General features: G+C 27.5%; 50 protein-coding genes, 7 tRNA genes and 3 rRNA genes (2 of these 60 cut by a window edge). 24 read left to right on the forward strand and 36 right to left on the reverse strand.

Features of this window, described 5'->3' with window-relative positions:
• Positions 1-607 carry the 5' portion of a ribulose-phosphate 3-epimerase gene (gene rpe, locus AVENP_RS10355; protein WP_128357840.1) on the reverse strand. 35 nt of this gene lie to the left of the window's left edge, so only the first 607 of its 642 coding nucleotides appear in the window; its start codon is at positions 605-607; its stop codon lies off the left edge, out of view.
• A gap of 126 nt (positions 608-733) precedes the next feature.
• Between rpe and AVENP_RS10360 the strand changes: the two genes are divergently transcribed.
• Positions 734-1,744, forward strand: a complete 1,011-nt coding sequence (locus AVENP_RS10360) for a phospholipase A (RefSeq protein ID WP_128357839.1) — start codon at positions 734-736, stop codon at positions 1,742-1,744.
• 9 nt (positions 1,745-1,753) lie between these two features.
• On the opposite strand, the gene AVENP_RS10365 is transcribed toward AVENP_RS10360, so the two are convergent.
• The 9 genes from AVENP_RS10365 to AVENP_RS10405 form a co-directional block, all read right to left on the reverse strand.
• The gene (locus AVENP_RS10365) at positions 1,754-2,248 is read right to left on the reverse strand and encodes a c-type cytochrome (protein ID WP_172664289.1); all 495 of its coding nucleotides are present in this window, start codon (positions 2,246-2,248) and stop codon (positions 1,754-1,756) included.
• Positions 2,245-2,829 (reverse strand): NUDIX domain-containing protein, encoded by a 585-nt coding sequence (locus tag AVENP_RS10370; RefSeq protein ID WP_128357838.1) that lies wholly within the window; start codon positions 2,827-2,829, stop codon positions 2,245-2,247. Before AVENP_RS10370 ends, AVENP_RS10365 begins: the two co-directional genes overlap by 4 nt.
• Positions 2,830-2,877: 48 nt before the next feature.
• Positions 2,878-4,050, reverse strand: a complete 1,173-nt coding sequence (locus tag AVENP_RS10375; protein WP_128357837.1) for a sensor histidine kinase — start codon at positions 4,048-4,050, stop codon at positions 2,878-2,880.
• Positions 4,043-4,702 carry a response regulator transcription factor gene (locus AVENP_RS10380; protein WP_128357836.1) on the reverse strand — a complete coding sequence of 220 codons (660 nt, stop codon included), beginning with the start codon at positions 4,700-4,702 and terminating at the stop codon, positions 4,043-4,045. Before AVENP_RS10380 ends, AVENP_RS10375 begins: the two co-directional genes overlap by 8 nt.
• Positions 4,703-4,764: 62 nt before the next feature.
• Positions 4,765-5,373 carry a hypothetical protein gene (locus AVENP_RS10385; protein ID WP_228201839.1) on the reverse strand — a complete coding sequence of 203 codons (609 nt, stop codon included), beginning with the start codon at positions 5,371-5,373 and terminating at the stop codon, positions 4,765-4,767.
• A gap of 232 nt (positions 5,374-5,605) precedes the next feature.
• On the reverse strand, positions 5,606-7,525 hold the full coding sequence (locus AVENP_RS10390) for a M48 family metalloprotease (protein WP_128357834.1): 1,920 nt from the start codon (positions 7,523-7,525) through the stop codon (positions 5,606-5,608).
• 3 nt (positions 7,526-7,528) lie between these two features.
• The gene (locus AVENP_RS10395; RefSeq protein ID WP_128357833.1) at positions 7,529-8,119 is read right to left on the reverse strand and encodes a LemA family protein; all 591 of its coding nucleotides are present in this window, start codon (positions 8,117-8,119) and stop codon (positions 7,529-7,531) included.
• Positions 8,120-8,200: 81 nt separating this feature from the next.
• A complete protein-coding gene (locus tag AVENP_RS10400; RefSeq protein WP_128357832.1) occupies positions 8,201-8,701 on the reverse strand; it encodes a YajQ family cyclic di-GMP-binding protein in 501 nt (166 codons plus the stop codon).
• Positions 8,702-8,757: 56 nt separating this feature from the next.
• Positions 8,758-9,990 (reverse strand): uracil-xanthine permease family protein, encoded by a 1,233-nt coding sequence (locus tag AVENP_RS10405; RefSeq protein ID WP_128357831.1) that lies wholly within the window; start codon positions 9,988-9,990, stop codon positions 8,758-8,760.
• A gap of 116 nt (positions 9,991-10,106) precedes the next feature.
• On the opposite strand from AVENP_RS10405, the gene upp reads away from it, so the two are divergent.
• Positions 10,107-10,727 carry a uracil phosphoribosyltransferase gene (upp, locus tag AVENP_RS10410; protein ID WP_128357830.1) on the forward strand — a complete coding sequence of 207 codons (621 nt, stop codon included), beginning with the start codon at positions 10,107-10,109 and terminating at the stop codon, positions 10,725-10,727.
• Between the two features lie 25 nt (positions 10,728-10,752).
• Here upp and AVENP_RS10415 read toward each other — a convergent pair whose 3' ends face one another.
• From AVENP_RS10415 to AVENP_RS10460, 10 genes are all read right to left on the reverse strand, one after another.
• A complete protein-coding gene (locus tag AVENP_RS10415; protein WP_128357829.1) occupies positions 10,753-11,514 on the reverse strand; it encodes a Rossmann-fold NAD(P)-binding domain-containing protein in 762 nt (253 codons plus the stop codon).
• Positions 11,515-11,901: a DUF423 domain-containing protein gene (locus AVENP_RS10420; protein WP_128357828.1), complete on the reverse strand. Its 387-nt coding sequence runs from the start codon at positions 11,899-11,901 to the stop codon at positions 11,515-11,517.
• A gap of 44 nt (positions 11,902-11,945) precedes the next feature.
• Positions 11,946-12,224, reverse strand: coding sequence for a hypothetical protein (locus AVENP_RS10425; protein ID WP_128357827.1), 279 nt, complete (start codon positions 12,222-12,224; stop codon positions 11,946-11,948).
• Positions 12,225-12,270: 46 nt separating this feature from the next.
• Positions 12,271-12,717 carry a phosphoribosyltransferase gene (locus AVENP_RS10430; RefSeq protein WP_128357826.1) on the reverse strand — a complete coding sequence of 149 codons (447 nt, stop codon included), beginning with the start codon at positions 12,715-12,717 and terminating at the stop codon, positions 12,271-12,273.
• Between the two features lie 143 nt (positions 12,718-12,860).
• Positions 12,861-12,930, reverse strand: a tRNA-Thr gene (locus AVENP_RS10435).
• Between the two features lie 199 nt (positions 12,931-13,129).
• Positions 13,130-13,245 (reverse strand): 5S ribosomal RNA (rrf, locus tag AVENP_RS10440).
• A gap of 218 nt (positions 13,246-13,463) precedes the next feature.
• A 23S ribosomal RNA gene (locus AVENP_RS10445) occupies positions 13,464-16,376 on the reverse strand.
• 361 nt (positions 16,377-16,737) lie between these two features.
• A tRNA-Ala gene (locus AVENP_RS10450) sits at positions 16,738-16,813 on the reverse strand.
• A 29-nt stretch (positions 16,814-16,842) separates the two neighbouring features.
• Positions 16,843-16,919 (reverse strand) — tRNA-Ile (locus AVENP_RS10455).
• A 96-nt stretch (positions 16,920-17,015) separates the two neighbouring features.
• Positions 17,016-18,532: ribosomal RNA gene (locus AVENP_RS10460) — 16S ribosomal RNA — on the reverse strand.
• The 16S, 23S and 5S rRNA genes sit together here with 3 tRNA genes alongside, the layout of an rRNA operon.
• Before the next feature lie 552 nt (positions 18,533-19,084).
• Here AVENP_RS10460 and AVENP_RS10465 point away from each other — a divergent pair.
• From AVENP_RS10465 to AVENP_RS10485, 5 genes are read left to right on the forward strand one after another with little or no spacing between them, the layout of a single operon-like run.
• Positions 19,085-20,461, forward strand: a complete 1,377-nt coding sequence (locus AVENP_RS10465) for a phosphomannomutase/phosphoglucomutase (RefSeq protein WP_128359479.1) — start codon at positions 19,085-19,087, stop codon at positions 20,459-20,461.
• Positions 20,462-20,464: 3 nt separating this feature from the next.
• Positions 20,465-21,340 (forward strand): UTP--glucose-1-phosphate uridylyltransferase GalU, encoded by an 876-nt coding sequence (galU, locus tag AVENP_RS10470; protein WP_128359478.1) that lies wholly within the window; start codon positions 20,465-20,467, stop codon positions 21,338-21,340.
• On the forward strand, positions 21,341-22,570 hold the full coding sequence (locus AVENP_RS10475) for a glucose-6-phosphate isomerase (RefSeq protein WP_128359477.1): 1,230 nt from the start codon (positions 21,341-21,343) through the stop codon (positions 22,568-22,570).
• Positions 22,571-22,578: 8 nt separating this feature from the next.
• On the forward strand, positions 22,579-23,073 hold the full coding sequence (locus AVENP_RS10480; protein ID WP_128359476.1) for a NanQ anomerase/TabA/YiaL family protein: 495 nt from the start codon (positions 22,579-22,581) through the stop codon (positions 23,071-23,073).
• Between the two features lie 7 nt (positions 23,074-23,080).
• Positions 23,081-23,995, forward strand: coding sequence for an AEC family transporter (locus tag AVENP_RS10485; protein ID WP_128359475.1), 915 nt, complete (start codon positions 23,081-23,083; stop codon positions 23,993-23,995).
• A 14-nt stretch (positions 23,996-24,009) separates the two neighbouring features.
• Here AVENP_RS10485 and eat read toward each other — a convergent pair whose 3' ends face one another.
• From eat to AVENP_RS10505, 4 genes are all read right to left on the reverse strand, one after another.
• Positions 24,010-25,425 carry an ethanolamine permease gene (gene eat, locus AVENP_RS10490; RefSeq protein ID WP_128359474.1) on the reverse strand — a complete coding sequence of 472 codons (1,416 nt, stop codon included), beginning with the start codon at positions 25,423-25,425 and terminating at the stop codon, positions 24,010-24,012.
• A 9-nt stretch (positions 25,426-25,434) separates the two neighbouring features.
• Positions 25,435-26,277, reverse strand: a complete 843-nt coding sequence (gene eutC, locus AVENP_RS10495) for an ethanolamine ammonia-lyase subunit EutC (RefSeq protein WP_128359473.1) — start codon at positions 26,275-26,277, stop codon at positions 25,435-25,437.
• Positions 26,277-27,680 carry an ethanolamine ammonia-lyase subunit EutB gene (locus AVENP_RS10500; RefSeq protein ID WP_128359472.1) on the reverse strand — a complete coding sequence of 468 codons (1,404 nt, stop codon included), beginning with the start codon at positions 27,678-27,680 and terminating at the stop codon, positions 26,277-26,279. The genes eutC and AVENP_RS10500 overlap by 1 nt, the downstream gene beginning before the upstream one ends.
• A 314-nt stretch (positions 27,681-27,994) precedes the next feature.
• Complete coding sequence (locus AVENP_RS10505; RefSeq protein ID WP_128359471.1) at positions 27,995-28,708, reverse strand: sulfite exporter TauE/SafE family protein; 714 nt, start codon at positions 28,706-28,708, stop codon at positions 27,995-27,997.
• 94 nt (positions 28,709-28,802) lie between these two features.
• On the opposite strand from AVENP_RS10505, the gene AVENP_RS10510 reads away from it, so the two are divergent.
• Together AVENP_RS10510 and AVENP_RS10515 are read left to right on the forward strand one after the other, a co-directional pair.
• Positions 28,803-29,048: a hypothetical protein gene (locus AVENP_RS10510; RefSeq protein ID WP_128359470.1), complete on the forward strand. Its 246-nt coding sequence runs from the start codon at positions 28,803-28,805 to the stop codon at positions 29,046-29,048.
• Positions 29,048-29,833, forward strand: coding sequence for an exodeoxyribonuclease III (locus AVENP_RS10515; protein WP_172664290.1), 786 nt, complete (start codon positions 29,048-29,050; stop codon positions 29,831-29,833). Before AVENP_RS10510 ends, AVENP_RS10515 begins: the two co-directional genes overlap by 1 nt.
• A 102-nt stretch (positions 29,834-29,935) precedes the next feature.
• Here AVENP_RS10515 and AVENP_RS10520 read toward each other — a convergent pair whose 3' ends face one another.
• From AVENP_RS10520 to rhuM, 3 genes are all read right to left on the reverse strand, one after another.
• Complete coding sequence (locus tag AVENP_RS10520; RefSeq protein ID WP_128359468.1) at positions 29,936-31,015, reverse strand: tetratricopeptide repeat protein; 1,080 nt, start codon at positions 31,013-31,015, stop codon at positions 29,936-29,938.
• A 33-nt stretch (positions 31,016-31,048) separates the two neighbouring features.
• Positions 31,049-31,987 carry a hypothetical protein gene (locus AVENP_RS10525; RefSeq protein WP_128359467.1) on the reverse strand — a complete coding sequence of 313 codons (939 nt, stop codon included), beginning with the start codon at positions 31,985-31,987 and terminating at the stop codon, positions 31,049-31,051.
• Between the two features lie 282 nt (positions 31,988-32,269).
• On the reverse strand, positions 32,270-33,118 hold the full coding sequence (gene rhuM / locus AVENP_RS10530; RefSeq protein WP_128359466.1) for a RhuM family protein: 849 nt from the start codon (positions 33,116-33,118) through the stop codon (positions 32,270-32,272).
• A gap of 257 nt (positions 33,119-33,375) precedes the next feature.
• Between rhuM and AVENP_RS10535 the strand changes: the two genes are divergently transcribed.
• Entirely contained in the window at positions 33,376-34,041 is a 666-nt protein-coding gene (locus AVENP_RS10535) for a class I SAM-dependent methyltransferase (protein ID WP_128359465.1), read from the forward strand.
• Positions 34,042-34,054: 13 nt separating this feature from the next.
• Here the strand turns inward: AVENP_RS10535 and AVENP_RS10540 are convergent, their stop codons facing one another.
• The gene (locus tag AVENP_RS10540; RefSeq protein WP_128359464.1) at positions 34,055-35,707 is read right to left on the reverse strand and encodes a GGDEF domain-containing protein; all 1,653 of its coding nucleotides are present in this window, start codon (positions 35,705-35,707) and stop codon (positions 34,055-34,057) included.
• Positions 35,708-35,865: 158 nt separating this feature from the next.
• Between AVENP_RS10540 and AVENP_RS10545 the strand changes: the two genes are divergently transcribed.
• Complete coding sequence (locus AVENP_RS10545; RefSeq protein WP_128359463.1) at positions 35,866-36,408, forward strand: hypothetical protein; 543 nt, start codon at positions 35,866-35,868, stop codon at positions 36,406-36,408.
• Here AVENP_RS10545 and AVENP_RS10550 read toward each other — a convergent pair.
• Entirely contained in the window at positions 36,405-36,881 is a 477-nt protein-coding gene (locus tag AVENP_RS10550) for a MarR family winged helix-turn-helix transcriptional regulator (protein WP_128359462.1), read from the reverse strand. The genes AVENP_RS10545 and AVENP_RS10550 overlap by 4 nt on opposite strands.
• Before the next feature lie 104 nt (positions 36,882-36,985).
• Here AVENP_RS10550 and AVENP_RS10555 point away from each other — a divergent pair, with 104 nt between their 5' ends.
• From AVENP_RS10555 to AVENP_RS10565, 3 genes are read left to right on the forward strand one after another with little or no spacing between them, the layout of a single operon-like run.
• A complete protein-coding gene (locus AVENP_RS10555) occupies positions 36,986-38,215 on the forward strand; it encodes a TolC family protein (RefSeq protein ID WP_128359461.1) in 1,230 nt (409 codons plus the stop codon).
• Positions 38,212-39,324: an efflux RND transporter periplasmic adaptor subunit gene (locus AVENP_RS10560; RefSeq protein WP_128359460.1), complete on the forward strand. Its 1,113-nt coding sequence runs from the start codon at positions 38,212-38,214 to the stop codon at positions 39,322-39,324. Before AVENP_RS10555 ends, AVENP_RS10560 begins: the two co-directional genes overlap by 4 nt.
• A gap of 1 nt (position 39,325) precedes the next feature.
• The gene (locus AVENP_RS10565) at positions 39,326-42,448 is read left to right on the forward strand and encodes an efflux RND transporter permease subunit (RefSeq protein ID WP_128359459.1); all 3,123 of its coding nucleotides are present in this window, start codon (positions 39,326-39,328) and stop codon (positions 42,446-42,448) included.
• On the opposite strand, the gene AVENP_RS10570 is transcribed toward AVENP_RS10565, so the two are convergent.
• Both AVENP_RS10570 and AVENP_RS10575 read right to left on the reverse strand, forming a co-directional pair.
• Positions 42,445-43,563 carry a hybrid sensor histidine kinase/response regulator gene (locus tag AVENP_RS10570; protein ID WP_128359458.1) on the reverse strand — a complete coding sequence of 373 codons (1,119 nt, stop codon included), beginning with the start codon at positions 43,561-43,563 and terminating at the stop codon, positions 42,445-42,447. The two genes, AVENP_RS10565 and AVENP_RS10570, sit on opposite strands and share 4 nt — an antisense overlap.
• A gap of 1 nt (position 43,564) precedes the next feature.
• Positions 43,565-45,184: a sensor histidine kinase gene (locus tag AVENP_RS10575; RefSeq protein WP_128359457.1), complete on the reverse strand. Its 1,620-nt coding sequence runs from the start codon at positions 45,182-45,184 to the stop codon at positions 43,565-43,567.
• Between the two features lie 151 nt (positions 45,185-45,335).
• On the opposite strand from AVENP_RS10575, the gene AVENP_RS10580 reads away from it, so the two are divergent.
• The 4 genes from AVENP_RS10580 to AVENP_RS10595 all read left to right on the forward strand — a co-directional run bounded on the left by AVENP_RS10580 (position 45,336) and on the right by AVENP_RS10595 (position 45,730).
• Positions 45,336-45,410, forward strand: a tRNA-Gln gene (locus AVENP_RS10580).
• A gap of 23 nt (positions 45,411-45,433) precedes the next feature.
• Positions 45,434-45,518 (forward strand) — tRNA-Tyr (locus AVENP_RS10585).
• Positions 45,519-45,537: 19 nt separating this feature from the next.
• Positions 45,538-45,613 (forward strand) — tRNA-Phe (locus tag AVENP_RS10590).
• A 30-nt stretch (positions 45,614-45,643) separates the two neighbouring features.
• Positions 45,644-45,730: transfer RNA gene (locus AVENP_RS10595), tRNA-Leu, on the forward strand.
• 125 nt (positions 45,731-45,855) lie between these two features.
• On the opposite strand, the gene AVENP_RS10600 is transcribed toward AVENP_RS10595, so the two are convergent.
• Positions 45,856-47,745 carry a sensor histidine kinase gene (locus AVENP_RS10600; RefSeq protein WP_128359456.1) on the reverse strand — a complete coding sequence of 630 codons (1,890 nt, stop codon included), beginning with the start codon at positions 47,743-47,745 and terminating at the stop codon, positions 45,856-45,858.
• 145 nt (positions 47,746-47,890) lie between these two features.
• Between AVENP_RS10600 and AVENP_RS10605 the strand changes: the two genes are divergently transcribed.
• Complete coding sequence (locus tag AVENP_RS10605) at positions 47,891-48,400, forward strand: NADPH-dependent FMN reductase (RefSeq protein ID WP_128359455.1); 510 nt, start codon at positions 47,891-47,893, stop codon at positions 48,398-48,400.
• Positions 48,401-48,410: 10 nt separating this feature from the next.
• Here AVENP_RS10605 and AVENP_RS10610 read toward each other — a convergent pair whose 3' ends face one another.
• Complete coding sequence (locus tag AVENP_RS10610) at positions 48,411-50,096, reverse strand: bifunctional diguanylate cyclase/phosphodiesterase (protein ID WP_128359454.1); 1,686 nt, start codon at positions 50,094-50,096, stop codon at positions 48,411-48,413.
• 142 nt (positions 50,097-50,238) lie between these two features.
• Here AVENP_RS10610 and AVENP_RS10615 point away from each other — a divergent pair, with 142 nt between their 5' ends.
• The 5 genes from AVENP_RS10615 (at position 50,239) to AVENP_RS10630 (ending at position 54,745) form a co-directional block, all read left to right on the forward strand.
• A complete protein-coding gene (locus AVENP_RS10615) occupies positions 50,239-51,615 on the forward strand; it encodes a PhoH family protein (protein ID WP_128359453.1) in 1,377 nt (458 codons plus the stop codon).
• A 4-nt stretch (positions 51,616-51,619) separates the two neighbouring features.
• Complete coding sequence (locus AVENP_RS16015) at positions 51,620-51,754, forward strand: hypothetical protein (protein ID WP_268907622.1); 135 nt, start codon at positions 51,620-51,622, stop codon at positions 51,752-51,754.
• 104 nt (positions 51,755-51,858) lie between these two features.
• Positions 51,859-53,589, forward strand: a complete 1,731-nt coding sequence (locus tag AVENP_RS10620; RefSeq protein ID WP_228201889.1) for an HD domain-containing protein — start codon at positions 51,859-51,861, stop codon at positions 53,587-53,589.
• A 51-nt stretch (positions 53,590-53,640) separates the two neighbouring features.
• Entirely contained in the window at positions 53,641-54,279 is a 639-nt protein-coding gene (pdxH, locus tag AVENP_RS10625) for a pyridoxamine 5'-phosphate oxidase (RefSeq protein WP_128359451.1), read from the forward strand.
• Between the two features lie 82 nt (positions 54,280-54,361).
• On the forward strand, positions 54,362-54,745 hold the full coding sequence (locus tag AVENP_RS10630) for a hypothetical protein (protein ID WP_128359450.1): 384 nt from the start codon (positions 54,362-54,364) through the stop codon (positions 54,743-54,745).
• On the opposite strand, the gene AVENP_RS10635 is transcribed toward AVENP_RS10630, so the two are convergent.
• The 3 genes in view from AVENP_RS10635 to dbpA are tightly spaced (at most 59 nt apart) and all read right to left on the reverse strand, a layout consistent with a single transcriptional unit that may run on beyond the window.
• Entirely contained in the window at positions 54,742-55,023 is a 282-nt protein-coding gene (locus AVENP_RS10635; RefSeq protein ID WP_128359449.1) for a peptidylprolyl isomerase, read from the reverse strand. The two genes, AVENP_RS10630 and AVENP_RS10635, sit on opposite strands and share 4 nt — an antisense overlap.
• 59 nt (positions 55,024-55,082) lie before the next feature.
• A complete protein-coding gene (locus tag AVENP_RS10640) occupies positions 55,083-57,485 on the reverse strand; it encodes a diguanylate cyclase domain-containing protein (RefSeq protein ID WP_128359448.1) in 2,403 nt (800 codons plus the stop codon).
• A gap of 20 nt (positions 57,486-57,505) precedes the next feature.
• A protein-coding gene (dbpA, locus tag AVENP_RS10645) for an ATP-dependent RNA helicase DbpA (protein WP_346726422.1) crosses the window boundary here: on the reverse strand, positions 57,506-57,671 show its final stretch. It continues 1,208 nt past the right edge of the window; the window shows 166 of its 1,374 coding nt (coding positions 1,209-1,374); the start codon falls outside the window, past its right edge; the stop codon is at positions 57,506-57,508.

Consider the following 57,671-nt stretch of genomic DNA (forward strand, 5'->3'; position numbering starts at 1 on the left):
CACTATTACCAAATACATAAGATCCAGCAACAACAACATCAACACCAGCTTCTTTTAATAAGTGAATATTTTTATCATTTACTCCACCATCTACTTCTATTAAACAATTTGGATTTCTTTTATTAATTAATTCTTTTAGCTTTTTAGCTTTTTCAATAACACTTGAAATAAATTTTTGTCCACCAAATCCTGGATTTACAGACATTAATAAAACCATATCTAAATCTTCTAACAAATATTCTATGGCTTCTGGTGGAGTATGAGGATTTAAAACAATTGCAGGTTTGATTCCATAATCTCTAATTTTTTGAATAAGTCTGTGAGGATGATTTTCACTTTCTATATGAAATGAAATATAAAGAGGTTTACAAGGGGCAAAAAGCTCTACAAAAAATGTATTATCTTCAACCATAAGATGAATATCAAGAGGTTTTGTTGCAACTTTTGAAACAGGATTTACAACAACAGGTCCAATTGTCATATTTGGAACAAAATGTCCATCCATAACATCTACATGAATTAAATCACATCCACCATCACAAATTGCTTTTATTTCACTAGCTAAATTTCCAAAATCTGCTGATAATATAGAAGGTGCTACGAGCATCTTTTTCTAACCTTTTTTTTCTAAATTTTGCCCGATTATATCATTTAAACTCTTTATATAAAGTATAAAAATAAACATATAATATTTTTTGATGTAGAATGTATCAAAAAAATAAATTGGCAAATAATGAAAAGATTTCTCCCCTTATTTATATGTACTTTGTGTTTTTCAGATAACATTGATAAGCTTTATGAAGAAGCTCAAAACTTAGAAGATCAAGGAAATTATAAAGAAGCAATGCTTTTATACAAAAAAGCTGCCAATATTAATGTTTCTAAAGAAGATAAATATTTATTTGATTTATCAAAAAATGATAATCAAAAAGGTGAATCTTTTACAAATATGAAAAAAGCATTTTATCAAAAACAAATTGATAAAGTTAATGATAAAGAAACTGATGAAAATTTAAAACAAATAATTACAGGTGATTTTGATTTATATCCTTATAAAAAAAATTATCTATTACCTGCAACATATGATTTTAATAAATCAGATGATCGAAAATCCATTGAAACATCTTTTCAAATAAGTATTGAAAAACCAATTTCATATGACTTTTTTGGACTAAATGAAACAGTTAGTGCTGCATATACACAAAGATCTTTTTGGCAAACAACAGCTGATTCCTCTCCATTTAGAGAAACTAATTATGAACCAGAAATATTTATTCAATTCCCATATGATAGAGGAAATGTATTAAAAGGTTATAAAATTGCACTAAATCATGTTTCAAATGGTAAAAATGATGAACTTTCAAGATCATGGAATAGAATATATATTGAAAGTTACTTTCAATTATCAAGTTTATTTATAATTCCAAAAATTTGGTATAGAATTCCTGAAAATGAAAATGAAGATGATAATTCTGATATTGAAGATTATTATGGAAATGGTGAATTAACTTTTCTTTACGCTTATAAAAAGCATACTTTTGAATTGTCATTACGAGATAACTTAGAATTTAATAGTGCTAATAAAGGCTCAGCTGAGTTAAACTGGACTTTTCCTTTACCTGAATTCTTATCTACAAATAATGCGTATGGATTATTTCAAATATATTCAGGTTATGGAAATAGTTTAATTGATTATGATAGAGAAGTACAAAAAATAGGATTAGGGATTGCTTTTTCAAGATAAAAGACTAAATTATTTAGTCTTTATATTTTGTATATAATAAAAAATAGCTTCAATCTCTTCTTCAACTAAGAAGTAAGTTGGCATTACATTTGCATAATAAATTAATTTTTCACAAACTTGTTCTTTTTCAAATTTTAAATTTGGATTTTTCTTAGAATTTACCTTTGTTGAAAAAGTTTCATAATCAATACTTTTTATATCAGGTACAATTAAAGTGCAATTAAAAACTTTTTTATCTGAAATTTGATGTTTAAAATCAACCATTTTTTTGCCTCTTGCATCATTTCCATGACAACTATTGCACCCTATTCCTCTAGGATTATTATATAACATTTTCCCATATTCATATTTTGTGATAAATGAATTATTAATATCCATTAAATCTTCTTGCTTTTTTACAGGTTCCGTAATTTGTTCTTGTTTATTTTCTAATTGATATTGTTCAGCTTCATTTGCATATGAATAAAAATAAAAAAATAAAAAAAAGATAATTATATATTTCATTTAATTCCTAATTTATCTTTATTTTTTAAAAACCAATAAAAACCAAACATTAAACCAGGAGTTTTTGCCTTTGATTCATCAAAAATAAATTCATCACTTTTTTCTATTGGCAAATACATAACTTCGATCTCTTCATCATTTATTCCACCACCATCATGTATTTTCATAGAATCATCAATCTTAGCAAAAAAAAGATATTGACAAGCTCCACTTATTCCAACACTTGTATAAAATGATGTAACTTTTACAATATCACTTAAACTAACTTTAAAACCACACTCTTCATCTATCTCTTCTTTTACTATCTCTTCTAATGATTTGTTTTTATCAACTAATCCAGCACATAATTCATAAGTAAATGTTTTTGAACTATCATTTAAAAAAACTGGTGCACGAAATTGTTTTACAAGTAAAAAAGCATTTTTTTCAGTATGATATAAAAGCACAGCAACACTATTATGACTTCGTATTGCTTCCCATGTTTTATTTCTGCCATTTTGCTTGTAACTTAATTTAAAAGGATGAATAAATTTTGTATCTTTTAGTTCACTAATCTCTAAATCTTTAATTTCATTTATCATTTATTATCTTTTTAGTTTTTTCGTATTCTAACAAAAAATTTATTCAATTTACTTTTTATTTACTATTGAAGAAAAGTCCACTTCAAATATGGTTTGTTTTTTGGGTTCAGATTTTAAATTAAGATGTAAATTGTATTCTATACAAATTCTTTTTACAATATCTAAACCTATACCAAAGCCACCTTCATTATTATTTCCTCTTTTATATCTTTTAAAAATTTCTTTTTGCTCCTCTTGTGTAATTCCTCTCCCAAAATCTTTCACAGATAAAATATTATTTTCTAAAACAACCTCAATATTTGAATCTTTATAACTATATTTAATTGCATTTGAAATGATATTATTTACTAATTTTTGTGTTTTTGTTTTATCCATTTTTATAAAACAACTAAAGAGTATGGAATCAATTTTTATATTTTTTGTAATTGAAATATCATTAAAATAATCTACGCTTTCAGCAACTAAATCTTTTAAGTCAAACTCTTCAAAAACATCTTCATTGATTTCATTAAAGGCTGAAAAATGAATATCATTATATATTTGAGAAATTTGTTTGCTACTACTTAATATATATTTCATCATTTTTTCAGGATTTTTTCCACCTTTTAACATGGAAACAGAAGTCATCAAAACTGCAATTGGAGTATTTAACTCATGAGCTGAATCTTTTATAAATTTATCCATAGATTCAACTCTTTTTCTTGCTGGATTTAATAATATTTTTGATAATAAATAACCAATACAAGCTATAAATATTGAACTAATAACTAATTTAATAAGCAGTAATATTTTAATATCATTTTTATCTCTTTGAAGTTGACAACTTTCCATGACGATATATTTTATTGGAATATTTTCTTCATTGATTGTTGTTATAAAATAGTTATAAGAACTATTTTCGTAAATATCTTTTGAATAATTTATTTTAAATTTATCATCTAAATATGAAAAAATAAGATTTTTATCTTTATCCATAAGTGCATATCTTATATTTTCTTTTGGAAATTTTTCAGGAGTAAAATCTTTATTTTTCATATACTTATCTAATATATCAGCTTTTATTTGCATAGAAGCATTTTTAAGTTCCATATTACAAGTTTCTTGAGCCATTTTTAGCTCATTACCATAATAAATATATAAAATTACACTAACCAAAAATAGTGTAGATGTTACATAAATAAATAAAAAATTTCTAAGTGCATTTTTTTCATCATTATTCAAATTTATATCCTACAGCTCTGATTGTGGTGATTTTTTCTTTTCCAACTATTTCTCTGAGATTTTTTATATAAACTCTAATTGTCGCATCAGTTGGCATTTCATCATATGCCCAAATATTTTGTAAAAGTTCATCACTAGAAATTACTCTATTTTTATGTGTACAAAAATATTTTAAAATGTCTCTTTCTTTTTGTGCAATATTAATAATCTTATCATTTTTAAAGACTTGACAAGTTTGTGGTTCAAAGAAAATATTTTCATCAATCTTAATTTTATCATCTTGGTTAATAAAAAACTGTCTACAAAGTCTTAGTATTCTTTGATCTAACTCTTCTAAATCAAAAGGTTTTTTAATATAATCATCAACACCATTTTCAAAAGATTCTTTTAAATGTTTTGTATCTTGATATGCAGTTAAAATGATTGCTGGAGTATTATTTTTATACTCTTTTCTGATAGTTTTTAAAACTTCAATTCCACTAATTTCTGGAGTATTAATATCAAGTAATGCAATGTCAAATTTTTGATCAATTAAAGATTCTAAAGCATCTTGACCATTTGTACATAAGGTTACATCAAACCCCTTATCTTCTAAATGCTCATTTAATAAATCGCTTAAAGCAACATCATCTTCTAACAACAAAACTCTCATATAAAATCCTAATGTATAATTTTTATTATATTCAAATTTTGTTTACTTCCCGTGTACATTAATTATTTTATTAATTTAAAAAATTTTAGAATTTTTCCCTGCAATACTACATATATTAATGATGCAACAAAAGATACAATTGTTCCATAAAGTATTCCTATTTTTGCATAACTCAAATATACTACTAAAGAATAAATTACTACTGAACTTAATCCAAATGGAGTATTTTTTATTATTGTTCTTGCTTGTAAATTACTATGTCTGAAATGAATAATTAAAAGTAATGGTAATAAAATAGTTGGAAATGAAGAAAAAATTCCTGCTATATTTGAAGGAACATATTTGGGTAAACTTGAAATTATTAAAAAAATAGTAATTGTTAAAAGTGACCTAAAAAATATATCAGAAAGTGAAGTTTTTATTTTTTTGTCAATTGTAAAGTTCTCTTTTTTTGCAAAATAAATTGATGCTATTATCATTAAGATTATAACAATTAAAGGTGTTAAAACAACATGGGGAGGAACATAAGCTAAAATAAATGCGATTATTAAATAAGAGATAAAAGAGATAAAAAGGCTTAAAAATATTTCAAATTTTCCCTTATAAAAAGTACTAATGTAATATCCAATAGAAAATGCAAGTGCAGCAAAAAGACCATGAATATTGTACAAAGCTACCTTTGTAACATAATCTACACCATTTTCTAAAGCAAAAAATATAAGAGTGATTGAACTTCCAATAGGAAGACCAGAAAGAACGCCAGAAATTTTTGGGCTAACTTTTTCAGCTATAAAGCTAAGTGATAAAACAAGAAATACAACTGTGATTGCTTTTATTATAATGAGTTCTATAATTCATCCTTTATTTAAAAGATGAATTATATATTAATTATTTGTAAATTATTTAAAGATTAGAATTTTTTTGATTTAAAAATGGAAATGGAATTTTTAGAATTATTGAAATAGAATAAATAAGATCTATTTCCCAATTTTCAATAATATTATCATTAGATAAGCAGATAATAGAAGCATTTAATATCTTTTTTCTTAATTCAAAAGAACAAAAACTTAAATCTTTAATAGCTTGTTTTAACAATCTATTAGATATTTCATCTTTTTTAATTAATTCTAAAGAGCTTATATTCTCATATTTGATTGCTGAATTAAAACTATCAATTGCTTTGATATCTGATCTGTCTTGCGTGTAAGCTAATACAGATAAAAATATTTCGAAAGAGTATTTAATATCTTCATAATAAAAAAACTTTTCACTTTCATTTTCACGCAAATTAAAATGAAAATCTAATTGTCTTAATATAATTATCTCAATATTTAATTCATAAACTTCTGCAATTGAATCTAAATAAATTATATTATTTAATAAGGTTCTAAAACTTCTATATTCATTAATACTCATATCTTGTAAAATCAATAAAGATTGTTGCATTATCAATAGATTAAATTCATATTTATATGAGTTAATAGTTTCATAGTTTTTAATTACAATATCTTTTATTTCATCTATTTCTATTAGTTCAAGTTGTTTATTTCTATGTAAAATATCACTACTTAATAAAAGTCCAATAATCAAGGCTTTTGTACTTTTTATATCTTCAAAAAAGAGATTTAACTCTTTTGGTAAAATTTCTCTACCTAAACTCATTTTTTTTGCATAATCTTCAATTGCATTAAAATTATCAAGAATAACAATTCCAGTTATAGAATTTATTAAAATATCTTTTTTAGATTTTTTCTCTTTATTTTTGTAATTTTCTTCATTAGAAAATTCTAAATTCTCATCTTTTATTATTAAAGGATCATAAATTCCATCATTTGCTAATCTTTCAATTCTATTTAAAACATCAGGATATAAATTAAAAATTTTTGAAAATAAATCATTATTTGTTTGAATAAAATATGAGTGTTCAAATAACTCAGAAAAATTATTATATGATTGATAATGATTCGATTTTTTTAATAATCTAATAAAAGATATTGGGTTCCTAGTATATTCTATTGTAATTGAATCATTTAAATAAATTCTCTCTTTTATAATTAAGAACTTAATAAACATACCTACAATATATCCCATACAGCCAAAAATCAAAAAGAAAATACCAATAATAAACATAAATATCCAAAGAATAATATGAATTAAAGATATTTCATCATTTTGTTTTGCATCACTTATAGAATAAAATATTCCATGAAATAAAGATTTACCAATTAAAAATATTTGTAAAAATGAGTACGTTAAAGCAACCAACTTCATATTTAATTGCATATTTTCTGTGAATACTTTCGCAAATTCAAAAGCAATCATAGATTGAAGTTCATCCCTTGATAAAACTTCCAAAGAAGTACTTGTGATTAAAATAGAAGCATCAGAAATATCATTTCCAATAACAAATGAGTTAACACCAAAATCTTCAATGGTATAAACTTTTAAAATAGGGATACCAGAAGCTATTGACATTTCAGAGACAATATTTAATAAAATTTTTTCATTACTTGTACAATTATTTAATTTGACTAACTTTGCATCAAAATAGTGTAATGAGAGTTTAGAAATATCACTAAATTCTCTTAATTTAAAAAAAGTACTTATTAATATAATAAAAACAAGTGGTATAGTAATAAATAAAAATGTTTTTAAATGCCAATATTTGTAAAAATTAATTATTGAGTCATTATTAAAATAAGAGTAAAAAGAAAAAATAATAATATTTGAAAGTGCCACTAAGAAAACTATTGAAAAAATAAATAAAAAGATTAATAAATAACTTTTTTTCCTTGCAATTACTTGCTGTTCGAAAAAATCCATCTTTTAAAATGAAACTTTTACAGATTTTCTTATTTCACTTGTATCTTCAAATTGTAATAAATTTGCATCTATACTGTGTCCAAAAATATTTGAAAATATATTATTAGGAAATGATTGTCTAAAAATGTTATATCTCATAACACTATCATTATAAGCTTGTCTTGCAAAAGCAATTTTATTTTCAGTTGAAGATAACTCTTCTTGTAAATTTTTTATAATAGAATCTGCTTTTAACTCTGGATAATCTTCCATAACAAAAGATAAACCACTTAAAGCACTTATAAACCCATTCTCTTTTTCAATTAAATTTTTTATATTTTGTGAGTTAAAATTCTTTTGAACTTCTGCCAAAGAATTTTTAGCAATATTTCTAGCTTCTATTACTTTTGTTAAAGTTTCTTCTTCATGTTGCATATATTTTTTTGCAGTTTCAACTAAATTAGGAATTAAGTCATATCTTCTTTTTAATTGTATATCTATTTGAGAAAAGAAGTTTTTTTGTTTTGCATTTAAAGAAACAAGATTATTGTAGATATAAATTAAGTATATCAGAAGTAGTGGAAGTAAAATCCAAAGAATTGTTGATGTATCCATTGTAAACCTTTAAAATAATTATTTGAACATCATATTATATTCTAAATAATTATTTTATTAATTTAAAGGTTAAAATTACGTTTATCTAAAATTATCAAATACTAAAGGAGCTTTAAAATCAAGTGATTTTAAATGTTTCATAATATTTTGTAAATCATCAATATTTTTTCCAGTTACTCTAATCTCATCACCTTGATTAACAGCAGATACTTTTAATTTTAAATTTTTTATTTCTGTTTGAATTCTTTTTGCTTCATCTTTTTCAATACTATCAATAATTTTGTATGAATATTTTCTATTTCCACCACTTGAATCCTCTTTTTTTAACTCTTCAAGTGAATTTATTGATATTCCTCTTTTATTCATTTTTGAAATTAAAATATCTCTCATTGCATCTATTTTATTATCACTTGAAGAGATTAATGTTAAAGTTTTAGCTCCTACATTTAAGTCTAACTCTTTAGAAATACCTTTAAAATCATATCTAGTGTCAATCTCTTTTTGTGATTGAATAACCGCATTTTTCATCTCTTGCATATCTAATTTTGCAGAGATGTCAAATTGATGTTCTTTTACTGCCATTGCTATATCCTTTTAAAATTAATTATTTTATTGATTTCTTAAATTTTAACATTTTTTTATAAAGCTTTTGGTAAAACAAGATTTAAAATAATTCCAACTATTGCACCAAGTCCAATACCAGCAAAAGGTACACCACCAAAATTAAATGTCATTCCACCAATAGAAAATACTAAAATCATAGAAACAATAGCCATATTTCTAGGACATGAGAAATCAATATTTGCTCTTGATAAAGTACTAATTCCTAATGTTGCAATAATTCCAAAAAGTAACAACATAATTCCACCCATAACAGGAACAGGAATAGTTGCAAGAATAGCTCCTAATTTTCCAACAAATGCTAATAAAATAGCACAAATTGCAGCCCAGGTCATAATAGCTGGATTATAAGCTTTTGTAACCGTCACAGCACCTGTAACTTCAGAATATGTAGTATTGGGAGGTCCTCCAAAAAGACAAGCTACAGAAGTTGCTAATCCATCACCTAAAAGTGTATTTTTCAAACCTGGCTTTTTTAAATAATCTTGTTTAGTAACATTTGAAATTGCTAAAATATCTCCAATATGCTCAATTGCAGGAGCAATTGCAATTGGTAAAATATAAACAATAGCTTGCCAATTAAACTCAGGTGCAACAAAATTTGGCATTGAAACCCAAGAAGCTTTAGCAATACCTGAGAAATCAACTAATCCAAAATATAAAGATACGATATATCCACCAATAATTCCTAATAAAATAGGTACTAATTTAAATATACCTTTTCCAAGAAGTGAAACTAAAATAGTAATAAATAAAGCAACCATAGAAATAATAATTGCTTGATCAAAAGGTATTAAAACAACTGAACCATCACCTGTTTTTCCCATTGCCATATTAACTGCAACTGGAGATAAGATAAGTCCAATAGAGATGATTACAGGCCCAACAACAACTGAAGGAAGAAGCTTATGCAAAAAATCATCACCTTTTAGTCTAATTAAAAAACTAAGAACAACATATAAAAAACCAGCAGCAACAAGCCCTGACATAGTTGCTGGAATTCCCCACGTAGCAACCCCATAAGAAATAGGAGCAATAAATGCAAAAGAAGATGCAAGAAAAATAGGTGGAACACAAGATCTATTTACAAATTGGAAAACTAAAGTACCAATTCCTGCTGTAAACAATGCTACATTTGGATCTAGTCCTGTTAATATTGGCACTAGAACAAGTGCACCAAAGGCTACAAATAAAAATTGTAATCCTAAAATTGAATCTTTTAATCTAAAATTATAATCCGTGGGTTTCATAAATACCTCTAATTTTTTTATAGCAGAATATTATCAAAATAATACGTTGATTAAATTTAATTTATATATAATTTATAAGCAATTTTTGAGTAATATAAAGTTTTAAAGGATTACTTATGTATAAAGAAAGTACAAATGTTGTTGCAAAACATCTTGTAAATAGATTAAGAGATGTAAGAACAACATCTAATGAGTTTAGATTAACCATTGAAGAGATTTCAAGAATCATAGCTTTAGAAGCTCTAAATGATTTTGAAACAGTTTCACAAAATATAAACACTTGGCAAGGTCCACTTGATGTTCAAATGATAGAAGTTCAAAAGTTAGTATTAGTACCAATTTTAAGAGCTGGTGAACCAATGTTAACAGGTATTTTAAAAACTTTACCATATGCAAGAAGTGGATTTTTAGCTATGAAAAGAGATGAGAAAACTTCACAAAGCAAACTATTTTATGAAAATATCCCAAATTTAGAAAATAAAACTGTTCTATTATTAGACCCGATGGTAGCAACAGGAGGTTCATTAATAGATGGAATTGATTATTTAAAATCTAAAAATCCAAAAAGAATTATTTGCCTAAATGTTTTAGGTTCACCTTTTGGTGTTCAAAAAGTTCAAGAGGCACATCCAGATGTTGATATTTATATTGCACAAATTGATGAAAGATTAGATGAAAACAATTACATTAGACCAGGTCTTGGAGATGCTGGAGATAGAGCATTTAATACTCACTAAAAAAGATTAGTTTTAAACTAATCTTTTAAAACTCAAATACATTATTATACTTATATTCAAATCCTAATTTTTCTATTTTTGACCCATCAATTACTCTATTTAAAAAAGATTTATTATCATTAAAAATTGGTATTTCAAAATCATATTTCTTTGAATTAAAAGTATAAATATCCCTTTTTGTCGGATGCTCTTTTGAGCAAAGGTTAAATATTCCATTTATATTTTTTTCTATAACAAATTTTGTTGCATTAATAACATCATTTCTGTGAACAAAATTAATTATACTTTGGGGAAATTCAACTACTTTATTTGCAGACCTCTTACCAAAATATCTACTTCCACCTACAAGTCCTGAAACTCTAAAAATCACATCACTTTTATTTTCTACAAGCTTTTCAGCTTCAAATACAATTTTTGAACTTGAATCATTTATTAAATAATTTTCATCAAAATCACCCTCAATATTTGGATAAATTGAAGTAGAGCTAATAAATATAATTTTTTCAATATTTTTAATATTTTTATGTTTATAAATTCTATCAAGAAAACCTAGGTAATCATCAAATTTTGAAGGTGGATAATTTATAAATAAATAATCTGTATCTAATAATTCATCTAAAAATAAGAAATCATATTCATTTAAAACAAAAGAGGAAAAATCAAAATTCTCAAAAGATTTAGATTTTTCTTCATTTCTAGCAGAGACCTTTATATTATATTGATTCTTTAACTGATATGCAAGTTCTAAACCTAACCAGCCTGTACCTAAAATAGTAAAAGTTTTCATTTAATCTTTTATTATTCCATAAGTTAATAAAAGCCAAGCAACAATAAGCATAGATCCACCAATTGGAGTAATTGCTCCCAAAATTGGCATTGATAAAATAGCTAAAAGATATAAAGAAAAAGAGAATATACACATACCTATAATTATAAGCCATAAAGATATATATATTTTTTTTGATTCTGGTTTTAAAGTATAGATGAACGAAGCAGCAAAAAGTCCTAAAGTATTATAAAAATGATATTGAACGCCAGTATTGTAAATTTTCAACATATAATCATCAAGGATAGTTTTTAAAGCATGGGCACCAAAAGCACCAAAAGCAATACCTAAAGCCATCATAAAAGAAGCAATTGCAAAGAAAGTTTTATTTTTATTATTTAATAACATATATTTCCCCAATTTAAATTTGGGAAAGTATATCTAATTAAACTTTATTTTTTTGATTTTTCTTTAAGAGATTTTTTTTTAGAAAATCCTGCACCTTTTTTCTCTTTTTTTTCTAAATTCAAGTCACAAATCAGTTTCTTAAAATCCATTCCACTTTGATTCATAGTGGCAAAACAAGCAGCTATTGAAGCAATTGTATTTGGTACTTCTTTTTTCTTTTTGTAAGCTTGAATGTTTTTTTCACTAACTTTTATAAGTTCAGTAAATTTAGGAATTGTAAGTTCAGCATCTAAAAGTAATTTCTTAAAATCAATAAAAGTCATAATATAAGCCTATTGTTAGTTTTTTTTATTATACATAAATAAGTATCTATTTAACATCAACTTCCCAAAAGAAATCAATCCACTCATTTGCTTCTCTAACACTAAAATCAGGTTTGATTACAGCAGTATTTTTGTAGAATAATGTAGCTAATTTAAACTCAACAGTTGGAAATTTTTCTTTTAAAACTTTTAAAATTTCTCTCATTGTTTCTCCTGAGTCAACAATATCATCAACTACCAAAACTTTTTTTGCATGAGAAACATCAGGAATATTAAAAATATTAAAAGTTTCAAGCTTTAATTCACCCTCATAATGAATAGAATTTAATGTATATAAATTTCTCATATCTAATGCTTGTGCCATTAAGTGAGAAAGCGTTAATCCACCACGTGCCACTGCAAGTAAAATTTCAGGTTCAAAATCTCTGCATTTATCAACTAATACTTGAGTATCTTTTTTGAATAAATCATAACTGTAATATAGTTTTTCCAACTAAAATCCTTTTTTTAAATTAAGTTTTTATTATACAAAAAGAAAATAAAAAATAATTTGAATAAATCAAAAAAGAGAAGAAAGAGGATTAAATAAAGAAACAACATTAAATAAGGGCTAAATAAAGTAAAAGTTAGGGATGGTGGTGCTCACAACAGGATTTGAACCTGTAACCTCTTCCTTACCATGGAATTGCTCTACCGTTGGAGCTATGCAAGTAAAAGAGAATAATAAAGAACTAACTGAATATGTGTATAGAGTTAGTGTAAATATAAAAATAAAGATCAATTATACTAGAATAATAGGATAATAAAAAATGAATAGAAAAATAACCTAAAAAGCGGGTTAAAAAAAAAGCTTAGCATTGAATACTTTGGTAAGTATAAAAAGCTAAGCTTTAAAAAAACTCAAGAGCTGGCAGCGGCCTACGTTTCCACCAGGGGACCCGGCAGTATTATCGGCGATGAAGTGCTTGACTTCCAGGTTCGGAATGGGACTGGGTATTTCCACTTCTCTATAGCCACCAGCAAAGTTGAGTGTAAAAAGTAAATAAACATAAGATAAATCAATATGTATTGCTCTTTACACTCAACTCGTAAAGGAGTTAAGAAAAAATAATGTTAAAGTCTTATACGCGCTTAAAAAAATATTCATTTTTTCAAGGTAACGCTAGTTTTTTCTAAAAAAACACAATTTGTATTAAATATAAGAAATATATTTAATAAGATAGTAAACCAAAGAATTTGTTAAATAAGCCAAACGTTCTATTAGTACTGGTCAGCTAAACGCCTTACAACGCTTACACATCCAGCCTATCAACCAGTTAGTCTTACTGGGAACTTCAGGGAAAGTTAATCTTAGAGTTGGCTTCGAGCTTAGATGCTTTCAGCTCTTATCACATCCGTACGTAGCTACCCAACGATGCTCTTGGCAGAACAATTGGTACACCAGTGGTACGTTCATCCCGGTCCTCTCGTACTAGGGACAAATCTCTTCAACTTTCCTACGCCCACGGAAGATAGGGACCGAACTGTCTCACGACGTTCTGAACCCAGCTCGCGTACCGCTTTAAATGGCGAACAGCCATACCCTTGGGACCTACTTCAGCCCCAGGATGCGATGAGCCGACATCGAGGTGCCAAACCTCCCCGTCGATGTGAGCTCTTGGGGGAGATCAGCCTGTTATCCCCGGCGTACCTTTTATCCTTTGAGCGATGGCCCTTCCACACAGAACCACCGGATCACTATGACCGACTTTCGTCTCTGTTCGACTTGTATGTCTCACAGTCAAGCTAGTTTATGCCATTATACTCAACTGGCGATTTCCAACCGCCATGAACTAACCTTTGTAAGCCTCCGTTACTTTTTAGGAGGCGACCGCCCCAGTCAAACTACCCACCAGACATTGTCCTGATACAAGATAATTGTACGCAGTTAGTAACTCAAATATTCAAGGGTGGTATCTCAAGGATGGCTCCGACTCTACTTGCGTCTAGTCATCATAGCCTCCCACCTATCCTGCACATGAATATCCAAGCTACAGTGTCAAGCTGTAGTAAAGGTGCACGGGGTCTTTCCGTCTTTCCGCGGGTAGGAGGAATTTTCACCTCCACTACAATTTCACTGGATCCCTGGTTGAGACAGCTCCCATCTCGTTACGCCATTCATGCAGGTCGGTATTTAACCGACAAGGAATTTCGCTACCTTAGGACCGTTATAGTTACGGCCGCCGTTTACTCGGGCTTCAATCAAATGCTTCGCTTGCGCTGACATCATCAGTTAACCTTCGAGCACCGGGCAGGCGTCACACCTTATACATCCACTTACGTGTTAGCAAAGTGCTGTGTTTTTGGTAAACAGTCGGGAGGGACTCTTTGTTGCAACCTCTCTAGCTTTCTGGAGCAAGTCCATATACCAAAGTAGGCACACCTTATACCGAAGATACGGTGCTAGTTTGCAGAGTTCCTTAACCAGGGTTCTTCCACGCGCCTTAGAATACTCATCCCACCCACCTGTGTCGGTTTACGGTACGGGCAACATACAATATACTTAGTGGCTTTTCTTGGCACGACAGTATCATCGATTCTCCATCTCCTCCGAAGAGTGTCAAGAGCCTGTAAGATCTCGGCCTAATGTAACCCGGATTTGCCTAAGTTACAGCCTACGTCCTTCGACCCACTATTCCATCAGTGAGCTCGATTAACTCTATGCGTCCCCACATCGCGCTTGTATGTTGGTATTGAAATATTAATCAATTTGCCATCGTCTACCCCTTTCGGACTCGACTTAGGACCCGACTAACCCTACGATGACGAGCATCGCGTAGGAAACCTTGGGTTTTCGGCGTTGAGGATTCTCACCTCAATTATCGCTACTCATGCCTGCATGCTCACTTCTATCCGCTCCAACGCTCCTTGCCGGTACATCTTCAACGCTGAATAGAACGCTCTCCTACCACTCGAATAAATTCGAATCTAAAGCTTCGGTGCACATCTTAGCCCCGTTATATTTTCCGCGCAGAATCACTAGACCAGTGAGCTGTTACGCTTTCTTTAAAGGATGGCTGCTTCTAAGCCAACCTCCTGGTTGTCACAGTAACTCCACATCGTTTTCCACTTAGATGTGACTTAGGGACCTTAGCTGTTAGTCTGGGTTGTTCCCCTCTCGACGGTGGATTTTATCACCCATCGCCTGACTCCTGTGATTCCACATATAGTATTCATAGTTTGATAGGGTTTGGTACCGCGGTAAGCAGCCCTAGCCCATTCAGTGCTCTACCCCTATATGCTACAACACAAGGCTATACCTAAATATATTTCGGAGAGAACCAGCTATCACGAAGTTTGATTGGCCTTTCACCCCTATCCACAAGTCATCCGGAGACTTTTCAACGCCTATCGGTTCGGTCCTCCACTGGCTCTTACACCAGCTTCAACCTGCTCATGGATAGATCACTTCGTTTCGGGTCTGCAGCATCTGACTAATTCGCCCTATTAAGACTCGCTTTCGCTACGGCTTCGTACTTGACTTAACCTTGCCAGACACCACAACTCGCAGGCTCATTATGCAAAAGGCAGTCCATCACCCTGATAAATCATAGGGCTCTGAATGATTGTAAGCTAATGGTTTCAGGTTCTATTTCACTCTCCTCGCTGGAGTACTTTTCACCTTTCCCTCACGGTACTTGTTCACTATCGATCTGTAAGTAGTATTTAGGATTGGAGGGTGGTCCCCCCAGTTTCAGTCAAAATATCACGTGTTCCGACCTACTCAGGATACCATTAGAGCTATTGAAAATTTAAATTACAGGAGTTTCACCTTCTATGCTACACTTTTCCAAGTATTTCATCTATCTTCTTTAGTCTCATATCATGGTCCTACAACCCCCAATGCAAGCATTGGGTTTGTCCTAATCCGCTTTCGCTCGCCGCTACTGACGGAATCTCGTTTGATTTCTCTTCCTCTGGCTACTGAGATGTTTCACTTCACCAGGTTAGCTCCCCGTAGGGTAACATAGTTCTCACTATGCTGGGTTGCCCCATTCAGAAATCCCCGGATCAAAGCTCTTTGGCAGCTCCCCGAGGCTTATCGCAGCCTAATACGTCTTTCATCGCCTCTTACAGTCTAGGCATCCACCATTAGCCCTTAATAGCTTATTAATAAATAGAGTTAAACTCTATCGCATTTTTGATAATATTCTTTGGCTACTATCTTATTAAACATATTATTTAAAATATATCAATAAAATTAGTTGTGTTCTATCTATTTCTAGATAATTAAAATTTTTGTTTTTAATTATTAGTTCTATTAGAATAAATTCTTTTAGTTCTTTTAATTAAACGAAAAAATTAAAGACTTTAACATTATATTTTTAAATATCATTGTTACTTAAAAAAATTTACATCTTTTCAAGGCAACATTTTTGATTCGAAAATCAAATATAAATTCAATCTTTTTGAACTTATATTTAACTTTTTTATCATTTCTTCTAATTATAACTTTTAGCTTATTTTTAATAGGTGGTGGAGAATAGCGGGATCGAACCGCTGACCTCCTGCGTGCAAAGCAGGCGCTCTCCCAGCTGAGCTAATTCCCCACACTGATTAATCTTTTAAGATTATTTAATGGTGGGCCTATCAGGACTTGAACCTGAGACCTCACGATTATCAGTCGAGCGCTCTAGCCAGCTGAGCTATAGGCCCATTTTTCTACCTATTTAAATAATCTTTATAAACCGAATATAAAAACTCTTTCTTTTTAGTTTTAAGACTAGAAACGAATCTAGTCTCAATTCTCTGAAAGGAGGTGATCCAACCGCAGGTTCTCCTACGGTTACCTTGTTACGACTTCACCCCAGTCGCTGAATCCACTGTGGAAGGTAGCTATTTTAGCATCCCCGCTTCGAATGAGTTCAACTCCCATGGTGTGACGGGCGGTGAGTACAAGACCCGGGAACGTATTCACCGTAGCATAGCTGATCTACGATTACTAGCGATTCCAACTTCATGTAGTCGAGTTGCAGACTACAATCCGAACTGGGAGATATTTTTGAGATTTGCTCCACGTCACCGTATTGCGGCTCTTTGTATACCCCATTGTAGCACGTGTGTAGCCCTGGACGTAAGGGCCATGATGACTTGACGTCGTCCTCACCTTCCTCCTACTTGCGTAGGCAGTCTCATTAGAGTTCTCAGCCGAACTGTTAGCAACTAATGACGAGGGTTGCGCTCGTTGCGGGACTTAACCCAACATCTCACGACACGAGCTGACGACAGCCGTGCAGCACCTGTATATAAGTTTCTGCAAGCAGACACCAATCTATCTCTAGAAAGTTCTTACTATGTCAAGTCCAGGTAAGGTTCTTCGTGTATCGTCGAATTAAACCACATGCTCCACCGCTTGTGCGGGTCCCCGTCTATTCCTTTGAGTTTTAATCTTGCGACCGTACTCCCCAGGCGGCACACTTAATGTGTTAACTGCATTACTGCAAGGTCTAGCCTCACAACAACTAGTGTGCATCGTTTAGGGCGTGGACTACCAGGGTATCTAATCCTGTTTGCTCCCCACGCTTTCGCGTCTCAGCGTCAATAATGTTCCAGTAGATCGCCTTCGCAATCGGTATTCCTTCTGATCTCTACGGATTTTACCCCTACACCAGAAATTCCATCTACCTCTCCCACATTCTAGATATACAGTTTCAAAAGCAGTTCAATAGTTAAGCTATTGGATTTCACTTCTGACTTATTTATCCGCCTACACGCTCTTTACGCCCAGTGATTCCGAGTAACGCTTGCACCCTCCGTATTACCGCGGCTGCTGGCACGGAGTTAGCCGGTGCTTATTCATATGGTACCGTCATTATCTTCCCATATAAAAGGAGTTTACGCACCGAAATGTGTCATCCTCCACGCGGCGTTGCTGCATCAGACTTTCGTCCATTGTGCAATATTCCCCACTGCTGCCTCCCGTAGGAGTCTGGACCGTGTCTCAGTTCCAGTGTGACTGATCATCCTCTCAAACCAGTTAAGCGTCATTGCCTTGGTGAGCCATTACCTCACCAACTAGCTGATACTGTACAGGCTGATCCTAGAGCTATAAATATTTCCCTTGCAGACTTCTGTCTTAAAGGCATATAGAGTCTTAGCAGTCGTTTCCAACTGTTATCCTCTTCTCTAGGGCACATTACCTATATATTACTCACCCGTGCGCCACTTAGCTGACAATTATAGCAAGCTATAATCCGTTCTCGTTCGACTTGCATGTGTTAAGCACGCCGCCAGCGTTCACTCTGAGCCAGGATCAAACTCTCCATAAATTGAAGTTTTTGAACTTGACTTCTTCTGTATTATTTTACTATTACAAAATTATCACTCATAGTATAGACAAGTTATATGTTTTACCATATTGTTCTTGTTTGTTTTTATATTTTTAACATTTATTCTTATTTTACATCTGTAATAAATAACAGATTTTTATAAGAGTCTCATATTCGGTTTATAAAGATTACTTTACAAACGTTATAATTATTTTTAAAGATCATCCAGTTTCGATTACAACGCTTTCTATCATTCTTTCGTTTGATGCGCTTCAGTCAAATTGGACGGGAATTATAATAGATTCTTTTTTCTTTGTCAAGGGGTTATCGCTTAAATTTGGCTTAAATTTTTGGATTTATCCTCTACTCTCTCCTCTTTTGCTCTTTTACTATCTTTATATTGGCTTTTTTGTAAGTTTGTTAATTAATATTAATATATTGTTTACTTTTAACTATTTATTCACAATTTTTATGAAAAATTCCATATAATAACTGTCACAAATTTATTTAGACAAATTTTTGAACAACTAACATAATGGAGAATAACATATAATGAGTGCATCTATTTTTAGAGAGTATGATATTAGAGGGATTTTTGAAAAAGAACTGAATGAAGATATAGTAAAGAAAATTGGTTACTATTTAGCAAAAGCATTAATTAAAAAAACACCAAAAGCAGAGTTTATTGCAGTTGGTTATGATGCTAGACTTCATTCTCCTACACTAAAAAACTGGTTAAGTTCTGGAATAAATGAAGCAGGGCTTGAAGTATTAGATATGGGATTGGTTCCAACACCTGCTAATTATTTTGCTAACTTTACTGATTTTGATGGTTTACAATCTGATGGTTCTGTAATGATTACAGGATCTCACAATCCTCCTGAATATAATGGATTTAAAATTACATTAGATAAAGACCCATTTTTTGGCGAAGATATATATGCATTAGGAAGAGAAATTTTAGCTGATAATTCTACTATAAAGAATAATGAAGTTACTATTCCTATAGATTCTAAAAATAGATATATTGATTTTATTGTAAATCATTTTTCTCATTTAAAATTAGAAAACAAAAAATTTGTTTTTGATTGTGGAAATGGAGTTGCTGGTGTTGTTTTAAGAGAAATACTTGATAGATTAAATATCAAATATAAAATCTTATTTGAAGAGCCAGATGGTAATTTCCCAAATCATCATCCAGATCCAAGTGATGAACACACTCTTGAAGATATTAAAAAAGAGTTAGCAACAGGAGAATATGATTTTGGTTTTGCTTATGATGGAGATGCTGATAGAATTGCCCTACTTTCTCCTAAGTACAACTTTAAAGGTGATATTCTTGCAATATTCTTTTCTAAATTTATAAAAAACCCAACTGTTATTGGTGAAGTAAAATGTTCACAGGTTATGTATGATACTATTAATTCATATGGTAAAGCTATTATGTACAAAACTGGCCATTCAAATTTAAAAGTTAAAATCAAAGAAACAAAAGCTGATTTTGCAGCTGAAGTATCTGGACATCTATTTTTTAATGATAGATATTTTGGTTATGATGATGCTTTGTATGCTACATTTAGAGCTTTAGAATTAATTGATAATAGCTTTAATTTTGATAAAGAGTTTGAAGCTTTACCTCAAGTTTATTCAACTCCTGAAATAAATATCACTGTTACAGAAGATACTAAATTTAAAATTATTGAAGATTTAAAAAAAGCTTTAGAAAATCCACCAGCTGATTTTCCTAAAATTAAAGACATTATAACGGTTGATGGAATTAGAGTTATATTTGAAAATGGTTGGGGATTAGTAAGAGCTAGTAACACTACACCAAAATTAGTTACAAGATTTGAAGCAGACACAAAAGAAAATGCTAAAATATACGAAAATGTTTTAATAAAACTATTTGAAAAATTACAAGGAAAATAAAAAATGAGCAACAAAAATACACCAATTAAAAAATGTCTATTCCCTGCTGCTGGATATGGAACAAGATTTTTACCTGCAACAAAAGCTACACCAAAAGAGATGTTACCAGTTTTAACTAAACCACTTATTCAATATGGGGTGGAAGAAGCACTTGCTGCTGGTATGGATACAATGGCGATAGTTACAGGTAGAGGGAAAAGAGCAATTGAAGACCATTTCGATATTTCTTATGAACTTGAAAATCAAATCAAAGGGACAAGTAAAGAGCATTACTTAACAGAAATTAGATCAGTTATTACAAAATGTACTTTTTCATACACTAGACAAATAGAAATGAAAGGTTTAGGTCATGCAATTTTATGTGGTGAAACATTAATTGGCGATCAACCTTTTGCTGTAGTTCTAGCAGATGATTTATGTGATGCTCCTGGAAAAGGTGTATTATCGCAAATGGTAGAACTATATAAAAAATATGGTTGTTCAATTGTAGCTATTGAAGAAATTCCAAAAGAAGATACAAATAAATATGGTGTTATTGCTGGAAATGAAATTGAACCTGGAATTTATATGGTAAAAGATATGGTTGAAAAACCTGAACCAGAAGTTGCTCCATCAAACTTAGCAATTATTGGAAGATATATCTTAACTCCTGATATTTTTAATATTATTAGAGAAACAAAGCCAGGAAAAGGTGGAGAGATTCAAATTACAGATGCACTTTTAGCTCAAGCTAAAAAAGGAATGGTTTTAGCATTCAAATTTGATGGACAAAGATTTGACTGTGGAAGTATTGATGGATTTGTAAAAGCTACAAACTATTTTTACGATAAAGAGACAAAAAAAGAAGAAGCAACTAAAAAAGCAACTGGAGCTAAATAAGTGAAAAACAACTTATATTATCCGCAAGTATCATTAAGTGATAAAGAGATTTTTGCAGAGATAAAAAAAGAAAGAGAAATAATAGGTTATTACTCTCTTCCTTATGTTGATACAACTGTTTTAAAAACAAGACTTGATGATTTAAATTTTCCACAAAAACAAATAGCAATCATTGGTATTGGTGGAAGTACATTAGGAACTTATGCAATTTATAACTTCATGAAGTATAATAAACAACATAATAAATGCTTAAAAAAAGAGCTTTTCTTTTTTGAAAGTACAGATCCAGTAAATTTAAATGGAACATTAGCTCAATTAAATTTAAATGATACACTTTTTATTGTTATTTCAAAATCTGGAACTACAATAGAAACTATCTCTATTTTTAAATATCTTATGTCTATTACAAAAATTGATAAATCAAATCTATTAATAATTACAGAAGATGATAGTAAATTAAACACTTATGCAAGAGCAAATGATATAAACTCTTTTGATATTCCAAAAAATGTTGGTGGAAGATTTTCTGTATTATCAAATGTTGGATTAGTTCCTTTATATCTTGCAGGATTTGATATTGATGAATTATTAAAAGGTGCTAAAAAAAGCTCTGATTCATTTTTTGATAAAAAGAAACTATTTAAACATCTTATTAAAAAAGCTAGAACTTACTATGAGTTTAAAGATGTTTATAATATGAATGCTATTTTTTCTTATTCTCAATTACTTGAAGGATTTAATAAATGGTATGTTCAACTTTGGGGAGAGAGTCTTGGTAAAGTTGATGTTAATAATACAAATCAAGGTTTAACTCCAATTGGACTTCTTGGACCTGTGGATCAACACTCTTTCTTACAACTAATTGTAGAGGGACAAAGAGATAAAACAGTAACTTTTATTAAAATTAAAGATTTTAAAGACAATACAAAAATTGCTCCTATTTCACTAGAAGGATTAGAAGAACTTGATTATGTTAATAATCTTGATTTTAAAGAGTTAATTAATTTACAAGCAGATGCTACAATTGCTTCTGTTAAAGAGTTAAAAAAAGATATTCCAATTGATATTATAGAAATTGAAGAAATCAGTGAATTTGAAATAGGAAAACTTCTATTTTATTATGAATTATTAACTTCTATTGTTGGGAAATTTTTAAGAATTAATACTTACGACCAACCAGGAGTTGAAGGTGGTAAGATTATTTTAAAAGGTATGTTAAAAAATAAATAGGAATTTAAATGGCATTATTTGGTACACTAGAGACTTTAAAATCACAAGTTTGTGATTCTAAATTTAAAAAAGCTTTTGCTTATATTGAAAAATTACAAGATAAAAATTCAAATGAATATAAAACTCTTATAAATACAAATATTGGAGAATGCAATAAAATAGTGTTAGATGAAAACTGTTTTGTTTTAGAACAAGCTTACATAACAAAAGATAAAAAAGATTGTCTTTATGAATCACACAAAACATATATTGACATTCAATATATGTTTGAAGGTGATGAGATTATGGAAGTTGAAAATGTAAATAATCTTATTGTTACAACTGAATATAATCCTGATTTAGATTATGCAAAATATGCTCAAACTGAAAATAGCTCAGTTTTAAAAATAAGAGAAAATGAACTTGCAATTTTTTATCCAAATGATGCTCATATGCCTTGCATAAAAATAGATGAAAATAAAAAAATCATAAAAGCTGTTTTCAAAATATTAGTAAATAGTTGAAAATATTATGGAACATATATTTTCAGCTTTAATTCCAGTTTTTGGACTTATTTTAATTGGATATTTTTTTAAAAGAATAAAATTTCCATCCCATGAATTTTGGCCTCAAGCTGATAAATTAACTTATTATGTTTTGATGCCCTCTTTATTAATCTATAAACTTTCAAATGCTTCTTTAAGTTCTTCAAATAGTTTAGGTTTTATTTTATCTGCACTTTTAGCAATATTTTTTACGATGATTATTCTTATGATTATAAATAAAATAAAACCAGCAAATGCAGCTTCTTTTACGTCTGTTGTTCAAGGTGGAATTAGATTTAACACTTATGTATTTTTAGCACTTGCAGGAGCAATTTTTGGAAATGATGGTTTAGTTTTATCTGCTATTATTTTGACTTTTGCAATTCCATTTATAAATATTTTATGTATCACAATTTTTGCTTTATATATAAGTAATGAAAAATTAAATTTCTTATATTTATTAAAATCAATTGTTACAAATCCTTTGATAATCGCTTGTGTTATTGGAGGAAGTATTAATTTTTTAGGAATTCATTTTCCACTTGTAATAAATAATACTTTAGAAATTTTAAGTAAAGCTGCACTTCCAATGGGACTTTTATCTGTTGGATTTGGTCTTGTAATAAAAGAAATAAAATCTTCAAAAAGTGAACTTTTAATTTCAAGCATTGCAAAACATCTTGTTATGCCTATTTTGATTTATGCTTTTGCAAAATATTTTGGCCTAAATGAGATGATGATTTCTATTTTAGTTTTATTTGCTGTACTTCCAACAGCACCTAGCTCTTTTATTTTAGCTCGTCAACTTGGTGGTGATATTGGATTAATGTCAAGTATTATTACAGTGCAAACACTTGTATCTGCACTGTTTATAATACTTGTATTGAAGTTTTTTATTTAGGTTAAGATTTTATCTTAACCTAATTCATGAACTAAATCAGATTCTGCTTTTTCTAACATTGCAAACTCTTCATCTGCTGTTTTAGCAACTAAATGATTTTTACTATATAAGAAGAAATATAAAGCACCAATAACATATAAGATAATTGTATAGTTAAAAGCTCTTGGATCAAAGGCATAAACACCTGTTAATGCAATTAAAGATAATACAAATGCAATTCCAGAAGTTACAACTCCACCTGGAGTTTTATAAGGTCTTGGCATATCTGGATTTTTTACTCTTAATAAAATATGACTTAAAGCCATTAAAGCATAAGAAATTGTAGCTCCAACAACTGCCATTGCTAAAATTAAATCACCCTCACCTGTTAAAGATGCTAAAAAACCTAAAACACCAGGAACAATTAAAGCCCAAGTTGGAGTTTTCTTTTTACTTGTTAATGATAAAAATCTTGGTAAATATCCAGCTCTTGAAAGTGCAAATACTAATCTACTATATCCATAAATAATAGAGAAAAATGATGCAATTAATCCTGCTAATCCTAATACATTTACTATTGTTGCTAAAGTTGTATTTCCATTAGCATTTAATGCATCTATTAAAGGAACAGTACTTTTTCCCATTACTTCTGCCCCTGTTATACCTGGAAGCAAAAACACAACTAAAACAGCAGAAAAAAGTAAGAAAATCATCGCAGCAATAATCCCTTTAGGAACATCTTTAGCTGGATTTTTTGCTTCTTCAGCAGCTAATGGAACACCCTCAACTGCAAGGAATAACCACATACCAAAAGGAAGTGCAGCCCAAACACCATACCAGCCAAAAGGTAAAAACTCAGTTGCCCCTGATACTTCTGCTGATGCAGCTATATCAAATAATTTTGTCGCATCAAAATTTCCAACTAATGCAACAGCTGTTGCAATAATTGCAAATATAGCTAAACCACTAATTACCATCATTGTTTTTAAAGCTTCACCTGCACCAATTAAGTGAATAGCAATAAAAACAGCATAAAAAAGTAAATAAACTAAAGGCCCATTAATTCCAATTAAAGCTTCAACAGCAGAACCTATAAATATAACAATCGCAGCAGGTGCAAGTGCATACTCAATTAAAATTGCAAGTCCTGTTAAATAACCACCAGCAGGTCCCATTACTTGTCTTGCAAAACTATATCCACCACCAGCTGCGGGAATTGAAGCTGACATTTCGGCTAAAGATAAAACTAAACAGAAATACATAATTGCCATTAAACCAGCAGCAATTGCAAATCCACCCCAACCTGCGTGTGCAATACCAAAATTCCATCCTGCAAAATCTCCAGAAATTACATATGAAATACCTAAACCTGCTAATAATACCCAACCAGCAGTTCCTCTTTTTAATTGTCTTTTAGCAAGATATTCTTCGTCTATATGAACATTTTTCATTTTATTCCTTTATTTGATTAAAAAATTTTCTTCATTAATATTATTTTCAATTACATCATTTGTTGTTCTATCTTTTAGATTTACACCTGATAGTTCTAATCTTCGTGATTCTTTTAATAAATACATTGTTTTTTTTACAGCCTCCTCATAAGATAATCCCTCACTTCTTACATTTGATATACAATTTCTACTAGCATCTGTTAATCCAGCTTTTGGATTCCATGTTAAATATAAACCTAAACTATCAGGCGAACTAAGGCCTGGTCGTTCACCTATTAATACAAGTGAAATTTTTGCTTTTAATAATTCCCCTACTTCATCACCAATGGCAACTCGACCTTGTTGAATAATTGTAAAAGGTGCTATTTTCCATTTTTGAGTATCATTTGTTAATGCACTTAATAATCTTTCTATAAAATTAACTGCATTCTCTTTTATTGCAAGTGATGACAAACCATCAACAATTACAATTGATAAATCAAAAGGTTCATCTTTATTTAGATTTATTTTTTTTAATGTCTCAGTTGAATCACCATTTAACTTACGCCCCAAATCAGGTCGTTGTAAATATGTTGTTCTATTAACAGCTTGTGAATGTAATAAAATAGGAAGATATGTTTCTGGATTTAAGTTATTATTATTTATTTGTTCAACTATATGCTCAACATCAAGGGGTAAATGAACAGCATCTTGTGCTTGTGCATGAGCTAATTGAAACTCTAAAGAGTGAGAAGTTGGAATACTAACACCACTTCTTCCTAAACCAATCCTAGCATCTGTATAGTCTCTTAATAAAGCCCAAGGATTTTCAATAATATTTGAGTTTAAATCTATATTTTCTAAATTTTTCATTATCTATTTCCTATTACATTTGATAAAGATTTAAAAAAAGTTTGTGGCATTTTTTCATTTAAAATAAATTTATCCATATTTTTAAATATCTCCATTTTTTCAAGCCAAGCGCAAAACTCAGGAGCTGGTTTTAGATTTAAAACTCGTCTTGCATATAAAGCATCATGAAAAGATGTAGTTTGATAATTAAGCATAATGTCATCACTTCCAGGAATTCCCATAATAAAATTACATCCAGCAACTCCAAGTAGAGTCAATAAATTATCCATATCATTTTGATCCGCATCCGCATGATTTGTATAACAAATATCACAACCCATTGGAAGTCCTAATAATTTTCCACAAAAATGGTCTTCCAATCCTGCTCTTGTAATCTCTTTTCCATCAAACAAATATTCAGGCCCAATAAATCCAACAACTGTATTTACTAAAAGTGGATCGAATTTTTTAGCAACCGCATAAGCTCTTGCCTCACAAGTTTGTTGGTCTAATCCAAAGTTTGCATTCGCTGAAAGTGAACTTCCTTGTCCTGTTTCAAAATACATCACATTATTTCCAACAGTTCCACGATTTAATGAAAGTCCAGCTTCATGGGCTTCTTTTAAGATTTTAAGATTTACTCCAAAACTTGAATTTGTAGCTTCAGTTCCTCCAATTGATTGAAATACTAAATCAACAGGAGCACCTTTTTCAATAGCTTCAATAGTATTTGTAACGTGGGTTAAAACACATGATTGTGTTGGAATTTCATATTTTTGGATTACATCATCCATAAGTTTTAAAAGTTTTATTGTTTGTTCCACATTATCAGTTGCTGGATTTATGCCAATAACCGCATCACCATTCCCATATAATAATCCATCTAAAATACTTGCAGCTATTCCCATAACATCATCTGTTGGGTGATTTGGTTGAAGTCTTGTTGAGAGTTGATTTGGTAAACCAATAGTATTTCTAAAAGATGTAACAACTGGACATTTTTTTGCAACCATTATTAAATCTTGATTTCTCATGATTTTACTAACAGCTGCTGCCATTTCAGGTGTAATTGCAGGTCTTGCTTGTTTAATCATCTCAATTGTTGTAGTATCACTTAATAACCAGTTCCTAAAATCTCCAACTGTTAAATGTGAAATTAATTTAAAAGCCTCAGCATCATGGTCATCAATTATTAATCTTGTGATTTCATCATCTTCATAAGGTATTAACATCTCATTTAAAAAAGTTTTAAGATGAACTTCTGCCAAACGCATTTGAGCTACAACTCTTTCTTGTGAAGATAGGGCAGAAACTCCTGCTAATAAATCTCCTGAACGTTTTGGTGTTGCTTTTGCCATTAAATCGGCTAGATTTTTAAAATTATATATTCGATTTCCAAGCATAAATTTATAAGAATTTTTCATTTACTTTTATTCCTTTATTAATATATACTAAAATAGTATTATTAATTTATAGCCCTAATATAGCTTTTATATCTTGCATTAATTTATAATAATTACATGATAATTACAAAATAAGTTGAAATTTTATTCTTTAATTTGCAGAAATGTCTAAATATAATGTATATATTTTAGTCATAATGAAGAAAAATTTTTTATATAATTTAATTGTTTATAAAATAGTAAATTAATAGATTATGGTTAAATGAAACTAATTTAATGAAGATATTCAAAATAAAGGAATTTCAGTTTTATTGAAATTCCTTCAAATTAAAATTTTATATGAAAACTTTTACTATTACTTGAATAGCTAAAGCAGTAAGTAGCACTTTTAAAATGATAATAAATTTTTTACCATCAATTTTATCTCTTAGTTTTGTTCCAGCCCAACTTCCAGCAACCGCACCAATAATCATAGCAACGATTACTCCAATGTAATCAAAAAATACAAAACCAAAATACATAAATACAAACACCTTTAAAATATGTGTGATACTCATAAGCGCAGCACCAGTTGCTACTACTTTGTCTTTATCTTTATAATCTTTTAATAAAAGTGTCATAGTAAGTGGCCCAGTTGCTCCAACAACCATTGAAAGGCCTGTTTGAAAGAAACCTGCTAGAAAATAATTTTCATATCTTTTAATTTTTTCATTAAACTTTTCAGACCATAAAGAAAGTAAAATATATACTCCAATAAATAAAGGAACATATTCAAGGGAAATTAGACTTAAAACAGCAGCAAACATTCCAATTCCAATTACAGAACCTAATAAGAATTTAGGAATTACTTCTAATTGAACATCTTTATATCCAAATATTGCTCGACTGATATTACTCGATATTTGAGTTAATCCATGAACAGGTATTAAAGCATTTAAAGGTAAAAATGAAGGCAAAATCACTATTAACATCATACCTCCTCCAATTCCCACTATTCCAGCAACTGCAGAAGTAAAAAAAGTAAGAACTCCTAAAATCAATTCATTCATAAATAATCCTTGAAACAAATAAGCTAAAAATACCTTATTAAGGCTTATTTATCAAAAAAGGGGTTATAATATTTTCTTTTAAAAGGAAGAAACAATGAAAAGATTACTAATAGTTACTTTATTTTTAACAAATTTTTTATTTGCAAACTACAATTATACGGATCAAAACTCAGGAAAAATTGATATGCATGGAGGGAAAAGTGATTCTCTTGGTGGCTCAAGTTTCGGAAATATGAATATTCAAAAACCAATAGCTCCAATTGCTCCTAAAGCATTAATTGAAAATGAAGAAAAAAAATTAGAAAAGAAAAAAGAAGAAAAAAAGGAAATTACTAAATAATGGCAAGATATAAATTTATCTCATGGAATGTAAACGGTGTGAGAGCCGTTGATAAAAAAGAAGCTTTAAAATGGATAGATGAACATGATGTTCATCTTTTAGGACTTCAAGAAACAAAATCAATGAAAGAACAAATCCCAAAAACGATTTTTAATAAAGAGTTTAAAACAATGACAGCAAGTGCCTCAGCCATAAAAGGAAGAAGCGGAACTGCACTTTTTACAGATATTGAAACAACTTTTGAATGCAACTGCCCTACTGTAGATATTTTGGATGAAGGAAGAATAAACGAAGTTCATTTTACTTTAGGAGATAAAGATATAGCATTTTTTAATGTATATTTTCCAAATGGACAAAGTAAAGAAGAAAGACTTGTTTATAAAATGGAGTTTTATGATAGATTTTTAGACCACTGTGAGAGCTTAAAAAAACAAGGAAAATCAATCATGATTTGTGGAGATGTAAACACAGCTCACAAAGAAATCGACCTTGCTCGACCAAAAGCAAATGAACAAACTTCAGGATTTTTACCAATGGAGAGAGAGTGGATAGATAAATTCCTATCTTTTGGTTATGTCGATACTTTAAGACATATAGTTGGCGATAAAACTGACCTTTATAGCTGGTGGAGTTACAGAGCAAATGCCAGAGAGAATAATGTTGGCTGGAGAATTGACTACTTTTATGTGAGTGAAGATTTAAAAGATTATGTTAAAGATGCTTATATTATGAATGATATTTTTGGTAGTGACCATTGTCCTATTGCTTTGGAGATGGAGTTTTAATATTTTGAGAATTAAATTCTCAAAATATTTTTTCAAATATCAAATGAACTTTCTGTAAATTTACTTTTATTCATTTTAAAAGAATTTAAAACAAAAATAAAACTACTTATTTAAAGAATATAGAATCTCCTGAAATTCAATATTTTCAGGTTCTATTTCTAGTGCTTTTTTTGTATAATTTATTGCTTCTTCTTTATTTTCTAAATTTTCATAAGATTCTACAAATCCATAAAGTACATCTAAATTCGTTTCCTTATCTTTACATTGATTTAAATATTCAATAGTTTTATGATAATTGCCAATTAAACTATATGCTTTAGCAATATTAAAATTTTTTGCTAATTGTTTTGTTTCTTCTTTAACACTTAAATATGCTTCAATAGCTTTTATAGGTTCATTTATATACATATAATTATTTCCTAATTCATACCAAATTTCATCAATATCATTTTCTTCAAGAATCTCTAAACATTGTTTTATAGCTTTCTCGTATTGCTCCATAGCCACATAAGAATACATCAATAATTTATTGTCTTCAAAGTCAAATTTAGGATTAAGTTTAATTGATTTTTCGATACTCTTTGTAGAATTTTCAAAATCATTATCAGCATAATAATATTTAAATGCAAGAATTTTCCAATCTTCAAAAGTTCGTTCATCTTCATTTTGAGGTAAAAGTTCTACATAATAAATAAGCCAATCTTTTTCAGCTTGAGTAATTTCACCAGTTTTTTTATTATGCTGAGAAAATTCTGCTAATTTTTGTAAATATTCAAATTTTAAACCTTTTTCCAAATCTTTTACATTTTCTATTAATATATCTAACTCATTTTGTTTTTTATTAATTATTTTGTTTAATTTAGTGTTAATATATTTACTAATTGCAGAAAATCCAAATAGCCCTAAAACAGCTATAATTGAAGCCAATATCCATAGAAAATTATCCAAATTGTTTTGATTACTTTCAATTATAGTCATATATGTGTTTTCAATGTATTTATTATGAGTATCTAAAGCATTTACTTTTTCTGTCAATTTTATATTTTCATTTTCTAATAAAACATTTTTTTGCTCAATTTTATTAATCTTTTCTTCTAAAACATTAAATTTATCACTCATAATTTCATTTTCATTCGCATATATATTTATTCCTATAATAAATATTAAAATTAATTTATACATATTTAACTCTTTTTTTAATTTAAATTTTTTCTGTTAATTATACACATAACAATCTAACTTTGTATTTCTAAGAAAATTTGAATACTCTTTTTCAAGATTCAAAATATCATTTTGATTAAATAATTTTTCAATCTGATATTTTTTTGTAAGTAATGCAAAACTAAGTACATTTAACCTATCAATTTGAGCATAATCAACATTATTTTTTTCTAAAACATTCTTTATTTTAGGTTCATTTAATGCTTCCATAAAATAATGATTAAAGAGTACTGTTCTATCAAATAATATAGGATGACTTTGTCTTGTCTTTGGTTCTTTGTTTAATAAATGAAATATATATAATAATTCATTCATAGATACAAATATAATGTAGAAAACTTCATTAATATTAAATCCTAATTTTCTAATATTTTCAAAAATTTCAAAGCTTCCTAATAAACTAGCAATAGAAGCGTATTTATCTGCATCTATTTCAAGATATAAATTATCAACAATTTTTTCATGATTTTCTTCAAATTCTAAAATTATATTTAATGATTTAATGTTTTGTACATATTTTAAATGTCCTCTTAAAATATGAAAAAGTTCATGATAAAAAATATGATTAGTAAGATATTGATAAATATTTTTTTGAAGTATATCTCTTTTATTTTTATCATAAAAGATGCTTTTATTTATTTCTGAAAAATATTCTTTATATTTACTTGTTAGTTCTATACTTAATCCATCTATTAATGTAAGTAAATGAGGACAAAACACAATTTCGTATAAATCATCTTTTAATATTTTTGCATAAGCATTGTATTTTTTTACTTTTGTTTGCATTTCATCAATATCTACAGAAATATTTAAATTATTCAATTTTTCTTTTTCTAAAATATTTTTAAAATTATCTAAAATATCAACCAAATTTTCTCTTCTAACTTCAAAAGGTATATTATCAATTGAATTTTTATATAGTTTTTCTAGCATTTAAGTCCTTTTTTTATAAATTTTTAGAATTATATATAAATACTATTTTATATGAATTTTACAATCTTTATAAAAACTATATTTAATTAGTATTTTAAACTCAATTTTCATTACATTCATTTGATTATTTTTTAATAAAGATTATAATTCTGAAGTCTTCTTCTAAAAATAAAAGATTAGTTATAGCCAATATATGTAATACCAACATTTTTTCAAAAAAATTATTTAAAAATACAAAGTTCTATTCTTTTTACTTCTTGCTTTTCTTTCAGTTTGAGTATTTTATATACCTTTTAGCAAATTAGTTATAGATATATTCATCTTATTTACTGCAAATATTTTGTTGCCCAAATCTTTGAAACTAGCTCCAAAATGATATACGGTTTCATCACAAATCAAAAACCTATCATGAAAGTTTTTAGTGATTTTTACTTCAAGATTGCCATATTGTTTATTATATTTTTCAATATCAAGTTTTAATTGTTTAGATATATTTTGAGTATAAATAGTAAATTTTACATTTTGATTTTTTGAAAATAAATTCAATATAGATTCATCTACATAGTTATCAATCAAAATAATTGAACTTTTTGCACTTTTTATTAAATCTGATAAAAGCACATAAGCATCAAATATTTGTCCGTTGAAAAATATTCCATGTTTCATTTCTAATGTATTATTTCTGATATGTGATTTGATAATCTGCATATCATTTTCAAGAATACTTAATCTTTGCTCTGTAATTTTATGAGTATTAATAGCATAACCATTTTGAATATAATCTTTAAGTACAGAAGTTGCCCATTGTCTAAAATGGATAGCTTTATTAGAACTTGTTCTATAACCTACTGCTAAAACAATATCTAAATTATAATATTTAATATCTCTTGTTTGTGTTTTATCTGATAGAGATCCATGTTTTGTGGTATGTGCAAAATTTGCACATACCACTTTTTCATCTAATTCATTATCTTTAAAAATATTTTTAATATGTTTTGATACAACACTTCTATCTATATCAAAAACTTTTGCAATATCATTGATACTAGCCCAAATAGTATCCTTATCAGCAGATATTTTTAACTCTATCTCACCATTTTCATAGACTACTATATTTGATATTGTATCCATGTTTAATACTCCTAATTTTTATACATACAAAACAATAACATAAAAATTTATTTTGTTAAAAAAACATATCAAACTGTAATATTTTAAAGCTAAAATCATTTTTTAGTTATTATAATAAAATCACATAAATAGTATATCATCGACTTAGTATTTAAAATAGGATAGAATTAATATGAACGTAGAAAAGATGATTTGTCTAAAAAAGAATTAGATTTATTAAAACAAATTATTCAAGAGCCAACTACAAAAGGTTAAAAATGGAAAACTTCGACTTCATAGCATACAAAAAAATGGTAAAAACTTATCAAGAAAACAATGACCCGACGAGTTGGTTTGACTCTATTTATAAAAATGCGCAAGGTGATTTTACAAAAGTTTTTTGGGCTGATTTAGAACCAAGTCCTTATTTAGTGAATTGGCTAAAAGAAAATCCTATCAAAAAAACAAATAAAACTGCTTGTGTTATTGGTTGTGGAGTTGGTGATGATGCTCAGGCTTTAAGTGAGTTTGGTTTTGATGTTACTGCTTTTGATATATCTCCTAGTGCCATTGAGCTTTGTATTAATAGATATAAAGATACAAAAGTTAACTATGTGGTTGCTGATTTATTTGATTATCCTAAAGAGTGGTTTGAAAAGTTTGATGTAGTTTATGAATGTAATACAATTCAAGTTTTACCAGATGGTTATAGAAAAAAAGCAAGAGTTGCTATGAGTTCACTCCTTGCAAAAGATGGTTATATCTTAGTTTCATGCAGAAGTAGAAATGAAGGTGAAAAAGAGAATGAAATACCCTTCCCTCTTTCAAAATCTGAAATGGATGAATTTGTTAGTATTGATAAACTAACACAAATTAGTTTTTTAGCCTATGATGATGAGCAAATTCCTAGCGTTCCACATTTTTTTGCAGTTTATCAAAAATAATTTATTTTTAAAACTACATAGTTTCTACTCTATTTTTACCTTTAGACTTTGCAAGATACATGGCATCATCAACTCTTGAAAGAAGTTCAGTTAAAGTATCATCTTCTTTATAAGAAACTACTCCAAAACTTGCTGTTTTATTACCTACTTTATCAAATATATATTTAGATATTTTATCTCTTAAATTCTCAGCTAATTTTGATGCCTCTTCTAAATTTGTTTTAGGGCAAATAATTATAAATTCTTCTCCTCCCCATCTTCCAACACTATCTGTTTTTCTTGTGAATTTAGATAATATATTTGAAATATTAATAAGAACATCATCACCAACTAAATGCCCGAAAGTATCATTTACCATTTTAAAATCATCAACATCTAATAAAATTACTGAAAAGTCATCTTTGCAATTTATATATATTTCTTCATTTAATTTTAATAATGAGTCAATCTCTTTTCTATTATTCAATTTTGTTAAATAATCAGTTGAAGAAAGTATTGTTAACTCTTCTTTTGCCTCTTCTAACTCCTTAGTATAAGTTAATTTTAGCACCATTGAATGGGATAAAAGTAATAAACAAATAAAAACAGCAACATCACTTGGATACTCTTCCCAAGGTACAAGACCAGCTGCTATCAAAGTAGAATAAAGCCAATAAATCGAAATTATAAAAAAACTAAAAGTAATTATTTTCGTCTCTTTATCTCCAATAATAAAAAAATAAATCATAAATATTGTTAAAATTGGCAGAGTTATAAAATTATAAAAAATATCAAAATATTCATATGTTGAAGGAAGATTAAATAAACCTAATATTGTTCCTAAAATAGCACAAAATAAATATATAAAATGAACTTGCCAAACTCTTTTTATTAAATTAAAAGGTACTTCATAATTTATTGATTTATCCATAAAAAATGCCATTCCTAAAGGAAAAAAGAAATAAGCAATTGCCAATATATACTGTTTAAATAAGGGGAAATAAAAATAAATTTCTATAATTTTTGAGGAGAAAAATACATTAAGACCTTGGGTTAAAAATAATAAACCTAAAATCAATAATTCTAATCTTTTAATTTTAGATAAAAAAGTCAATAAAAATAGTATTGACACAAATATTGAGATTGAGCCAACAATAATATTTGGTAAATCATTTTTTAATAACTTTTCAAATATATCAATTTTTGAAGATATTAATATTTCACCCCAAAATCCAATATCAGTATAATTTGAATAAATTCTAAAATATAAATATTTACCTGCACTATCATTTGCTAAAGAAATAAGATGAAAAGGCCAACCTTTAAATTCACCTTTCCCATCTTTATCAAATTCTCCAAAATGATAAATTTCTTTACCTTCATAATAAACTTGATTAATTAAATCTGTACTCACAATATATAAATAAGAATCATTGGGCAAAACATCTGGCAGCTTAACTCTAAACCAAACATTTGTTTGATTATTTCTATTAGGAGGATTACGTGGGAATTCAATTTTTTCCCATAAATTTTGATTCTCTTTTTCAATAGTCCATAATGGAATACTATTTTCAAAAGGTGAATCACCATATCTGTATTCCCAGTTTGCTTTTGATAAATCAATCTCTTTTGATTCATTAGCTAATAAAGAAATGATAAAAAATAATAAAATTGTTATTGTTTTCATTAAATATTCTTCGTATAAATTTATTAAATATTCCATATTAAAGCACAATTTCTCGTAATACTTGATAAAATTTTGATTTAATGTTACTAAAAAGTTTCCAATGTAATACTTTGATTTTATATACATAAAAAAATAATCTAAAAAGGAAAATATTAACAATGAAAAATAGTATTATTCAAAGATACGACAAAAATCAAGATGATGAAATAATAATAAAAATATACTCTTCAAAAATTGAAGATTTATATGAAAATTATGATAAAAAATCAACATTTATAAAAAAAGATTTAAAAGAAGATTTAGAAAATTATCTTATTGAAAGTGTTGAAGAAATAGGAAATCATCCTTTTATTATAGAATTTTCTTTTGATGAAAAAAGTGATTTATCTTCAGATGAAAAACTGAAAAAAAGCATAAAAGAGTATTTTGAATATTTACAATTTTTAAAACAAAAAGATATGAAAAAACAATTAAAAAACTCTTTTATTCTTCTTATTATTGGTTTTGTTTTTGTATCAATCTCTTTTAATCTTGGTGAGAATAAATTTTTTATTTATAAACTCATTTCAGAAGGCGCAATGGTAGCAGGTTGGGTTTCATTGTGGGAAGCTTTGGCAACAATATTAATAAAATGGCTACCATTAAAAAATAAATTAAGTATCTTAAAAAAAATTACAAAAGCAAAAATAAAATACTCTTAAATCATTGAATATATTACTTTTGCTAAAATATTTTGTAAATCTTTTTTTTCTTTTTGAGTTAATACACTAAACAATTTTTCTTTTGATTCAACAACACCTTCCATACACTCTTTTATCAAAATTTCACCCTCAGCTGTCAAACTAATAAGTATACTTCTTTTATCATTTGGTGAGGGTATTCGTTCTATTAGATTTCTATCTTCAAGCTTTTTTAGAACTTTTGTCATTCCACCTGAAGAAAATAGTGTTGCATCATATAGCTCTGTTGGAGAAAGTGCATTTTTATTAAAATAAAGTGAAGCCAAAACTGATATATCAGAATGTAACAAATCGTATTTAGTTTTAAAAAAATGCTCATTTTTATTAAACATATCTTTATGTAATAATGTTATTGGCAATGTTAACGCAAAAACTTCATACTCTTTTAATTTAATTGTTGTATTGTAAAAGTTATCTATATATTTTTTATCCATGTAAGAATTTTAACCAAATTAATATTAAATATATCTTTCTAGAAAGATATATTTAAGTTTTTTTATTCTAAAATCAAAAATCAGAAAATTACAAGGAGTTATTTTTGAAAAAATTATATTTTATTTTTTTAGTTCCTCTTTTTTTGTCAGCTCAAAATTTAGAAGAGTTAGTTAATTTGTCTATTCAAAATAAACAAGTTGATTCTTCACAAAAGAGTTTGGACTCAATTAAAGATGAATATGAAAGTATTAAAAGTGGTTATATGCCTAGTTTAGATGTTGGAGCTAATCACTCAATAACAGATAAAGAAACAAGTAGCGTTCCAAAAAATTCATCAAAAACATATGCAAGTATTAGCTATGAGTTGTACGATGGTGGGAAAAAATCAGATGTTTATGATAGTTACGAATCTAAAATAAAAAGTAATCAAGAATCCGTATTAGCTTTAAAAAATGATATTGCATTAAATGTAATAACTTACTATTATAATTATTTATCATACATTTCACAAAAAGAAGCAAAATTAAAAGAGATTGAACAATTAGACTCAGAATTATCAAGATTATCAAGATTTTTAGATGCTGGAACAACAACAGAAGATGAAGTTCAAAAAATTATTTCTAGATTAGAAAGTTCAAAAGTTTCATTACAAGAGATAGAACTTCAAATAATAACAGTACTTCATAACTTAGAATATATTACAGGTCAAAAAGTTTCTATTGATGCTGGTTCTCATATTAATGAATTAGTAAATGATACACCAACAGATTCAAGATTTGATTTAAAATCATTAGAATATGATTTAGATACAAAACTTGCAAATTCAAGAAGTGAAAAAAGTGCTTATTTACCAACAATTACACTTGATAATACATTTACATATTATGATTCAGATTATAATAACGATGCTTTTAGTAATTCTTTAGACCATCAAAATATTGCAAGTGCAAGTTTAAAATGGAATATATTCTCGTTTGGTGAAACAAAATATAAATATGAATCAAAATATAAAGAATATTTATCTTCAAAACTAAATTATGAATATGAAAAAAACAAAGCAAATATTGATTTAGAATTAGCAATAAAAGCTTATGAAATCTCAAAATTAAAAATCAAATCTTCTGAAGCAAACTTAAAAGCTGCAACAACTGCCTATGATGTTATAAAATCAAAATATCAAAATGGATTAATTGATAATGTATCATTTTTAGAAAGCTTAAGTGAAAAATTCACAGCACTTAGCCAATTAAGAACTTCACAAAATGATTTAGAAATTAAAAAAGCAAATATACTTTACTATAGTGGTAAAAAATTAGAGGAAAACATAAAATGATAAAACAAAATGAAATCCTGTTTTCAGGAAAAAGAATAATTGCAACTGCATTTATTTTATTAGGATTAAATACATTATATGCAGAAGAAAAAGCACCCATGCCTGCTCTTCCTGTACAAGCATTTAAAATTGAAAATAAAATATCAACTACAACAAAAACTTATCCTTCAATAATTAAAAGTTCTGAAGAAGTAGATGTAATGGCTAGGGTAAAAGGTATCTTAGTTGAAAAATATTTTAATGAAGGTGATTTTGTAAAAAAAGGAACTTTATTATACAAAATTGAACAAAATACATATTTAGCTAATTTAAATGTTGCAAAAGCAAATCTAAAAACAGCTGAAGCAAATTTTAAAAAAGCAAAAAAAGACTATGAAAGATCTAACTCTTTAATAAAAACAAAATCAATCAGTGTTCAACAATATGATGAATATACATATTCTTATGAAAATGCATTAGCACAAGTTGAAAGTGCAAAAGCATCTTTAGAAAATGCTCAAATTCAATTTGACTATACAAAAATATACGCACCAATTGATGGAATTGTTGGAATTAGAAAAACAGATGTAGGAAATTTAGTAGGTTCAAATGATGCAGATTCTTTATTGCTAACTATTACAAATACAAACCCAGTTTATGCAGAATTTTCACTTACTAAAGATGATGTTACAAGATACATTGATCAAATTAAAAATAAAACTGTAAAAATAAATCTTCTTACAAGTAATAAAACTTATGAAGAAGGAGTAATTGACTACATCGCTCCAAAAATTGATTCTAATACTGATACTCTTTTTTTAAGAGCAAAATTCAAAAATGAAAATAATAGTATTTTAATTGGAGAATTTGGAAAAGTAGAAGTTCAAAATCTTAATTTAGGAAAAGTTTATATTATTCCTGAAAATGCAATTTTAAAAACTTCTCAAGGTAGTTTTGTATACGTAATCGAAGATTCAATTGCAAAATTACGACCTGTAACAACTGGAATTTTAGTAAAAGAAGGAATTGCAATAGAGAGTGGATTAAATGAAAATGATCAAATCGTTATCAGTAATATGGCAAAACTAAGACCTGATACAAAAATTCAAATAATAAATCAAGAGAAATAATATGATTTCTTCATTTTTTATTAAAAGACCTGTATTTGCAGCAGTTGTATCTATTATCATAATTCTAGCAGGTTTAGCTTCTATGATAAATTTACCAATTGAGCAATATCCAAGGGTTATTCCTCCTCAAATTATTGTAAGTACAACTTATCCAGGAGCTAGTGCTGATACATTAGCAAAAACTGTTGCTGCTCCACTTGAGGAACAAATTAATGGTGCAAAAAACATGCTTTATATGAACTCTGTTTCTGAAGATAGTGGAAGAGTAAGTATTAATGTATTTTTTGAAGTTGGAACTGATGCAGATTCTGCAAAAATTGATGTTAATAATAGAGTTCAAGTAGCTCTATCGAAACTGCCAGAACAAGTACAAAGACAAGGGGTAAATGTAAGAGAAAGAAGTCCAAGTATTTTACAATTTATTATGCTTAACTCTCCATCAAATACATACGATACAACTTATTTATCTAACTATGCGTTAATGAACATAGTTGATGATTTAAAAAGAGTAAATGGTGTTGGTGATGCAATGATTTTTGGAGCGAAAGATTATGCTATAAAAGTTTGGATTGACCCTACAAAACTTTTTAAATATTCTCTTTCAACAACTGATATAATAAATGTTATTAAAGAGCAAAATAATCAATACTCAGCAGGTAAAATTGGTGCTGAACCAATTAAAGATAAACAAATGTTTACTTATACTATTAAAACTCCTGAGAGAATGAATAATCCAGAACAATTTGGAAATATTGTAATTAGAGCGAATGAAGATGGAAGTTCACTTCTTCTAAAAGATGTGGCAACTATAGAACTAGGTAGTTCAAGTTATGACATGATTACAAAATTAAATAATGCACCAGCAATTCCTATCGGAATTTTTTTACAAAGTGGTTCAAATGCCCTTGAAACTGCACGTGCGGTAAAAAGATCTTTAGAAGATGCAAAAAAGAGTTTTCCCGATGGTATAGAATATAGTGTTCCTTATGATAGTACACAATTTGTTGAAATCTCTATTAAAGAAGTTGCTAAAACATTTGCTGAAGCTATTGTATTAGTTATTTTAATCATTTTCTTATTTCTACAAAATTGGAGAGCAACTTTAATTCCTATTTTAGCAGTTCCAGTATCAATTATTGGGGCATTTGCAGGAATGTATGCTTTTGGATTCAGTATAAACTTACTAACGCTATTTGGTTTAGTTTTGGCTATTGGTATCGTTGTTGATGATGCTATTATTGTTATTGAAAATGTTGAAAGACACATGAGTGAGGGAATGGCTCCACGAGAAGCTGCCTTTAAAGCTATGAAAGAGGTTTCGGGGGCAATTGTTGCAATCGTTTTAGTTCTTTCATCTGTATTTATTCCTGTAGCTTTTATGGGTGGTTTATCAGGAGAAATGTATAAACAATTTGCTATTACAATTGTTATTTCTATTGTTATATCAGGTTTTGTAGCTTTAACATTAACACCCTCACTTTGTGCATCATTATTAAAAGATGATCATAAAAAACCAACATTTTTCTTTTTTGTATGGTTTAATAACTTTTTTGATAAAGCGACTGATAGTTATACTTATTTAGTTAAAAAAACTATTAAATTTTCTCTTATTTCAATTTTACTTTTTGGTGGATTGATTTTTATATCTTATGATATGTTTAAAGATATGAGAACAGGACTTGTTCCAGATGAAGATCAAGGAACAATTTTTGTATTTAGTTTCAATCCAGGAGGAGCATCTGTTTCAAGAACTGATGAATTTACAAATGAATTAAATACTATTATTAAAAAAGATCCAAATGTAAAAGATATTATTACCCTTGCTGGATATGATTTAACATCTTCTTCACAAAGAACTCATTCAGCATCAACAATTATTAAACTTAATCATTGGGATGAAAGACCAAATTCAGACCAACATGCAGATGCTATACTAAAAAGATTAAGTGGACAAATTTTAGGTACATCTGATGGATTCTCATTTGGTGTTTTACCACCACCTATCATGGGAATGAGTATTGCAGGTGGATTTGAGATGTATGTTCAAGATAGAACAGGCGGAAATGTTCAAGATTTAGAAAAAATTGTAAATCAAATTATTGCAAAAGCTAAAGAAAGACCTGAATTAATGGGTGTTAGAAATTCACTTTCTGCAAATATTCCTCAATACAAGATTGATGTAAATATTCCAAAAGCAAAAGCAAAAGGTGTAAGTGTTGAAGATATTTACAATACTATAAATGCTACTTTTGGAAGTTATTATGTAAACGACTTTTCTTTATATGGAAGAACTTATAAAGTGAATTTACAAGCAGAAGGTGAATATCGAAAAAGCGCAGATGATTTAAAATTCATCTTTGTAAAAGGAAACAATGGGGAACTTTTACCTATTAGCTCTTTTGTAAATATTAATAAAACTGTTGGTGCTGACTTAATAGAAAGATTTAATCTTTTCCAAGCTGCAAAAGTATCAGGACAACCAGCTCTTGGATATAGTTCAGGGGATGCATTAAAAGCTATAGAAGAAGTTTCAAATGAAGTTTTACCTTCAGGTTATACAATCAGTTGGGTTGGAACAGCTTATCAAGAAAAACAGATTTCAAGTAGTTCAAGCGTAGCCTTTATTTTTGGTATAGTTTTATTATTCTTAATTTTAGCAGCATTATATGGAAAATGGTTATTACCAATCTCAGTTGTTCTAGCCGTTCCATTTGCAATGTTTGGAGCAATTTTAGCAACACAGCTAAGAGGTTTAGAAAATGATATTTATTTCCAAATTGGACTTTTAGTTCTAGCAGGACTTGCAGCTAAAAATGCCATCTTAATTGTAGAGTTTGCTCTTCAAAAACAAAAAGAAGGTTTTGGAATAATGGAAGCTGCTCTTGAAGCTGCTAAAATAAGACTTAGACCAATTATCATGACTTCATTGGCATTTACACTTGGAACTGTTCCCTTAGCTATTAGTAATGGCGCAGGAGCAGCAAGTAGACATGCTATTGGAACAGGAGTTATTGGAGGAATGTTAGCTGCGACATTTATTGCAATTATATTTATTCCAATGTTTTATATTTTAATTTCAAAACTAAGTCGTGAGAAAAATGAAGAAATAAAAGAAGAGATTTAAATCTCTTCTTTTTGAGGTAAAGCGATAATATATCGCAAACCTTTTTCACTATTATTAATCTTTAAATCCCCTTGAAAACTATTTTTTATTACAAGCTTTACCATATAAAGCCCCGTTCCAGTTCCTGTTGATTTAGTTGTGTAATATGGATCAAAAATTTTTTCTAAATTTTGTTCTTTAACTCCACCTGCATTATCTTCCATAATTATTATTGTATAAGATTGTTTTGAAAAAATCTTTATATTTATTTCTCTATTTTGAATATCTCTTTCATTAAAAACATCTATCGCATTATTCATTATATTTAAAAATATTTGTTCTAATTCTGTTTCTATTCCATATACTTTTTCATCATCAACATCTAGATTTAATTTTACATGATTAACTTCAAATTGATTCCCCATAAGTTTAATAGATTTATCTAAAGCATATTTTATTTCAAAAACTCGTTTTTGTTTATTTGGATTAAAAAAATCTCTAAATCCATCTATTGTTTCACTTAAAAATTTAATCTGTTCTTTTGTGTTTTTTGAAAAATCATTAATAAACTTATCATCAATCTCTTCTATCATGTAAGAATCTTTTACATCATTACAATATAAAGATAGAATATTTAATGGTTGTTTTAATTGATGTGCAATAACGCCAATCATTTCCCCCATTGTTGCCATTTTTGATTGATGAATTAAAACTCTATCTTTTGCCGCAATTTGTTCAACATTATATTTTCTCTTTTCAAAAATATCAATATAAACCTTCAATTTAGAATTTAATAAAATATCATGTATAGGTTTTGTGATATATTCTATTGCTCCTAAATTATAACCTTTTGTTTTGTATTCATCTTTATCATAAATACCTGTTATAAAAATCACTGGAATATCTTTAGTTTTTTCAATATTTTTCAAATATTCAACAAATTCAAATCCATCAATTTCAGGCATTTGAACATCACTTAAGATTAAATCTATATTTTCATTCATTAAAATTTCCATACCTTCTTGGGCACTTAATGCTGAAAAAATATTAACATCAAAACTATCTTCTATCATCATTTTTAAAGAATATATATTCTCTGATACATCATCTACTAATAAAATATTAAATTTGTCCACTTTATTTTCCTAAATAATTTATAATTTTTTTAAACAATTCATCTTTTAAAAATTGTTTATCTAAATAATCTTCATCTTCAATTCTTTTTGAACTAAGAATGATTTTATTTAACTGTTTTTCTTTACAAAAATCAATAAATTCAAATATATCTATATCGCAATTATCCTCATCAATTATTACTAAATTATAACTATCTCTTAACATCTCATAAGCTTCTGTTATTGATTTACAATAAGATAAAAGAATATTTTCTTTTCGTAAAGATACAGCTATAGGAAAAAAAGAAGTATGTTCTGTATTAATTACCAATATTTTTACTTCTGGTTTTATTGTACTTTCTTCTTTTATATTAAAATCTTCCATATCAAATAAAACAATATCTTCTATTACAACATCTTCATCTCTTGAAGAAATAGAAACTTTATCATCTGAGATATTTTTGATATTTGTTTTAATAGGTAAAATTAATTCAAAGGTACTTCCTTTGCCTAATGTACTAAAAGCTTTTATATCTCCACCTAATAAAGTAGCTAATTCTTTAGAAATCGCCAAACCAAGACCTGTTCCACCATATTTTCTTGTTGTACTTCCATCTGCTTGTTTAAATCTTTCAAAAACATAAGCTAATTTTTCTGTAGCAATTCCAATACCTTCATCAATTACTTTTATTGTAATATCGTTTGCATTATCTTCTAAAATAATATCTATTGTGCCTTTTTCAGTAAATTTTATTGCATTACTCATTAGATTTTTTATAATTTGTTTAATTCTATGGGAATCTGATAATAGAAATAACTCTTTTAATGAAGATTTATAATTCAAAATCAAACCTTTTTCATTTGCTAAAGGTTGCATCTCAAAAATTAAATCTTGAACTAATTGAAATAAATTTATTTTTGATAAACTTATAGTTAACTCCCCTGCTTCTATTTTTGATATATCTAACACATCATTAATAAGAATTAATAAATCATTTCCACAGCTATTAATTATTTTCATATTTTTTATCTGTTCGTTGTCAAGTTTTTTATTTTTATTTTTTGCCATAATTGAAGAAATGACAAGAATAGAATTTAAAGGAGTTTTTAATTCATGGGACATATTTGCTAGAAAATTACTTTTATATTTATCTGATTCAAGTAACTGTTTTTGTTGTTCTTTTAATTCATTTGCTAAATGATTCAACATCTTATTTTTAGCTTTCATCTTTTGTACATTTAGACAAGCATCAATACTTATATTTAATTTCACAATCAAATCTTGAAACATTGAGATTATATATTCAAAATTTACACTTTTATCTTTAAATATAATGATAAATATACCTTTTTGCAAAGGTAAAAATAAAAGAATATTTTCATCACTTAAATCAGAAATTCGTACACTTGATAAATCTTTTTTTTGTTCTTCTAATATTTCTTCATCTAATTCTAAACTATTATCATATGCTAAGTATTTATATAATTTATTATTTTCATCTATTAAATAAAAAAATCCATTTATAGCATTAGTCTCTTCAACAAATGTACTAAGCACTTCTTTAATCATACTATTTAAATCTAAACTGTTTCCTATGGAGCTATGACACTTATATGTCAAAGCTAAATGTTCCATAAACATATTTTCACCTTTTCAGATTAAAATAATTTTCTAATCTGAAAAATAATACCATAAATTAGGTTCTTAGTAAAGAAAATATATTTTAAAAATATATTTTAATTTTAGCTAACTTTAATTATTTAAAGTATATAATTCCGTCCACTTAAATTAATGGGGTATCGCCAAGCGGTAAGGCAACGGTTTTTGGTACCGTCACTCGAAGGTTCGAATCCTTCTACCCCATCCATTAGTTTAAGTAAAGTTTTCAACGGTGAGGTTGGAGAGTGGTCAAATCCTGCGGACTGTAAATCCGCCGCCTACGGCTTCGAAGGTTCGAATCCTTCTCTCACCACCACTTTTTTAAAAGAAAAAATGGCTCGATAGCTCAGTCGGTAGAGCAAAGGATTGAAAATCCTTGTGTCGACAGTTCGATTCTGTCTCGAGCCACCATTTCTTTTGAAGTCTTAAATATACACATGTGCGAGTGTGGCGGAATAGGTAGACGCGCGGGACTTAAAATCCCGTTCCGGTTTCGGAGTGTGAGTTCGATTCTCACCATTCGCACCACGTTGTGTGATACAAATCCTTTTTTATAAAACTCAAAAATTTAAAACAAAACTTGAACTATATTAGATTACAGATTTTTTCAATTTTACAACTGTGATAAAAATATATTTTTATCACTCAATAATTTATAAACTAAGTTCTATTATAAATTGAGCACCTCTATATGATTTATCATTATACATAAACTCTTTATTTTTAACAAAAATTTGACCATCTAAATGTTTTGTAATTATCTCTTCTGTCATATAAAGTCCAATTCCTGTACCTTGTGATTTGTGTTTTGTACTAAAATATGGCTCAAATATTTTATCTATATTTTCATCTTCAATTCCACCTGCATTATCTTTTATATATATTAAAATAGTATCTTTATCACTTTTTAGAACATCTATAAATATAAGTTTTTCAAATTCGTTAGGTAATTTAATTAATTCATCTCTTGCATTATTTAAAATATTAATTAAAGCTTGAACCAATTCATTTTCATAAGTAATTAATTCTATATTCTCAATATTTTCTATAATTTTTATATCTTTTGCATTAAACTGTGCAGAAATTAAATCCAAAGTTGTTTCAAATAAAGTACCAATATAAACTTTTGATTTCACTTTATTTGGACTAAAAAAGTTTCTAAAGTCATCTATTGTTTTAGATAAATGCTGAGCTGAAGAATTAATTTTTCTAGATGCTTCAAAGAAGAATTCATCAGTTAATACACCCATCTCTTTTTGTAGTACCATTCCAGTTGATGCTGTTGTAATTGTTGATAATGGTTGTCTCCATTGGTGAGCTATATTTGCTATCATTTCGCCCATAGCTGCCATTTTTGATTGTTGATGTAAGATTGTTTGTTGTTTATTCAATTCAATTTTATACTCTTTGAATTTATTTTCTAAGTAAATTGAAACATATTTTGAGATAATTAATAACATGATTATTAATACAAAACCAATAATTAAAATATTTTTAATATAATTTTCATATTTTTCATCTAATCTTTTTTTAGTTTCTAAAATTTCTTGGAAAATATCATCTTCATAAAAACCTGAACCAATAACCCAATTCCAATCTTTATAACCTTTTACATAACTAGTTTTTTTTGCAGCTTCATTAGAATAAGGTTTCGAATTTTGAATATAAGTATAATATCCATCTCCACTTTTTCCTATTTGCCATAATTTTAAAGTTATTTCTTTCACATCATTTGGCATTTTATCTATATTTAAACCAACTAAATTCTTACTAAAATGATTTAAATATTCTTTATTCTTATCTATAATAAAAATATAACCTGCTTTATCAAATTTAATTAAATTTATATATTCTAAAGCTTGTTTTTGTATATTTCTTTCAAAATCATCAAAATATTCACCACTACCAATTGCTATATTTAATGGCTCAAAATATTTATAAAATGATATTTTTTTTCCTATTTCTTTATTTGAATTTGGTTTATACCAATAATATTCATCAAATCTTTCTGTTTTATCTTTTATTGTTTTTACTATTGTTTCAAAAAGTTTATAACCTTTTACATCTGTATAATTTAAAAAATTATTGCCTTCAATTGAAGTATCAATAGGATGAGACAGTTTTACACCATTTACATCATCCATAAAATAGTATCCTCGACCATCGTTAAATCTAATATCGTTAAATGCAACTTTAATTAGCTGAAAAATTTCTTCTTTACTTTTTGTATCTTTATATTTATTATAAATTCCAGTTGCAATCGCATGAGCTTCATAAACCCTAGTTTTAACATTTTTTTTCAACTCTTGTTCTGTACTTTTTTGTAAATGTTCTATAAATGTATATACTCTATTTACTTCTTCTTGTATTAGTTCTTTTTTTTCTAAAACATATTTCTCTTCTATCTCTTTTTTTTCTTCAATAAATGTTTTTTTATTCTCAAAATATAAAAATAAAATCACAAACAATGAAATAATTATTACAAATATTGATGGTGTAAATTTTATTATTTTTAAAAGTTTTTCTTCTTTTGCAATTTTCATTTTAATACTTAATATTGGATTAACACTGAGAAATTGTAGCAGTTTTTTATTTTAAAGTAAAACAAATTTTATTATTTTTTTATTATCCTGAATAAAAGTATTGCTTTGTTATAATCAAACTTTAAAAATATAAATAAGGATAATTATGTCAAAAATAGGAATATTAGTAGCAAGTTCGAATAATAATTTAAAATTAGGATTAAAACTTCAAGAAATTGCAAAAACTCTTGGTTATGAAGCTGAGTTAATAAATTTAGTTGATTTAAGACTACCTTTATATAGTACAGTAGAAGAACAAGAAAATGGAATTCCAGAGGTTGTTTTAGATCTTGCAACAAAAATATTAGCATTAAATACATTTATAATTGTAGCTCCTGAATATAATGGGGTAATGCCTCCTGTATTAAACAATGCAATGGCATGGACGTCAAGAGCAACAAAAGATTGGAGAGATGCTTTCAATGAAAAAACAGTTGCTCTAGCAACTCACAGTGGTGGAGGTGGAGCAAAAGGTCTTCAAGCTATGAGAATACAATTTCAACATTTAGGTGCAAATATTCTTGCAAGAGAAATTTTAACTACTTACGAAAAACCTTTAAATGAAGAAACAGCAATTTCTATGATTAATAATCTTGTAAAACTATCTAAAGCTTAAGAGTTAACTCTTAGGCTTCTAGTAAAATTTCACGTTTTGGTTCACTTATATAATATCCTTGAGCATAATCAAAACCTAACTCTTTAACTTTCTCAAAAATCTCTTTTGATGATACAAACTCAGCAATTGTTTTAAATCCTTGTCTTTTAGCAAAATCAAGTATCGTTATTACAATTTCTTGACTATTTTTATTTACTAAAATATCTTTAATCAAAGAGCCATCTATTTTTATATAATCTGCATTTAATTTTATTAAATATTCGAAATTTGAATATCCGCTCCCAAAGTCATCAATCGCAATTTTGCAACCCAAAGCTCTTACTGTATCAATAAAACTATTAACTTCAGAGAAATCATCAATTCCTTCTGATTCAACTATTTCAAATACTACTTTTGAAGCAATATCGTACTCTTTTAGCATTTCCATCACATATGAAGAGATAATTTTACTTTTTATATCTTCAAGAGTTAAATTTATAGAAAATTCATAATCTTTATCTTTAAAATATTCAAATGATTTTTTTATAACTCGTTTTGTAAGTTTTAAATATTGTTTCGATTTTTTTGCAATATTTAAAAAATAATATGGAGAAATAGCTATTCCACGTTCGTCAATCAATCTAACTAATGCTTCATATTTTTCAATTTTATTTGTTTTTATATTGTATATTGCTTGATAATATGGAATAATACTATCACTTTCAAAAGCTTTTTTTAACTTACTTGTCCACATAATATTTTTTTCATAAATTTTCTCAATTTCTAATTTTTTGTCATAAATATGAATATCTTTATTTACTTTTGAATATCGTTGTATTATGTTTGCAGTTTTTTTCAAACTATCTTTTTCTTCAAAAGATAAACTAAAACGCATTTGAACATAGATTTCTTTACCTTTTATCTTTAAAGGAGAAGATGAAATAGAATCTGTAATAAACTTTATAAATCTAATGAAGTGTTCTCTATCCTCATTATCTGCTAAAATTGCAAATTCATCTGAATAAATTCTATATAAAGAGTATTTATTTCCCATGAATTTTCTAAATTCTTTTGAAATAATTTTTAAAACTTCATCCCCAACCTCATATCCATAAAAATCATTTATATCCCCAAATCCATTTATATCTAAAAGTGATAAAGAAGGTTTTTTTGATTTTTTAATATCTTCAAATAACTTAAATCTATTCCCCTCTTTTGTTAAAAAATCTTCCCTTAAACTTTTTTCTAACTCTATTGATTTATGAATTAAATCTGTTATTTCATGCCTAATTGCAATGTACTCTATTATTTCATTATCTTCATCTAAAATAGGTCGAATAGTAATATTAACATAATAAAATTCGCCATCTTTTCTTCTATTTCTTAAAAATCCACGCCATGTTTTTTTATTGCTTATTGTTTCCCATAACTCTTTAAAAACTTCTTTTGAATTTTCACCTTTTAATATGCTGTGAGGTTTATTTATAATTTCTTCTCTTTCATATAAAGTAACTTCACAAAATTTATCATTTACATAAGTTATATTACCTCTTAAATCTGATTTAGAAATAATATTACTATCTTCTACTACTTCTCGATATTGTTTTAATATATGATTTTCTCTTTTTAACTTTCTTTTGTTTTTTAACTCAGAAAGTAAATAAATTATAATTAAAATAGCTATAAATAATAAACCATATTCAAGTGTTAAATTCACATAAATCCTTAAATTAAGTAATTTATCCATTATACAATTATTTATGTAAAGTTAAGAAATGAGAAAATAATTATAAATTAGATTTATAAAAATTATGCAAATAATGTAACTTTATTGTTATCAATCTATGCTAGAATTTCTTATGAAAGAAAAAGTATATGTCCTAGACACAAACATCATCTTACAAAACCTTCAAAATCTCTACAAAATTTCAGACAATAAAACTAACCACATCGTAGTACCTGAAACAGTTCTTCTTGAATTAGAGGATAAAAAGAAACTGTCTAGTGAACTTGGGTATTATTCAAGAGAGTTTGCAAGATTATTAGCAAAGATGAAAATAAAAGAAGTTGATTATAAACTTGGCTTTAAAGTTGTGAAACTTTTTAATGATGAAATAAATATTGATATTATCTCAAAAGATAAATATGACACAGTAATTGAGCAAATTCATATTTCTGAATCAAATGATAAGAGAATAATAGAAGTAGCATCAATTGCCCAAGAATACTACAAAGGTTGTCAAACAATCTTTTTGTCTCTTGATGTATATGCAAGAACTTTTGCTTTATTCAAAAGTATTAAAACAGAAACTTTGCATGACGATAAATCTACTGTTCCAAAGTTTAACTTTGTTAAAGCAATAGAATTTGATTCTTCATTATTTAACAGTTTAGAAAATAAAGATATTACTTTAGTAGATAGTGAATATGAACCTGAAAACTTTGCATATAGTTTTGAAAGTAATGATGGAAATGTGGAATACGCAATTATTCATGATAAAAGAATTGATATTTTAAAAGAGAATGATTTTAAAGCGTTAAATGTAAAACCTGTAAATTTAAAACAAAAACTATTTACAAAAGCCATTTTATCGAATATATACGATTTACTTGTAATTGATGCAAAAGCTGGAAGTGGAAAAACTTTGATGTCAGTTGTGAGTGCTATGAGACTTATTGATTTAGGATTATATGACAAAATTGTTTATGTTAGAAATTCTATAGAATCCCTTGATAAAGGTGCTGATATTGGATATTTATCAGGAAATGATGAGAAGTTTAGAATCTATAATATGGCACTTATGGATACCTTAGAATTTATTGCAAAAAAGCATCTTAAAAAAAGTGAAAATAGAGAGAATCAAGAATCAATAGAATCAAAAATAGATGAATTAAGATCAAAATATTGTATTGAAACACTTTGGCCAGGAGAAGCTAGAGGAAGAACGCTATCAGCTTCAATTGTGATAATGGATGAATGGCAAAACTCAAGTGAAAAAACAACACAGTTGATACTTTCAAGACTTGATGAGAGTTGTATGGCTATTGTAATTGGTTCAAATAGACAAATTGATAATCTATATTTAAATAAATATAATAATGGATTAACAACTCTTCTAAAACAAACAAATGAAACTCATCCAGAACTTAAAATGTTTGCAATAGAGTTAGAAAAAGCAGTTCGTGGGAAATTCGCCCAATTTACAGAGCGTATTTTTGAAAATAGAAAAGATTGATTAAATGAAAAATAGAACAATAATGTTCTATTTTTTAGAACATTTACTTTTACCAGAACAACCGCAACCAGCATTTTTCCCAAATGTTTTTTTATATAGAAAAAACACAGCTAATATTACAATGCCATATATAATATAATCTTCCATAATTCCTCTTTTTGATAATAGTTATTAGTATAATATAATTATTAGAATTAAATGGAAATTAATTTATATATACATTTAAATTAAGCAATAATACACTTGAAGAAAAATATAATATTAAAATATAAACAAAAGGAATATCTCATTCAAAATAGACTGATAAATGACACTATATACAATCATATAGAGTATACAAAACTTGAAGATAAGATTCTTCAAACAAAAATAGTAAATCGATTACAATTCATAACTCAAAATGCTTTGGCGTATTTTTCATATCCTTCAATTACAACTAAAAGATTTATTCACTCATTAGGAACTATGCATTTAGCCTCTTTTATGTTTAAGAATGCCCTACTTAATGCAGATAAAAGAACAAAAAATGATTTTTTATCATCTTTAAAAAAAGTGATAGTTTCTATTATAAAAGAAGAAAATCTAAAAGTAAGTATTGATGATATGGAGTATTTTGATAATAAAGCATTATATCAATTTACGATTCCCACAAAATCAAAAGCTCAAAGGGCAACTTATACTATTTTTTTACAAACTTTACGAATTGTTGCTCTACTTCATGATGTGGGACATTTACCATTTTCTCACCAAGTAGAATATGCACTAAAAAAAGTTTATGACAAAATAAAAGAAAAAGAGTTAAATCAAGAGATTATTTGTGAAAAAGAAGTTAAATTCAAAGATAACTATGAAAGCATAACAAATAATGGTAAAGAAGTTTTACATGAAGCTATTGGAGAAAATCTTTTAAAGCTTTTATTTGATTATGAACTTGAAGAATTACTTGTAAAATCTTATGAAAAAGAGTATTTGAAATTAATCAAAAGATTATCGATTTTGATTTTAGAAGAACAAGTTTTTGAAGGTTTTGATTTTAAAGTTTTACATAATTTTATTGATAGTACAGTTGATGCTGATAGACTTGATTACATAAATCGTGATATGTTAGCGAGTGGTTATATAACTGGACCAAATGATCATATTAGAATCACAAAACAAGCTGTTTTGGTTGAGAAAAATGAGAAATTTTATTTAAGCTTTTTTGATATGAGTTTAATAGATTTAGAACACATGTTAGAGATGAGATTTAATCTTTATAAAAAAGTAATTTTTAATCATGGAATTGCAAAAACAGATACTTTACTTGAAAATGTAGTTCAATATTTATCAACAAAATATTTTGAATCTGGTGATATAAATGAAAAAATATCAAATAATATTTCAATGTTATGGAATTTCAAAAACACTCAAAATAAACAAAAAGAGCTTGATATAATCTCAATGCTTGATGAAAACTGGCTAATTTCTTTATTTAAAACCAAATATTTTGAAATAAAAGACAAAGAAAATCAAACCCAAGAAGATATAAAATATATGTACTGTTTTGAAGAGGTTTTATTTGGAAAAAGAAGATTTAGAAGTCCATGGAAAAATCTAAATGAGTTCTATAAAGTTCTTGATTTCACAACAGTTGAGCGATATAAATTTAGAGAAAGTTTTGGTTATATCACAGATAATAGATTAAAAGAGTTACAACTTGCCTTAGATAATTTTATAAAAAGATGGGAAAATCAAGAAGATAATCTATTTTTCTCATATCAAATTGTTTCATTTAAACTAGGTATTGCAAAAGATTTTTATCTATATGATGGAGATGAATTAATAAATCTTGATGAAATTTCAACTTTAAGAAAAAGATTAAAATACTCAATGAGAAATACAGTTCCTTTTTATCTTTATTCAAATAAGAAAATTTTAAATGAAGAGATGAAAATTGAGCTTAGAAATATATTATTCGACATTTTTGAGGAATGAAACAAATAGTTATTTGGCTAAAATAACTCATATTAATTCAAAGGATAAATTTTGGATTTAACAAACCTAAGAGCTAAATACACAACAAAAGGTTTAGATATAAAAGATCTAAACCCAAACCCTTTTTTACAGTTTGAAACTTGGTTTAATCAAGCAATGGATGCAAAACTAACAGAACCAAATGCTTTTTCACTAGCTACTGTTGGAGCTGATATGATGCCAAGTATTAGAACTGTACTTCTTAAAATCTTTGATGAAAAAGGTTTTGTATTTTTTACAAACTATAAAAGTAAAAAAGCGTCTCAAATTAATGAAAACCCAAAAGCCGCAGCACTTTTTGCCTGGCTTGATTTAGAAAGACAAGTAAAAGTTGAGGGAAATATAGAAAAGATTTCAACAACTGAATCACTAAAATATTTTCTTTCTCGTCCTAAAGGTAGCCAAATAGGCGCTTGGGTTTCTCACCAAAGTCAAATAATAAGCTCAAGAAGTTTACTAGAGCAAAAGTTTGATGAAATAAGAAGAAAATTTGTAAAAGGAGAAGTTCCTTTTCCTGATTTTTGGGGTGGATATATAATTAAACCCACAAAAATTGAGTTTTGGCAAGGTGGACAAGATAGGCTTCACGATAGATTTGTTTATGAACTACAAAGTGAGAATTCTTGGAGTATTTCAAGACTTGCACCTTAAATAAATTTCAATTTGTAATATTTTTGAATACTACTTTAAATTTTAAGTAAAATTCATCAAATATTTATTTGGAGTTTAAAATATGATATTAGGAAAATGTCCATATTGTAAGGGAAATGTTCATGCAATTAAAAGCACTGCAAATGGGAAAAAAGTAAATCTTTATTCTTGTGAAAATTCTAAAAAAGAGTATGATGATAGTGAACAATTTGTTTTTACATCAGATTCAACTTGTACTTTTAGAGTCTATTCAAATGTTTTTTTAAGATGGAATAAAAGAAGTTTCTCAAAATATGAAATGAAAAAATTACTAGAAGAAGATCAAGTAATAGTAAGACTTCATGGAAGACGAGGTACTAGTGAATATTTTAAATATGTAATTACAGATAAAGAGTATGGAGTTTCTATTTTATGGGATGAAGAAGTTACTGAGTATTCAAAAGAACTCGAAGAAGAGATTGATTAATCTCTTCTTGAAGTTGTTTCTAATAAATGAAAACCAAAGTCTGTTTTAACAGGACCATGAACTACATTTATAGCTTCATTAAATACTACAGCATCAAATTCAGGAACCATTTGTCCTTCAAAAAATGTACCTAAATCTCCACCATTTGAACCAGATGGACATGAAGAATACTCTTTTGCTATATCTTCAAATTTTTCACCAGATGATATTCTTTTTTTTAAATCTAAACATAACTCTTCACTATCAACTAATAAATGTCTTGCTGTTGCACTTTTCATAATAATCCTTAATAAATTTTATAGGGGCGCAATTCTATCATAAAGATTTAATCACTTGCTTAATCAAAGAATTCAATAGCATTTTTACCTTGTTTTTTAGCCACATACATAGCTGTATCTGCTTGTTTAATAATATCTTTTATACTAACACTTGAATCACTAAATAGCGTAATTCCAATACTAGGAGTTGATACATTTACTTTTCCTTCAATATGAGTAATACTATTTAGTGCTTCTTTTATTTTTTCAGCTAAATTATTAATATTAATTTTTGCATCAACTTTATTATTTCCAACATTATCAAGTAAAACTATAAATTCATCTCCACCAATTCGGGCTATTGTATCTTCATCCCTTACAACTTCTCTTATTTTCTTAGCAACCATTATAAGTAAAGCATCTCCAATATGATGACCTAAAGTATCATTTACTTCTTTGAAGTTATCTAAATCAATAAATATTAAACCACCCACCATTTTATGTCTTACAACTTTTGTAATAGCATGTTCAATTCTATCAAGTAATAATAATCTATTTGGAAGACCTGTTAGATTATCATGGGTTGCTTGATATTCAAGAACTTTTTCTTTATCTTTTTGCTCTCCAATATCTATGTATTGCCCTAAAAAATGTGTGATTTTCCCATTTTTATCTTTTATTGCAGTTATTGTACTTCTTAAAGGAATAATCTCACTTGTTGATTTTTTATTATAAACTTCTCCACTCCAAAATCCCTTAACTTTTAATTCATTCCATAAAATATCACCAAATCTTTTATCTTGATGAACAGACTTAAATATTCTTGGATTTTTACCAATAATTTGATCTTTTGGATATCCCATTACATTACAAAATGCTTGATTAACTTTTACAATATCACCTATATCATTTGTAATAATCATAGGTTCGCTGGATTCAAAAGCATATGAAGATAATCTTAATTCATCTTCTTGAATTAATCTATTTTCTTCATAATCAATTTTTTCTAAACAATGAGTAATATCTCCTACTAATTTATCAAAAAGTATTTCAACTTCATGATCAAAAAAGTCTAACTGATTTGAATATATTGCAAGTGTGGCCGCTACCTTATTAAATTTTTTAATAGGAAAAGAAGCCATAGATTTTATATTTAAATTTTTTGCATCTTCATAAAACACTGATATATTTTTTTCAGTGAAATTATTAATAATAATATTTGTTTCCCATTTAATAGTCTTAGAAATTAAATTATTTTTATTTTTATCATTATAGAAATGACTTTGATTTAATATTTTTAATTTTAATTCACCATCTTGAGCAATTATCTCATCGGAATGCAAATCATAAATAAAACAAAATTGAATTTTATTATTTTCAGAGAGTAACTCGCAAATGTTCGAAAATAATTTTTTTCTATTATTTATTTTTAACAAAAACTTATTTGCTTTATTCAATAATTCATACACTTCTTTATGTTTTTGAACTTTATGGAAACTTTTTTGTTCATTGAAAATAATATTTCTCAATACAAATAATAAACTTATTAGAGTTGAGAAAGAAACTGCTAAGAAAATAAGACTTTTTTGTTTTTCGACAATGGCATCATTTTTAAATCTTATTACATGATTATCTAATGAAGTAAGTAAATTTTTATAAATATTTGTTAATGATTCTATATTTTCAATAGATAATTTATCCCACTCTTCAAGATTTAATTCAAATTGTGAGAAATTCTTATTTTTGATATTGTTTCTTAGCATGAATATCTTATTAAAATACTCTTCATTTAATTTAGAATTATATTTCTGAACAATATCCAAATTAGAGTTATTCAAAAACAAATCTTTATTTATTTCTTGTAAGGTATAATTTTTCATAAGTAAACCATAAACTTTATCGTTAATATTACTATTCATAAAATATGAAATAAACATTGTTTTTTCGATATAAGTTGACTCTTTAAAATTTAAAAAATATACAATATTTCTAAATTCACTATTAAAATCATAAGCTAACTTTATTGGTTTTAATAAATACAATGAATCTAATAAAAATTTATTAAAATTATCATACTCTTCAAAAATTTTATCAAGTGTAATATTAGATTTATCAATTTTAATTCTAAGTTCTTTTAATCTAATTATTTCTGAATTTAATTGAGTAAATCTACTATTAAAACTTTCTTTTTTGAAAAATATTTGTAATTTTTCATAGTTATCATTTGATAATAATCTAACTTCATCTAATTTTAGTTTATTGTTTTTTTGTAAAAAGTTAATTACAGTTAACTCTCTTTCTTTTTGTAAAGAGTCAATGAGTTTTTCTGTAATTGTAAGATAGTTTAGATTATTATTAATTCCATCAATTTCATTAAATGATTGTACTTTTTCATAAACTAAAACTGAACTAAAGTATAAAATACCTAAAGCAGGTAAAGTAAATATAAGAATAATTTTAAGGAATAATGTATTTTTAAACAATAAATCTTTCCTTTATTTCATTATTTTTCATAGATTCTATAATATTTACCTTTAATCTTCTCTTTTGATAACTTTTCTAGGACAAAAGATATTTTTTCTTTATTAATTGCAACATATGAAGCAAAATCTAAAATGTCGATTTTACCAATATCAGTTTTTTCTAAACCAATTCCAGCAGTTAATGCA

This window comes from Arcobacter venerupis (genome assembly GCF_013201665.1).
Taxonomy (GTDB): Bacteria; Campylobacterota; Campylobacteria; order Campylobacterales; family Arcobacteraceae; genus Aliarcobacter; species Aliarcobacter venerupis.

What these genes read in the sequence shown, in the direction of transcription:
- rhuM (WP_128359466.1), bottom strand. Translation starts at nt 33,118, where the DNA reads ATGGATACAATATCAAATATAGTAGTCTATGAAAATGGTGAGATAGAG.
- AVENP_RS10615 (WP_128359453.1), top strand. Translation starts at nt 50,239, where the DNA reads ATGAAAGAAAAAGTATATGTCCTAGACACAAACATCATCTTACAAAAC.
- AVENP_RS10545 (WP_128359463.1), top strand. Translation starts at nt 35,866, where the DNA reads ATGAAAAATAGTATTATTCAAAGATACGACAAAAATCAAGATGATGAA.
- AVENP_RS10535 (WP_128359465.1), top strand. Translation starts at nt 33,376, where the DNA reads ATGGAAAACTTCGACTTCATAGCATACAAAAAAATGGTAAAAACTTAT.
- AVENP_RS10600 (WP_128359456.1), bottom strand. Translation starts at nt 47,745, where the DNA reads ATGAAAATTGCAAAAGAAGAAAAACTTTTAAAAATAATAAAATTTACA.
- AVENP_RS10575 (WP_128359457.1), bottom strand. Translation starts at nt 45,184, where the DNA reads ATGTTTATGGAACATTTAGCTTTGACATATAAGTGTCATAGCTCCATA.
- AVENP_RS10405 (WP_128357831.1), bottom strand. Translation starts at nt 9,990, where the DNA reads ATGAAACCCACGGATTATAATTTTAGATTAAAAGATTCAATTTTAGGA.
- AVENP_RS10525 (WP_128359467.1), bottom strand. Translation starts at nt 31,987, where the DNA reads ATGCTAGAAAAACTATATAAAAATTCAATTGATAATATACCTTTTGAA.
- AVENP_RS10505 (WP_128359471.1), bottom strand. Translation starts at nt 28,708, where the DNA reads ATGAATGAATTGATTTTAGGAGTTCTTACTTTTTTTACTTCTGCAGTT.
- AVENP_RS10420 (WP_128357828.1), bottom strand. Translation starts at nt 11,901, where the DNA reads ATGTTATTAAATAATAAAAATAAAACTTTCTTTGCAATTGCTTCTTTT.
- AVENP_RS10365 (WP_172664289.1), bottom strand. Translation starts at nt 2,248, where the DNA reads ATGAAATATATAATTATCTTTTTTTTATTTTTTTATTTTTATTCATAT.
- AVENP_RS10630 (WP_128359450.1), top strand. Translation starts at nt 54,362, where the DNA reads ATGATATTAGGAAAATGTCCATATTGTAAGGGAAATGTTCATGCAATT.
- eutC (WP_128359473.1), bottom strand. Translation starts at nt 26,277, where the DNA reads ATGAAAAATTTAGAAAATATAGATTTAAACTCAAATATTATTGAAAAT.
- AVENP_RS10550 (WP_128359462.1), bottom strand. Translation starts at nt 36,881, where the DNA reads ATGGATAAAAAATATATAGATAACTTTTACAATACAACAATTAAATTA.
- AVENP_RS10605 (WP_128359455.1), top strand. Translation starts at nt 47,891, where the DNA reads ATGTCAAAAATAGGAATATTAGTAGCAAGTTCGAATAATAATTTAAAA.
- AVENP_RS10560 (WP_128359460.1), top strand. Translation starts at nt 38,212, where the DNA reads ATGATAAAACAAAATGAAATCCTGTTTTCAGGAAAAAGAATAATTGCA.
- AVENP_RS10510 (WP_128359470.1), top strand. Translation starts at nt 28,803, where the DNA reads ATGAAAAGATTACTAATAGTTACTTTATTTTTAACAAATTTTTTATTT.
- galU (WP_128359478.1), top strand. Translation starts at nt 20,465, where the DNA reads ATGAGCAACAAAAATACACCAATTAAAAAATGTCTATTCCCTGCTGCT.
- AVENP_RS10480 (WP_128359476.1), top strand. Translation starts at nt 22,579, where the DNA reads ATGGCATTATTTGGTACACTAGAGACTTTAAAATCACAAGTTTGTGAT.
- AVENP_RS10415 (WP_128357829.1), bottom strand. Translation starts at nt 11,514, where the DNA reads ATGAAAACTTTTACTATTTTAGGTACAGGCTGGTTAGGTTTAGAACTT.
- AVENP_RS16015 (WP_268907622.1), top strand. Translation starts at nt 51,620, where the DNA reads ATGAAAAATAGAACAATAATGTTCTATTTTTTAGAACATTTACTTTTA.
- AVENP_RS10465 (WP_128359479.1), top strand. Translation starts at nt 19,085, where the DNA reads ATGAGTGCATCTATTTTTAGAGAGTATGATATTAGAGGGATTTTTGAA.
- AVENP_RS10485 (WP_128359475.1), top strand. Translation starts at nt 23,081, where the DNA reads ATGGAACATATATTTTCAGCTTTAATTCCAGTTTTTGGACTTATTTTA.
- AVENP_RS10360 (WP_128357839.1), top strand. Translation starts at nt 734, where the DNA reads ATGAAAAGATTTCTCCCCTTATTTATATGTACTTTGTGTTTTTCAGAT.
- upp (WP_128357830.1), top strand. Translation starts at nt 10,107, where the DNA reads ATGTATAAAGAAAGTACAAATGTTGTTGCAAAACATCTTGTAAATAGA.
- AVENP_RS10500 (WP_128359472.1), bottom strand. Translation starts at nt 27,680, where the DNA reads ATGAAAAATTCTTATAAATTTATGCTTGGAAATCGAATATATAATTTT.
- AVENP_RS10425 (WP_128357827.1), bottom strand. Translation starts at nt 12,224, where the DNA reads ATGACTTTTATTGATTTTAAGAAATTACTTTTAGATGCTGAACTTACA.
- AVENP_RS10540 (WP_128359464.1), bottom strand. Translation starts at nt 35,707, where the DNA reads ATGAAAACAATAACAATTTTATTATTTTTTATCATTTCTTTATTAGCT.
- AVENP_RS10390 (WP_128357834.1), bottom strand. Translation starts at nt 7,525, where the DNA reads ATGGATTTTTTCGAACAGCAAGTAATTGCAAGGAAAAAAAGTTATTTA.
- eat (WP_128359474.1), bottom strand. Translation starts at nt 25,425, where the DNA reads ATGAAAAATGTTCATATAGACGAAGAATATCTTGCTAAAAGACAATTA.
- AVENP_RS10400 (WP_128357832.1), bottom strand. Translation starts at nt 8,701, where the DNA reads ATGGCAGTAAAAGAACATCAATTTGACATCTCTGCAAAATTAGATATG.
- AVENP_RS10370 (WP_128357838.1), bottom strand. Translation starts at nt 2,829, where the DNA reads ATGATAAATGAAATTAAAGATTTAGAGATTAGTGAACTAAAAGATACA.
- AVENP_RS10520 (WP_128359468.1), bottom strand. Translation starts at nt 31,015, where the DNA reads ATGTATAAATTAATTTTAATATTTATTATAGGAATAAATATATATGCG.
- AVENP_RS10395 (WP_128357833.1), bottom strand. Translation starts at nt 8,119, where the DNA reads ATGGATACATCAACAATTCTTTGGATTTTACTTCCACTACTTCTGATA.
- AVENP_RS10380 (WP_128357836.1), bottom strand. Translation starts at nt 4,702, where the DNA reads ATGAGAGTTTTGTTGTTAGAAGATGATGTTGCTTTAAGCGATTTATTA.
- AVENP_RS10565 (WP_128359459.1), top strand. Translation starts at nt 39,326, where the DNA reads ATGATTTCTTCATTTTTTATTAAAAGACCTGTATTTGCAGCAGTTGTA.
- AVENP_RS10515 (WP_172664290.1), top strand. Translation starts at nt 29,048, where the DNA reads ATGGCAAGATATAAATTTATCTCATGGAATGTAAACGGTGTGAGAGCC.
- AVENP_RS10635 (WP_128359449.1), bottom strand. Translation starts at nt 55,023, where the DNA reads ATGAAAAGTGCAACAGCAAGACATTTATTAGTTGATAGTGAAGAGTTA.